Origin of the sequence: Staphylococcus sp. HMSC057A08, assembly GCF_001812925.1 — a bacterium.
Taxonomy (GTDB): domain Bacteria; phylum Bacillota; class Bacilli; order Staphylococcales; family Staphylococcaceae; genus Staphylococcus; species Staphylococcus hominis.
In genome coordinates this window covers 374,940-422,451 of the sequence record NZ_KV810857.1, presented here as the reverse complement: position 1 = coordinate 422,451, position 47,512 = coordinate 374,940, and the positions used below count along the sequence as shown (strand labels likewise).

General features: G+C 31.7%; 61 protein-coding genes and 1 tRNA gene. 10 read left to right on the top strand and 52 right to left on the bottom strand.

The window, feature by feature from the left end:
• Window positions 1-27: 27 nt before the first annotated feature.
• From HMPREF2881_RS09340 to HMPREF2881_RS09245, 23 genes are all read right to left on the bottom strand, one after another.
• Window positions 28-492: a nucleoside 2-deoxyribosyltransferase gene (locus HMPREF2881_RS09340; protein ID WP_070653708.1), complete on the bottom strand. Its 465-nt coding sequence runs from the start codon at window positions 490-492 to the stop codon at window positions 28-30.
• Window positions 489-773, bottom strand: coding sequence for a helix-turn-helix domain-containing protein (locus HMPREF2881_RS09335; RefSeq protein ID WP_070653707.1), 285 nt, complete (start codon window positions 771-773; stop codon window positions 489-491). Before HMPREF2881_RS09335 ends, HMPREF2881_RS09340 begins: the two co-directional genes overlap by 4 nt.
• A gap of 2 nt (window positions 774-775) precedes the next feature.
• On the bottom strand, window positions 776-1,228 hold the full coding sequence (locus tag HMPREF2881_RS09330) for a DUF3310 domain-containing protein (protein WP_070653730.1): 453 nt from the start codon (window positions 1,226-1,228) through the stop codon (window positions 776-778).
• A 13-nt stretch (window positions 1,229-1,241) separates the two neighbouring features.
• On the bottom strand, window positions 1,242-1,490 hold the full coding sequence (locus HMPREF2881_RS09325) for a hypothetical protein (protein WP_083310074.1): 249 nt from the start codon (window positions 1,488-1,490) through the stop codon (window positions 1,242-1,244).
• A gap of 21 nt (window positions 1,491-1,511) precedes the next feature.
• Window positions 1,512-1,862, bottom strand: a complete 351-nt coding sequence (locus HMPREF2881_RS09320; protein WP_070653706.1) for a helix-turn-helix domain-containing protein — start codon at window positions 1,860-1,862, stop codon at window positions 1,512-1,514.
• 4 nt (window positions 1,863-1,866) lie between these two features.
• Window positions 1,867-2,040, bottom strand: a complete 174-nt coding sequence (locus HMPREF2881_RS11870) for a hypothetical protein (protein WP_170076379.1) — start codon at window positions 2,038-2,040, stop codon at window positions 1,867-1,869.
• The gene (locus tag HMPREF2881_RS09315) at window positions 2,040-2,474 is read right to left on the bottom strand and encodes a hypothetical protein (RefSeq protein WP_070653705.1); all 435 of its coding nucleotides are present in this window, start codon (window positions 2,472-2,474) and stop codon (window positions 2,040-2,042) included. Before HMPREF2881_RS09315 ends, HMPREF2881_RS11870 begins: the two co-directional genes overlap by 1 nt.
• Window positions 2,461-2,877, bottom strand: a complete 417-nt coding sequence (locus tag HMPREF2881_RS09310) for a DUF1064 domain-containing protein (protein ID WP_070653704.1) — start codon at window positions 2,875-2,877, stop codon at window positions 2,461-2,463. Before HMPREF2881_RS09310 ends, HMPREF2881_RS09315 begins: the two co-directional genes overlap by 14 nt.
• A 10-nt stretch (window positions 2,878-2,887) precedes the next feature.
• Window positions 2,888-3,130: a hypothetical protein gene (locus HMPREF2881_RS09305; protein ID WP_070653703.1), complete on the bottom strand. Its 243-nt coding sequence runs from the start codon at window positions 3,128-3,130 to the stop codon at window positions 2,888-2,890.
• Window positions 3,120-3,284 carry a hypothetical protein gene (locus tag HMPREF2881_RS12085; RefSeq protein WP_256279980.1) on the bottom strand — a complete coding sequence of 55 codons (165 nt, stop codon included), beginning with the start codon at window positions 3,282-3,284 and terminating at the stop codon, window positions 3,120-3,122. The genes HMPREF2881_RS09305 and HMPREF2881_RS12085 overlap by 11 nt, the downstream gene beginning before the upstream one ends.
• Window positions 3,281-4,087, bottom strand: a complete 807-nt coding sequence (locus tag HMPREF2881_RS09300; RefSeq protein WP_070653702.1) for an ATP-binding protein — start codon at window positions 4,085-4,087, stop codon at window positions 3,281-3,283. The genes HMPREF2881_RS12085 and HMPREF2881_RS09300 overlap by 4 nt, the downstream gene beginning before the upstream one ends.
• 12 nt (window positions 4,088-4,099) lie before the next feature.
• Window positions 4,100-4,837 carry a helix-turn-helix domain-containing protein gene (locus tag HMPREF2881_RS09295; protein ID WP_070653701.1) on the bottom strand — a complete coding sequence of 246 codons (738 nt, stop codon included), beginning with the start codon at window positions 4,835-4,837 and terminating at the stop codon, window positions 4,100-4,102.
• Window positions 4,834-5,073: a helix-turn-helix domain-containing protein gene (locus HMPREF2881_RS09290; RefSeq protein WP_070653700.1), complete on the bottom strand. Its 240-nt coding sequence runs from the start codon at window positions 5,071-5,073 to the stop codon at window positions 4,834-4,836. The genes HMPREF2881_RS09295 and HMPREF2881_RS09290 overlap by 4 nt, the downstream gene beginning before the upstream one ends.
• Window positions 5,054-5,743, bottom strand: coding sequence for a putative HNHc nuclease (locus HMPREF2881_RS09285; protein ID WP_070653699.1), 690 nt, complete (start codon window positions 5,741-5,743; stop codon window positions 5,054-5,056). Before HMPREF2881_RS09285 ends, HMPREF2881_RS09290 begins: the two co-directional genes overlap by 20 nt.
• An 11-nt stretch (window positions 5,744-5,754) precedes the next feature.
• Window positions 5,755-6,183, bottom strand: a complete 429-nt coding sequence (gene ssb, locus HMPREF2881_RS09280) for a single-stranded DNA-binding protein (protein ID WP_070653698.1) — start codon at window positions 6,181-6,183, stop codon at window positions 5,755-5,757.
• Window positions 6,180-6,854: an ERF family protein gene (locus HMPREF2881_RS09275; protein ID WP_070653697.1), complete on the bottom strand. Its 675-nt coding sequence runs from the start codon at window positions 6,852-6,854 to the stop codon at window positions 6,180-6,182. The genes ssb and HMPREF2881_RS09275 overlap by 4 nt, the downstream gene beginning before the upstream one ends.
• Entirely contained in the window at window positions 6,847-7,104 is a 258-nt protein-coding gene (locus HMPREF2881_RS09270) for a DUF2483 family protein (protein WP_070653696.1), read from the bottom strand. The genes HMPREF2881_RS09275 and HMPREF2881_RS09270 overlap by 8 nt, the downstream gene beginning before the upstream one ends.
• On the bottom strand, window positions 7,076-7,339 hold the full coding sequence (locus HMPREF2881_RS09265; RefSeq protein ID WP_070653695.1) for a hypothetical protein: 264 nt from the start codon (window positions 7,337-7,339) through the stop codon (window positions 7,076-7,078). The genes HMPREF2881_RS09270 and HMPREF2881_RS09265 overlap by 29 nt, the downstream gene beginning before the upstream one ends.
• Before the next feature lies 1 nt (window position 7,340).
• A complete protein-coding gene (locus HMPREF2881_RS09260) occupies window positions 7,341-8,102 on the bottom strand; it encodes a ParB N-terminal domain-containing protein (protein WP_070653694.1) in 762 nt (253 codons plus the stop codon).
• 81 nt (window positions 8,103-8,183) lie between these two features.
• Window positions 8,184-8,354, bottom strand: a complete 171-nt coding sequence (locus tag HMPREF2881_RS11865; protein ID WP_176744870.1) for a hypothetical protein — start codon at window positions 8,352-8,354, stop codon at window positions 8,184-8,186.
• 4 nt (window positions 8,355-8,358) lie between these two features.
• Window positions 8,359-8,673, bottom strand: coding sequence for a DUF771 domain-containing protein (locus HMPREF2881_RS09255; RefSeq protein WP_070653693.1), 315 nt, complete (start codon window positions 8,671-8,673; stop codon window positions 8,359-8,361).
• On the bottom strand, window positions 8,636-9,238 hold the full coding sequence (locus tag HMPREF2881_RS09250) for a hypothetical protein (RefSeq protein WP_070653692.1): 603 nt from the start codon (window positions 9,236-9,238) through the stop codon (window positions 8,636-8,638). The genes HMPREF2881_RS09255 and HMPREF2881_RS09250 overlap by 38 nt, the downstream gene beginning before the upstream one ends.
• Before the next feature lie 42 nt (window positions 9,239-9,280).
• Window positions 9,281-9,499, bottom strand: coding sequence for a helix-turn-helix transcriptional regulator (locus tag HMPREF2881_RS09245; protein WP_070653691.1), 219 nt, complete (start codon window positions 9,497-9,499; stop codon window positions 9,281-9,283).
• 213 nt (window positions 9,500-9,712) lie between these two features.
• Here HMPREF2881_RS09245 and HMPREF2881_RS09240 point away from each other — a divergent pair, with 213 nt between their 5' ends.
• The 3 genes from HMPREF2881_RS09240 (at window position 9,713) to HMPREF2881_RS09230 (ending at window position 11,602) form a co-directional block, all read left to right on the top strand.
• Window positions 9,713-10,027, top strand: a complete 315-nt coding sequence (locus tag HMPREF2881_RS09240) for a helix-turn-helix domain-containing protein (RefSeq protein WP_053022066.1) — start codon at window positions 9,713-9,715, stop codon at window positions 10,025-10,027.
• A 4-nt stretch (window positions 10,028-10,031) separates the two neighbouring features.
• Window positions 10,032-10,496, top strand: coding sequence for an ImmA/IrrE family metallo-endopeptidase (locus tag HMPREF2881_RS09235; protein WP_070653690.1), 465 nt, complete (start codon window positions 10,032-10,034; stop codon window positions 10,494-10,496).
• Window positions 10,497-10,576: 80 nt separating this feature from the next.
• Window positions 10,577-11,602, top strand: a complete 1,026-nt coding sequence (locus HMPREF2881_RS09230) for a tyrosine-type recombinase/integrase (protein WP_070653689.1) — start codon at window positions 10,577-10,579, stop codon at window positions 11,600-11,602.
• Between the two features lie 131 nt (window positions 11,603-11,733).
• Here HMPREF2881_RS09230 and HMPREF2881_RS09225 read toward each other — a convergent pair.
• The 13 genes from HMPREF2881_RS09225 to zapA form a co-directional block, all read right to left on the bottom strand.
• A tRNA-Arg gene (locus HMPREF2881_RS09225) sits at window positions 11,734-11,807 on the bottom strand.
• A 223-nt stretch (window positions 11,808-12,030) separates the two neighbouring features.
• Complete coding sequence (locus tag HMPREF2881_RS09220; RefSeq protein WP_037556103.1) at window positions 12,031-12,543, bottom strand: YfcE family phosphodiesterase; 513 nt, start codon at window positions 12,541-12,543, stop codon at window positions 12,031-12,033.
• Between the two features lie 8 nt (window positions 12,544-12,551).
• Entirely contained in the window at window positions 12,552-13,133 is a 582-nt protein-coding gene (locus HMPREF2881_RS09215) for an XTP/dITP diphosphatase (RefSeq protein WP_002488670.1), read from the bottom strand.
• A gap of 30 nt (window positions 13,134-13,163) precedes the next feature.
• Entirely contained in the window at window positions 13,164-13,961 is a 798-nt protein-coding gene (racE, locus tag HMPREF2881_RS09210; RefSeq protein WP_002488703.1) for a glutamate racemase, read from the bottom strand.
• 175 nt (window positions 13,962-14,136) lie between these two features.
• On the bottom strand, window positions 14,137-14,994 hold the full coding sequence (gene sdhB, locus HMPREF2881_RS09205; RefSeq protein ID WP_037556106.1) for a succinate dehydrogenase iron-sulfur subunit: 858 nt from the start codon (window positions 14,992-14,994) through the stop codon (window positions 14,137-14,139).
• Window positions 14,994-16,760, bottom strand: coding sequence for a succinate dehydrogenase flavoprotein subunit (gene sdhA, locus HMPREF2881_RS09200; RefSeq protein ID WP_002450011.1), 1,767 nt, complete (start codon window positions 16,758-16,760; stop codon window positions 14,994-14,996). The genes sdhB and sdhA overlap by 1 nt, the downstream gene beginning before the upstream one ends.
• Window positions 16,761-16,840: 80 nt before the next feature.
• Window positions 16,841-17,455, bottom strand: a complete 615-nt coding sequence (locus tag HMPREF2881_RS09195) for a succinate dehydrogenase cytochrome b558 subunit (protein ID WP_002449979.1) — start codon at window positions 17,453-17,455, stop codon at window positions 16,841-16,843.
• Between the two features lie 418 nt (window positions 17,456-17,873).
• On the bottom strand, window positions 17,874-19,658 hold the full coding sequence (uvrC, locus tag HMPREF2881_RS09190) for an excinuclease ABC subunit UvrC (RefSeq protein ID WP_002449985.1): 1,785 nt from the start codon (window positions 19,656-19,658) through the stop codon (window positions 17,874-17,876).
• Window positions 19,659-19,754: 96 nt separating this feature from the next.
• Window positions 19,755-20,069 (bottom strand): thioredoxin, encoded by a 315-nt coding sequence (trxA, locus tag HMPREF2881_RS09185; RefSeq protein ID WP_002449989.1) that lies wholly within the window; start codon window positions 20,067-20,069, stop codon window positions 19,755-19,757.
• Between the two features lie 180 nt (window positions 20,070-20,249).
• On the bottom strand, window positions 20,250-22,601 hold the full coding sequence (locus tag HMPREF2881_RS09180) for an endonuclease MutS2 (RefSeq protein ID WP_002488691.1): 2,352 nt from the start codon (window positions 22,599-22,601) through the stop codon (window positions 20,250-20,252).
• A gap of 9 nt (window positions 22,602-22,610) precedes the next feature.
• Window positions 22,611-24,323 (bottom strand): DNA polymerase/3'-5' exonuclease PolX, encoded by a 1,713-nt coding sequence (gene polX, locus HMPREF2881_RS09175; protein WP_002488667.1) that lies wholly within the window; start codon window positions 24,321-24,323, stop codon window positions 22,611-22,613.
• Window positions 24,324-24,395: 72 nt separating this feature from the next.
• On the bottom strand, window positions 24,396-24,917 hold the full coding sequence (locus HMPREF2881_RS09170; RefSeq protein WP_002455474.1) for a CvpA family protein: 522 nt from the start codon (window positions 24,915-24,917) through the stop codon (window positions 24,396-24,398).
• Window positions 24,918-25,184 carry a cell division protein ZapA gene (zapA, locus tag HMPREF2881_RS09165; RefSeq protein WP_002449984.1) on the bottom strand — a complete coding sequence of 89 codons (267 nt, stop codon included), beginning with the start codon at window positions 25,182-25,184 and terminating at the stop codon, window positions 24,918-24,920.
• Between the two features lie 212 nt (window positions 25,185-25,396).
• Between zapA and rnhC the strand changes: the two genes are divergently transcribed.
• On the top strand, window positions 25,397-26,323 hold the full coding sequence (gene rnhC / locus HMPREF2881_RS09160; RefSeq protein ID WP_002488686.1) for a ribonuclease HIII: 927 nt from the start codon (window positions 25,397-25,399) through the stop codon (window positions 26,321-26,323).
• Between the two features lie 16 nt (window positions 26,324-26,339).
• Here rnhC and HMPREF2881_RS11860 read toward each other — a convergent pair whose 3' ends face one another.
• The 6 genes from HMPREF2881_RS11860 to HMPREF2881_RS09135 all read right to left on the bottom strand — a co-directional run bounded on the left by HMPREF2881_RS11860 (window position 26,340) and on the right by HMPREF2881_RS09135 (window position 32,256).
• Entirely contained in the window at window positions 26,340-26,480 is a 141-nt protein-coding gene (locus HMPREF2881_RS11860) for a hypothetical protein (RefSeq protein ID WP_037554444.1), read from the bottom strand.
• A 295-nt stretch (window positions 26,481-26,775) separates the two neighbouring features.
• Entirely contained in the window at window positions 26,776-29,178 is a 2,403-nt protein-coding gene (gene pheT, locus HMPREF2881_RS09155; protein WP_002488663.1) for a phenylalanine--tRNA ligase subunit beta, read from the bottom strand.
• The gene (gene pheS / locus HMPREF2881_RS09150; protein ID WP_002488674.1) at window positions 29,178-30,236 is read right to left on the bottom strand and encodes a phenylalanine--tRNA ligase subunit alpha; all 1,059 of its coding nucleotides are present in this window, start codon (window positions 30,234-30,236) and stop codon (window positions 29,178-29,180) included. The genes pheT and pheS overlap by 1 nt, the downstream gene beginning before the upstream one ends.
• A gap of 351 nt (window positions 30,237-30,587) precedes the next feature.
• Window positions 30,588-31,328: a TrmH family RNA methyltransferase gene (locus HMPREF2881_RS09145; RefSeq protein ID WP_002488712.1), complete on the bottom strand. Its 741-nt coding sequence runs from the start codon at window positions 31,326-31,328 to the stop codon at window positions 30,588-30,590.
• Between the two features lie 115 nt (window positions 31,329-31,443).
• Window positions 31,444-31,617 (bottom strand): 50S ribosomal protein L32, encoded by a 174-nt coding sequence (rpmF, locus tag HMPREF2881_RS09140; protein WP_001830121.1) that lies wholly within the window; start codon window positions 31,615-31,617, stop codon window positions 31,444-31,446.
• An 84-nt stretch (window positions 31,618-31,701) separates the two neighbouring features.
• The gene (locus tag HMPREF2881_RS09135) at window positions 31,702-32,256 is read right to left on the bottom strand and encodes a YceD family protein (RefSeq protein WP_002488656.1); all 555 of its coding nucleotides are present in this window, start codon (window positions 32,254-32,256) and stop codon (window positions 31,702-31,704) included.
• Between the two features lie 126 nt (window positions 32,257-32,382).
• Between HMPREF2881_RS09135 and HMPREF2881_RS09130 the strand changes: the two genes are divergently transcribed.
• A complete protein-coding gene (locus HMPREF2881_RS09130) occupies window positions 32,383-33,522 on the top strand; it encodes a nucleotidyltransferase (RefSeq protein WP_002450013.1) in 1,140 nt (379 codons plus the stop codon).
• A 46-nt stretch (window positions 33,523-33,568) separates the two neighbouring features.
• Here the strand turns inward: HMPREF2881_RS09130 and coaD are convergent, their stop codons facing one another.
• Together coaD and rsmD are read right to left on the bottom strand one after the other, a co-directional pair.
• Complete coding sequence (coaD, locus tag HMPREF2881_RS09125) at window positions 33,569-34,054, bottom strand: pantetheine-phosphate adenylyltransferase (protein WP_002450001.1); 486 nt, start codon at window positions 34,052-34,054, stop codon at window positions 33,569-33,571.
• A complete protein-coding gene (gene rsmD / locus HMPREF2881_RS09120; RefSeq protein ID WP_002450015.1) occupies window positions 34,047-34,598 on the bottom strand; it encodes a 16S rRNA (guanine(966)-N(2))-methyltransferase RsmD in 552 nt (183 codons plus the stop codon). Before rsmD ends, coaD begins: the two co-directional genes overlap by 8 nt.
• Before the next feature lie 70 nt (window positions 34,599-34,668).
• On the opposite strand from rsmD, the gene HMPREF2881_RS09115 reads away from it, so the two are divergent.
• The gene (locus HMPREF2881_RS09115) at window positions 34,669-35,058 is read left to right on the top strand and encodes a DUF7147 family protein (protein ID WP_002450006.1); all 390 of its coding nucleotides are present in this window, start codon (window positions 34,669-34,671) and stop codon (window positions 35,056-35,058) included.
• Window positions 35,059-35,075: 17 nt separating this feature from the next.
• Here HMPREF2881_RS09115 and HMPREF2881_RS09110 read toward each other — a convergent pair whose 3' ends face one another.
• Window positions 35,076-35,327 (bottom strand): DUF2129 domain-containing protein, encoded by a 252-nt coding sequence (locus HMPREF2881_RS09110; protein WP_002450007.1) that lies wholly within the window; start codon window positions 35,325-35,327, stop codon window positions 35,076-35,078.
• 144 nt (window positions 35,328-35,471) lie between these two features.
• On the opposite strand from HMPREF2881_RS09110, the gene HMPREF2881_RS09105 reads away from it, so the two are divergent.
• On the top strand, window positions 35,472-36,407 hold the full coding sequence (locus tag HMPREF2881_RS09105; RefSeq protein ID WP_002455482.1) for a glycerophosphodiester phosphodiesterase family protein: 936 nt from the start codon (window positions 35,472-35,474) through the stop codon (window positions 36,405-36,407).
• Window positions 36,408-36,582: 175 nt separating this feature from the next.
• Here HMPREF2881_RS09105 and HMPREF2881_RS09100 read toward each other — a convergent pair whose 3' ends face one another.
• The 4 genes from HMPREF2881_RS09100 to cyoE all read right to left on the bottom strand — a co-directional run bounded on the left by HMPREF2881_RS09100 (window position 36,583) and on the right by cyoE (window position 39,825).
• Window positions 36,583-37,017, bottom strand: a complete 435-nt coding sequence (locus tag HMPREF2881_RS09100; protein WP_002488689.1) for a YlbF/YmcA family competence regulator — start codon at window positions 37,015-37,017, stop codon at window positions 36,583-36,585.
• Between the two features lie 18 nt (window positions 37,018-37,035).
• Window positions 37,036-38,097 carry a CAP-associated domain-containing protein gene (locus tag HMPREF2881_RS09095; protein ID WP_002488653.1) on the bottom strand — a complete coding sequence of 354 codons (1,062 nt, stop codon included), beginning with the start codon at window positions 38,095-38,097 and terminating at the stop codon, window positions 37,036-37,038.
• 325 nt (window positions 38,098-38,422) lie between these two features.
• Entirely contained in the window at window positions 38,423-38,884 is a 462-nt protein-coding gene (locus HMPREF2881_RS09090; RefSeq protein WP_002450009.1) for a DUF420 domain-containing protein, read from the bottom strand.
• 29 nt (window positions 38,885-38,913) lie between these two features.
• Window positions 38,914-39,825: a heme o synthase gene (gene cyoE, locus HMPREF2881_RS09085; protein WP_002488672.1), complete on the bottom strand. Its 912-nt coding sequence runs from the start codon at window positions 39,823-39,825 to the stop codon at window positions 38,914-38,916.
• A 238-nt stretch (window positions 39,826-40,063) separates the two neighbouring features.
• Here cyoE and HMPREF2881_RS09080 point away from each other — a divergent pair, with 238 nt between their 5' ends.
• Complete coding sequence (locus tag HMPREF2881_RS09080; RefSeq protein WP_002449990.1) at window positions 40,064-40,984, top strand: COX15/CtaA family protein; 921 nt, start codon at window positions 40,064-40,066, stop codon at window positions 40,982-40,984.
• A gap of 123 nt (window positions 40,985-41,107) precedes the next feature.
• On the opposite strand, the gene HMPREF2881_RS09075 is transcribed toward HMPREF2881_RS09080, so the two are convergent.
• The 3 genes from HMPREF2881_RS09075 to HMPREF2881_RS09065 form a co-directional block, all read right to left on the bottom strand.
• Window positions 41,108-44,557, bottom strand: coding sequence for a pyruvate carboxylase (locus HMPREF2881_RS09075; RefSeq protein WP_002488668.1), 3,450 nt, complete (start codon window positions 44,555-44,557; stop codon window positions 41,108-41,110).
• Between the two features lie 335 nt (window positions 44,558-44,892).
• Window positions 44,893-46,125 (bottom strand): cell division peptidoglycan polymerase FtsW, encoded by a 1,233-nt coding sequence (gene ftsW / locus HMPREF2881_RS09070; protein WP_002455484.1) that lies wholly within the window; start codon window positions 46,123-46,125, stop codon window positions 44,893-44,895.
• A 245-nt stretch (window positions 46,126-46,370) separates the two neighbouring features.
• Complete coding sequence (locus HMPREF2881_RS09065) at window positions 46,371-46,646, bottom strand: Fpa/YlaN family protein (protein WP_002488709.1); 276 nt, start codon at window positions 46,644-46,646, stop codon at window positions 46,371-46,373.
• 138 nt (window positions 46,647-46,784) lie between these two features.
• Here HMPREF2881_RS09065 and HMPREF2881_RS09060 point away from each other — a divergent pair, with 138 nt between their 5' ends.
• Together HMPREF2881_RS09060 and HMPREF2881_RS09055 are read left to right on the top strand one after the other, a co-directional pair.
• Window positions 46,785-47,270: a hypothetical protein gene (locus HMPREF2881_RS09060; RefSeq protein WP_002450004.1), complete on the top strand. Its 486-nt coding sequence runs from the start codon at window positions 46,785-46,787 to the stop codon at window positions 47,268-47,270.
• 1 nt (window position 47,271) lies between these two features.
• A complete protein-coding gene (locus tag HMPREF2881_RS09055) occupies window positions 47,272-47,466 on the top strand; it encodes a DUF2197 domain-containing protein (protein WP_002449988.1) in 195 nt (64 codons plus the stop codon).
• Window positions 47,467-47,512 lie beyond the last annotated feature (46 nt).

Sequence of the window (47,512 nt, the reverse complement as noted above, 5' to 3'; positions counted from 1 at the left end):
AGCGTTGGTTAATTGTGTTGCTAAGTATCATGAGGTTAACTCCTTACATATCTCATCAAACGTTTGAATACCTCTACTATCAGTGATATCCATAATTACGCCATACACATACTGATTGATACTGAATTCTGCTCTATCCTGTTCTTCTGAAATATGTCCTGTCCCTTGTCTGATGTCAGTACATTGAACATAAATCTTAATATCCTTCTCACTTGCTCTTTTAAGATGCTGTGCATATCCCATTTCGCAAATCGTCCCTTGTGCATGAGGTAAGTAATCGAATATCATTACATCGCTTGTTTCCATGCCTAATGTGTCATTAAACACAATACGTTCTGCTAGTTTATCTTGCTTAGCATTTTCTTTATCATTGATGTCCTTATCGTCATGTGGTGCATAGACTTTAAAACCTAATCGCTGTAACTCTTGCTTTTCCCACTCACGACGCATCTGTTGTCCTATGCTTAGCATGTCACCACCTAAATAGATCATTTTTGGTCCTCCTCATGTACTTTTAAACTTCTAGCGATGTCTATTAATTCATCTATTTTTTGATTAGTACCTTTTCTAACTTCGTCGTCTGAAATTAAAAAGTCTTTGATATTCACATTGAAGTATTTACAAATTTTATCTAAGTTATCAAATTTAATTCCATTTGCTTCGTTTCTAATAAGAGATAGGATAGTAGGTCTACTTATACCAGTTGCCTTAGATAATTCTGTTTGATTGACTTCATGTATTTTCATTAATTCTTTTAATCTGCATTTAATCATCTCTAGTCCTCCCACTTTTCAAATGCACGTTTTAAGTACCAGCGTGCTTTATCTAAATCTTCTTTACCATTCTTATGATTAGCACGACTGATATATTTAATTGCGTTACCAATCGCAAATGCTAATTCTGGTTTGTAGTTCTTTGTTACTTGTTCAATGTAATCAATAACTTCAATATCTCCGTAAGTGTAATGTTTCGGTTTATTCACTACGTCTTGTTCTTCCTGCATATCCACCTTACGTGTGAATGGCTCTTTTACTCTAATAAAGTCATCGTTATCAGTTATCGTAAATGTACGTCCAGCTTGGTTTTCCACTTCTGCTTGCCAAATTGTTTTTAATCGTTTTTCTTCTGCATACACTTGATTGACAATGGCAGTTTGAAAAGCACTAAATTTTTTATTAGCACATTGGAACTGCACAATATCATTTCGGTTGAGTTCTGCTACTCTCACGTTCTCCATTCGCTTATCTCCTTACCTTTGGAAATATGTCGTTCTCTGCTAAGTATCTAAACCACTTACTACTCACTCTGTGCTTAGCAACTAATTCTTCTGAACGTCTTGCTCTTGCGATACGTTGTTCACGTCGTCTACGTTTCAGCGCTCTTTCGTGTTCCGCTCTGATATACATAAGCTGACGGTATTCTCTTTCTGATAATCTTCCGTACTGCTCTTTGTTGCTTAAACGTTCTTCAACTTTCTCTGCACTAATCACTTGTTACTCCTCCGATTATGTTTATTCAGCTACTTTTAATTTAATTTTTTGTTGTTTAAACATGATTTCTTTAGATCCCGATTTGAGAAGTTTGTAAATCTCATCTTTGCTAAGTTCAACTTCTGGAACAGGTTTGAAGTTATTAACGTAGTCAATTTCGACAATCTCAAATATGTCATCAAAATCAACTTTCAAATAATCAATCAACAACTCTCTCATGTAACCAGAAACGTATCTTTTTCTATTCGCTAAGTTTGAAATAACTGTTCTATCAACGTGAATATTTTCGGCAATAGCTGTATAACTTAAATTGCGTTTTTCCAAAAGAAGTTTGAACGCTTTAGATTTAATTAAAGTTTTTATCTTCTTCATACGATCACTTCCAATGCTCATAACGAAAATCTACATCTTTGATGTCGATATCGTCGAAAATTTCTTCTGGACTTTTCTTTGCTTGCTCAATTCTGTATTCCATTTCTTCGTCTGTTTCTTTAGTTGCTGGTAACTCAATCGTGCCTCTGATTAACACTTCAGCTTTGACTGTTGCCATTACTCATCACCTACCAATTCGCCATCTTTCCAGATGAGTTGTCCTATTCTTTCACTTTCCATCAAATAAATTGAATGGTATTCAAACTTAGAATTATTTGGTTGGTTCTCAATAACTTGTTTTATAGACTTAGAATTGATTTTAGCTACATTGACTGAATGTCCATTATTAGGAAAATATTGAGTTCTAACTACTACCACTGATGGTAAAACTGTATTTTCAGTAAGTTCTTCTTCAACTTCCACTGTGAAAGTGTCTGAATGCAGGCTATAACTTATAAATTCATTTGTCTTTATTTCTGGGTCGAATGAATAATGTTCTTCGTTGTAATCAAATGTATAACCGTCTAACTCTACTTCCGTTTCTTCCTGCTCTAATAAATGTTTTAAAAATTCTTTAGGTGTCATTTCTACTTTTCGTTTAATCTTTACCATTCTTCATCTTCTCCTTTTTACGTTTTCTGCGTGCTTTTAATAGTTCTTCATACGTTATCCACTCTTGACCTGTATATTTAGGTGCTTCACATATCCATGTAAGTGGTGTGTTTCTGTTTTGATACCTGAACATCTTCGCTTTCATCTTCGCTACTGGTGTCGGCATACCTTTTACATCTATAACTTCCAGCAACTTGTCGTCTTTCCATAAAGCAAAATCTGCTACATAATAAATAGGTTTGTTTCCATCAAATTTAGGTTGTAACTCATATCTAGGCTGCAACTCGATACGATCATATCCATCACCTAAGTTACGTTCTAAATATTGATAGTAGTCGCATTCGACTTTGCTATCGAACACGACACCTTTATATTGGATTTTTTTAGCATTGTATTTACTCACGTTGTCACTCCTAGAATAAGAAATCGTCTATCGTTGTTTGATGTTTGAGTTCTTCTCGCTTAAATAATTTATGCTTACGTTTCATCTTCGCTAATTCTTCTTTTGTCACATACTGCTTAAAATATTTATCTGCCATTCCACCTAAGTTGGTTAAGTAGAAAGTGCCATCGTCTCTAGGTAGCACTCTCAACAATTTCCAACCGTCACTTTCAAATAAGTCGTAGGCGTTAGGTTGATTTTCTCTAAACCCCATATTCAACCACAGCCTCTCTTTTTCGACGTTCTTCCAACTTATGATTGATTAGTTCGACCAATGATTTTTCATCGCCATTTGCCCATCTAATTAATTTCTGAGCGTACATATCTGAACACTCAAGTATTTGCTTAATGTTGTCCTTTGTAATCAAAATCTCAGCCCCTTAGTTCTATAATCTTGACCGTCCATTTTGATTAGCGTTGTATTGCTCATGATCCTACTGAAAATACGTTGCAAATCTTTATTTCTAGTCATTTCTTTTTCGTCTAGGTTAGTAGTGAATATATTGTGTTTGCCTATACGACTTTCAATCAGTTCAAACATCTTGCTGGTAGCAAACTCATTCATATTAATTCCGTAATCATCAAACACCATTAAATCTACGTCACTAATAATCTTTGCTAGCTCTTGTTCGGTCATATCTGTACCGTTGTTATAGGTATTTTTAATTGTTGATATTAGTTGTGGTACGTTCATATAAAGAACGGTATAACCTTTTGCTTTAACTTCTTTTACAATACTCATAGATAGATGCGATTTCCCTGTTCCAAACGTCCCCTGTATGAGTAGCGATTGTTTATTATCTAAATTGAAATTGTCAGCGTATTTCTTACATATACGTTTCGCTTTAGCTAATTGTGGTTGAGTTTCTTCATCTACTTCGTAACTATCAAACGTTGCATTTGCTAGTGATTGATTGACAATAGATTGTTTAAAAATCTTCTCAGCTTTGATACGTCGTTGTTTCTTGTGATAGTTTTCTGTTGATTGTCTAGCGTACTCTTTCATCTCACAATCACAACCAAATCTTAATTTCTGAATTGATCCATCTTGCTTTTCAAATTCGTAGTAGTCATAGGTGCGACCACATTTTTCACACTTCAAACCTTTTTCTTCTTTAATCACCTTACTTTTAAACTTAGGTGGTTTAGCTATATCTCCGAATGCTTGCACGCTATCACTCCTTTAGAACGGTAGGTTTTCCATATCCGATTGTGCAGCACGATTAAATGCATCTGTGTATTGGTTAGTGGTTTGTTGAGGTAATTCGTCACTATAATCATTCTTATAACTTTCGTTGTGTAAGAATGTTTTAGGATCTTTTTGATATTGCTTATCTTTAATAGTTTTCAGATACATACGTGTACCTTGCATAATTTCTTCGAATGAATGTTGCTTTAAGCACTTTTCAAACTTTTTAAAGGAAATCTTTTTATCTCTTTTCTTGTCGTAAAGTTTCCACCATTCCTCAAAGCGTTCACGCGTAACGTCAGTTGCGCTATTATTAATTGTCTTACTGTTACTTGTAATATTGTTATTTGTAATACTGTTATTTGTAGTGGGTTGACTGTCGACCGGTCGGTCATAGGCAGGTCGGTCATCGACGGGTCGACCATCAACCTGTCGAGGACTATGAAACAATGTATATAAGTTACTTCCGTAAATATTCTTAGTCTGTTTTCTATCAACCATTAAATAACCGTTATCAATCAACTCATTTTTTGCTCTTAGAAATCTATGTTTACCGATACCTAATTCATGTTTGATTAAATCTACACTAGGAAATGCACTTTCATCTGCACCAGCATAAGCTGATAAGTAACTATATAAAGCCTTAGCTTCAATACTGATGTTTCTGTCTTTCATAACTCGCTTAAATACAAGTCCATAACCAGTAATGCTAGTTTTTACTTTGTCACTCATACTTCATCACTTCCATACAATATCCATTGAGGTGTAGTATTGAATTTTTTAGCCATCTTTTTAATCGCTTTAACTGATGGAATTTGAACTCTATTTTCCCAACGTGTTACAGCAAGTTTTCCTACACCTACACGTTTTCCGAACTCAATTTGTGATATATTTTCATCTAATCTAAGTTGATTAATTCTTTGTGCAATATGAATTCGTTCTTCATCTTTAACTGTTACTGTTCTCATTAGGTTTCTCTCCTTTCAGCATTCTATTTAGTCGTTCATCTACTTTGATCCAGCTATCCTGTAAGATGTATTTCTCATCAAAAGACTTAACGCCTATGTTGTGCTGTTCGGAATGATGTTCTCTGCATAAAGCTAAAACTTCATAATCGTAATGCTGCATCTTCTTACGATTAGCACCACGACCTATTGCGTAGTGATGTGCAAGGTCTGCGCCACTTTTGCCACATAACACACAATTACGATTGACTGTTGCCCAATAAAGTAATGACTTATCACCTTTCAATAAGTTACTTGTTTTATAAGCAAGTATTATTCCGTTAGCGAATACCCAATCGATTGTTACTTCGATAATCTGACTTGCCTGTGTACGTGTGCAGTTACTAAGTGAAATGCGTTCATCATACCCGTAATATGTTCTTACATATTCGATAAACATATGGCGCATGTAGTCCATTGGCATACCTGTATGGACTTCTATATCTTTGACGAGTGCGAATATCTTCTTACGCTGTTTATTCGTTATTCTGAATGGATCAACTGGAATTACATCGACTTCTACATCGAACCCATTATCGAGTAAGAGTGAAGTTTTGTTATCTAGTTCTACACCCTCAATGACAACGGTAGTTGTACCGTCATCTTGAGTGATGTAATTTTTGATAATTGGCATTTATATCAGTCCTAAAAAGGAAGGTCATCCGTATCGATATCAGCATTGTTATTAGAAAACGGATTGTTATTTGCTGGTGCTTGTCCTTGCTGTTGTGATTGATTGTTTTGTTGATTGTTATTCTTCGGCTCTAAAAATTGAACATTGTCTGCTACCACTTCTGTTACGAACACTCGGCGACCTTCATTGTTTTCATAGTTGCGTGATTGGATACGTCCATCTACACCTGCTAATGAGCCTTTAGAAAGGTATTTATTAACGTTATCTGCTTGCTTTCTGAATACAACTACATTGATAAAGTCTGCTTCACGTTCACCTTGTGAGTTTGTGAAACTTCTATTCACTGCTAATGTGAAAGTGGCTACACTCACTCCATTTGGCGTTTGTCTATACTCTGGATCTTTTGTTAATCTACCTACTAAAATTACTCTGTTTATCATTCTTTAATTCCTCCAAGCCATTTATTAATTTGTTGTCTTGTAACGTTGATTTGTTGTTTGTTTAAATCATTTACGTTCATATTTTTTAATTTTTCTATCTGTTCTTGATATTTGCTTGCAGCATTACTTCTTTCAGCAATTTCGATAAAGCTATCTGCTTCTTGTCTAAGCAACTCTTTCAATTGATTACTTGATGTTGCATACTTATCTTGTTTTTCTTTTGCATCGGCATCATCTTCATCAGTTGGAATATTGAAGAATTTCATTAAGAAGTATCTTTCTGCGTAAGTTAATGCAGTACCATGTGCTTTTGATACATCGTCTTGTTGACCTACTGCATAGAAAGTGACTTCGAATTGTTCTTCTGGTTTGTCTGCATTGATCCATACATAAGTTAATTTCATTTCAACGATAAATTCTGATGTTGTAATCTCACGACCAGCTTTTTTATTAAACCTTGTTACGTCAATTTGTTTGTAATTTTCTTCTGATGTTTTTGGTACAAGTAATAAATTGTTTTCAATCATCTTATTTCTAATTCTGTGTAATACTTGAGAGCCACTTACATATGAGTAGTTGTAACTCTTTGCGTCTTTAGTAAAGCCATCAATATTAGCTTTAACATCTGCTATCTTTTGAAATAAGTTGAGTTCTTGTTTTTCTTCACTCATCAGCTTTGACCTCCTTCAAGTCTTTCATTTTTACTGTTTTACGTGTTTCTTGTATTTTGTAAGTTGTTATTTCAATATCGTGTTTATCCCAATCTATACCGATATCATCTAAACCACTTATGACAGTCGCTCTACTGCGCATTGGGTTATAGTTAGCAAAATCTTGTGAACTAGGTTTATTTGTAAGCCACCAGCCATGATGTTCGTCTTGAACACGGTACTCAACTTTTGTTGTTTCTTTCACGTTCATGCACCTCCGTACATTCAACTATTGATTGTGCGTTCTTATCTGCTCTAGCGTTTGCTGATTGGTACATTTTTATCCAATATCGAATATCTTCTCTCAGTTCTTCTTTTTGGCTTTCGAGTAACTCAATTTCTTGTCGTGCAAAGTCTAAATCTCTAGTTAAAATAAATAGATCGAGTGAGTTTTTCTTGAGATTTTCCCATTCCTTAAAAGGTATCGTTATATATTCTTGTTGCATGCTAGTCCTCCATTTCTTCGTTGATAATAACTTCACCATTACGAGTGATATAATAATCAATAGTAGTTTCCAAAGTTCTAGTTCTATGGTTGTAAGATTCCAAAAGAAGTTCGATATATTTAGATATATTTTGTCTTACTCCTAAATGTTCATTTAAATTAGTTTGATTAATTTTGTTTATTAAACGAGATGTGTCCATTTTTTTGATTTTGTATAATTTAAAAATCGCAACTATTAAATTGTTATATTTAGGAATTTTAGTTTTACTAACCAACTCTTTATAAAACTCTAAAAATTCCATTGTTTTTTTATTTCTATATTCATAATGTCCGTCTTTTACTATTTTGTTTGTTGATCCACCCATAGTTATGTTCATTGAAATTGCAGCTAGAGCTGATGCACCAACTATATTTAAATTCACCAATTTAAGTAATTTTTCATAATGTTCATTTCCTTCATTGGCATAGCTTTCTATATAATCTTTTGTACTCCACGATTTTTGAGTAGTATTCATTCTGACGATATCTTTCTCACTTATATCTTTATCTATAAAATATTTGATGGGTACATTAGCTTTCTGAGCATGAAATAATCTTGATTGACCATCTATAACTGTCATATTTTTATCCACTACTATTGGCGCAATAAAACCTTTCTTTGCTTCTTCGAACAGTTCTTTTCTGTAAGCTACATTTCTATTTGATTTGCTCAGTTTAAATGCATCATAATTTGTTGTTTCATATATTTCGTTTACTTTTTTCATATTTGACTTCCTCCGTATATTTTGATTAAATTAAGTTGTATATTTTGATTAAAGTCGGACTGTTACTCATTGGCGTGGGTATCAGTCTTTTATTTTGTAGTAGTATTCGTCAAAGAATACATAGCTAATTGTTGCTGCGAGTAATGCAATACCTAGCGCTTTTGGTATAAACATTCCTGTTATAAACAATGCTGTTGCTAACGTTAAGAACATTGTTCCAGCGATTGATAATGATTTATCTTCGTTAGTCATCTTTTTATTCCTTTCTATGAATTTCTTCAAAATGTTCATCAATGAAATTGCTCATCTTTCTAGCATTAATATGCCAGCGGTTATAATCTTCATTTGGATAATGAACAATTCCTTTTTCTTTGAGTATCTTCATGAATTTAGGTCGAAATAATAACTTCTTTTTAATCGTTTCGTCAGAAGATATTTTCATTTTTTGCTTTAATTCTTCTAAACTCCAAATTGGATCAAGTGAATTATTAACAAGTTCCTGATACTCTTCTTTCGTAATTACAACGTGTGTTTCAGGAATTGGTACTGTGACGTTCAATGTTTGCGTCATTCTTCATACCTTCTTTCAATAAATCAAAATTATTTTTGAATATCGGTCTATAAGTATCATTCAATGTTAAATTTTGTTGCCCTACTTTAATCAGATTTGTTGGCATTATCCAAAAGTGGTAAACATCATCATCAATACCGACAAAAATGAAGTAGTCAGCAAATTTTTGGTAATTCTTTACTGTCTTTCCATTTTTTAATCTCAAAACACTGTCAGACGTTTTACATTGATTTTCACGCTTATTGGCAAAAGAAAATCTAAAGCGACCATCTCGCCCTCTCTTGGAAGACTTAACCTCTATTTTTATTTTTTTATTAACTAACAGGTCATATCTTGATGATTTATCGATTAAATTAAGGTCTTCGACTTCGAAATCTAACTTTCTTAATCTTGAAATCGTTGCTAGTTCTCCTTGTCTCCCAACAGTAGTTGGCTTTGGTATATTGTTATTTTTTCTGTAATGAGTGATATTAGAACGGTGAACTCCTAAGAAATCACCGATTTCCTTATCACTCTTACCTAGTTCGACGGATAAATATTTTATAGCGACATCTTTATCAGTCATATAAGTCCACTTCCTTTACTTTAACTTCACTAAAAGTGAAGTCTAATCCAAAATTTTTTGTGGTAATCTCAGCATATCGGCATTAATTCCATAAATATACGCAAGCGCATAGATAGCCATATGTTTTGGTACTACCTTCCCTTTTTCCCATTGAATATAAGCATTTTTAGTTACTCCTAAACGATCTGCTATTTCTTGTTGCGTATATCCAAATTCATTTCTAGCACCCTTCAAAGATAAAGTTTCCAATTTCTCAACCATATTTATCACCTCCACAAAATTATTTTTTTCTTGGTGTTCCAATCAAGTTGTACACCTAATCTACTACACTAAAAGTAAAGTGTCAACACTTTTGGTGAATTTAAAATTATTAATTCTACTTTTGGTAAAATTACTTTACTTTACTTTATGTAAAGTAAATGTTATATTTTATTTATCAATTAATTATACTTTTAACAAGAGAGGTAAATAAAAATGAGTAAGACAATTTTATCAAATAACTTAAAAGATTTATTAAACAGAAAAGGCAAAACACAAACTGACATGGCTAAAGAATTAGATTTGAAAGAATCTACTGTTAGTAGTTGGATAAATGGTTTGAAATATCCAAGAAGAGATAAAATCGAACTATTAGCTGATTATTTTAATGTACAGCCTTCTGATATAACTGATGATAAAAATACATATGATACTATTGCTGCTCATTTAGATGATGACTTTACCGAAGAAGAACTTCAAAAGATTAGAGATTTTGCAGAATTAGTTCGTCAGGCACGCAAAAAGGACTGATTATGTGGAAAGGTATGAAGAACTTTTAATAAAGTATAATCATTTATTAATTAACGATTGTTATAAACTGCCCGGGGATTTTAAAGGCTTCTACGATAATGGTGTAATTTTAATTGATAAAAATTTATCTAAAGCTAAAAAACTAGAAGTTTTAGCAGAAGAATTAGCGCATCATGAAATAACATATGGTAATATCGTTAATCAAAAAGATATTCAAAATAGAAAATACGAATTAAAGGCTAGAAGGCTTGCCAATGAAAAATTAATCTCTTTAGAAGGTATAATAAAAGCATTTTTGCAAGGCATACATAATTTATATGAACTTGCTGATTTTTTTGAAGTAACAGAAAGTTTTGTCCTACAAAGTATTGAACATTATAAACAGAAATACGGTTATTCCACTCGATATGGTAAATATGTTATTCAATTTGAGCCATTACGAGTGTTTGAATATAAGGATATTGATTAAGAAGAAATATAAAATTACAGAAATAGATTTGGGTAGTTCCACCTACCCTTATTATTTTTTTACTTTTTTGAGGTGGTTATATGAAAACACGTTGTTATGACGGTAAAAAATGGCAATATGAATTTAAATACGAGGGTAAAAGGTATCGTAAAAAAGGGTTTAGAACAAAAAGAGAAGCTGATGCTGCTGGACTAGAAAAAATGAGTGAATTAAAAAATGGCATTGACTATCAACCTAATCTAACTTTGAATGAGTATTTTAAAAAGTGGTGTGAAACGTTCAAATTATCCACTGTAAGCCCTAGAACGTACAAATCATATGCTTCAGCTATAAAACATATAAGTGAACATAGCATTGGAAAAAAGCCCTTAAAAGACATTTCTAGGTATCACTATCAAAATTTTATAAATGATTTTTCTAAATCTCATTCTAAAGAATCAATCAGAAAATTAAACGGTTATATTAGAACGTCATTAGATGATGCAGTGTATGAAGGTTTAATAACTAAAAACCCTACATTCAAAGTAAATTATAAAGCGAGTAATCCTAATAAAAGTGAAGATAGTAAATTTATTAACCTTGAGGATTACGAGAAATTAAAACAATATCTAAAAACTAAAGATAATGCATCTTCGTTAGTTTTATATATTATGATTTGCACAGGTTGTCGTGTTAGCGGTGCATTAAATTTAAAGAGAGAGTATCTCAATCAAGTTAAAAACCAAATATATATAGATGAGCACAAAACAGACTCATCTCCTAGATATGTAGAAGTGAGTAAAGATGATATGAAATTCATCATACAATCTGTTTCAAAGTTACCAGCAACGATTGACGGCAGTGTTTTTGGTAATCTAACTATTAATGCAGTTAATAAAAGATTAAAAGCATATTGTAATGATCTAGGAATAAAAGAAATAACTTCTCATGCGTTAAGACATACACATTGTTCTTATCTTTTAGCAAAAGGTATTTCTATTTATTACATTTCAAAAAGATTAGGCCATAAAAATATTTCAGTTACAACGGATGTATATTCACATTTATTGGAAGAACAATACAAAGAAGAAAATCAAAAAGCAGTAGAAATAATCAGTGCAATGTAGTTGGGGACTTGGGTCCCTGAAAAGTCCCTAAAAATTGATGAACTATGATACTCAATTAATAGGCAAAATAAAAAGAACGCCGTCATTAAAGCGTTCTTAAAATGAAAATGTGGTTAATTAAAAGCTATTAGCGTCCTGGGAGGGATTCGAACCCCCGACCGATGGCTTAGAAGGCCATTGCTCTATCCAGCTGAGCTACCAGGACATTATTTTTTAACACAAGTATTATTATATCTAAAGAAATCTTATTTAGCAATAGCTTTAATATAAAAAAAGTTTATATTTTCCACTAATTACGTATAATTGCAACTAATCACATACTTTCTTCGTTGCTATTTAGTTAAACTAAATAGCTAAATGTTTGTTATCAAATTTGAAATTAGATAGGACTAGACTATCTTACATTGTCGTCCTAGCCCTTTTAATAGTTAATTAATTTCGAATTCTATTGATTGAATGACTTGATGATCTCTATTTCTAAAATTCAGCGTAGCTTTTTTACTTTCATCCTCTATAAGTAGTTCTGCGTACGTTTCTTCTATATTACTACGCGATTGTGAAATACTACCAGGATTTATAATATGGACGTCTCCTAATTTTTCATATTTAGCTATATGTGTATGCCCATAAAACGCAAATTGACAACCAAGAGATTGTGCTTTTTCAGCCAAACGCATACGCGTTTGATTTACACCATAAAGATGACCGTGGGTGTATAATGCTTTAACACTGTTCTTTTCAATAATGTCTTCATTTGGAAATTCAGGATAAAAGTCACAATTACCTTTTACACGTTGATACAAGCTCAATTCAGTATCGTTATATTTAAATTCAGAATCTCCTAAATGTAAGCATATATCTGCGTCTTTATGATAGTCGTATAATTCATACAGAATTCCAGATTCTGTATGATTATCACTTACAATTAACCATTTAGACATTTTAGACATTATTTTTCACGCTCCAAATATTCATTTAAAGCTTTAATTGCATTTCCACGATGACTCACATCGCTTTTTTCTTCTGTAGTTAATTCAGCCATTGTTTTGTTTTTTTCTGGAAGATAAAAAATAGGATCATACCCGAATCCATAATCACCTTTACGTTCTGTTGTAATTTCTCCAGATACAGTTCCTTTGAATATATGTGTTGGTTCATTTGGCGCACTCATACTAATCACACATACAAATTGTGCCTTTCTTTTTGTCTTACCTTCTAACTTTTTAAGTACTTTATCAATATTTGACTCATCATTTTTCTCAAGACCAGCATAACGTGCAGAATATACACCAGGCTCACCATTTAGAGCATATACTTCTAAACCACTATCATCGGCAATCACTCTTTTATTGAGTGCTTTAGCTGCCGCTTCAGATTTTAATCGTGCATTTTCTTCAAAGGTAGTACCTGTTTCTTCAACATCAAAGTCTTTTATAATTTCTGAAATGCCAATAACATTATCATTTGGAAAAATAGTTTTAAAGTCATTTATTTTACCTTTGTTGTTAGAAGCTATAACAATGTCTGCCACTTAAATCTTCCTTTCAATTCTGTTTTAAATTTAATCTACTTTTATACGTTCAACTTCTACATCTAATTTTAACCATTGAGAAATGATATGTTTAATATGAACCGTATCACCTGTTGCAAAAAATCGATGTTTTGGATGTTGCGTATAGCTTGCATGTTCATTACTAAACGTAAGTAATGCACTTACTTCACGTGCAGTTTCAAGCCCAGAAGAAATAACTTTTTTATTTCCACCAAAATAATCATTAATAGGTTTATATAATAATGGATAATGCGTACAGCCTAAAATAACAGTATCGGCAGCTGTGTTACGCCAATGTTTTAAAGTCTGATGTATTACAATACTAGTTATTGTAGGGTCATCATAACGCATTTGTTCAACGAGGGGTACGAAACCTGGACATGCTACCCCATATACTTCGACATTTGGGTTTATTCTTTTAATATGATGGCGGTAAGCTTCTGATTTAATCGTGCCCTCAGTACCTAAAATTAAAACTTTTTGATTTTTTGTAGTCATAATAGCGGTTCTAGCACCAGGTTCAATGACTCCAATAACTGGAATTGGTAATAACTGCTGTAAATGTTCTAACGCCACTGCAGTTGCAGTATTACAAGCAATGACTAACATTTTTATATCAAATTCCATCAGTTTATTAGCAAGTTGCGTCGTAAAAGTTTTTACTTCTTCTCCAGGTCTTGGACCGTATGGACACCTTGCGATATCGCCTAAATAATATATTGTCTCATTAGGAAGTTGTCGCATAATTTCTTTAGCTACAGTTAGTCCTCCCACTCCAGAGTCTATGACACCAATGGGTTTATTCATTTACATTCATCCTTATAATACATAATACGTTTATTTTACCATAGACAAACCTAATCATTCATTAATTGATATTTTTGCTCATTTTCATTTTACTAAATAAACATTTATATACGTATTGAATTCCCTATTAATAAAAACCAGCAAAGATTTTACTTTGCTGGCAAATATGTCATATTTAATTTACTTGATGATCAGAACCAAAGAATGATTTAAACATATGGAACGATGTTTCACGGTTCATTGCTGCAATTGACGTTGTTAATGGGATACCTTTTGGACATGCATTAACACAGTTTTGAGAGTTACCACATTCTTGTAAACCACCTTCACCCATTAAAGCATTCAGTCGTTCATCTTTAGTCATTGAACCAGTTGGATGTAGATCAAATAAACGTACTTGTGAAATAGCTTGCGCACCAATAAATTTATTATTACGTGTTACATTAGGACACACTTCTAAACATACACCACATGTCATACATTTTGATAATTCATATGCTGTTTGACGTTTCTTTTCTGGAATACGTGGACCTGGGCCTAAATCATAAGTACCATCAATTGGAATCCAAGCCTTCATACGTTTTAAGTTATCAAACATTCTTGTACGATCAACTTGTAAATCACGAATGACTGGGAATGTACTCATAGGTTCCAAACGAATCGGCTGTTCTAATTGGTCAACAATGGCTGAGCAGGCTTGACGTGCACGACCATTAATAACCATTGAACAAGCACCACATACTTCTTCTAAGCAGTTCATATCCCATACTACTGGCGTTGTTTTTTCTCCTTTACTATTAACAGGGTTGCGTCTTATTTCCATCAAACAAGCAATCACGTTTAAATTCTCTTTATAAGGAATTTCAAATGTTTCTTCATACGCTTTTGCTTCTTGGTTATCTTGACGTTTAATAATCAATTTAACTGTTTTTTGCGTGTGTTTTTCTTTTTTATGTGTTGTTTCTTGATTATGTTGTTCATCTGTATGACGTAATTCTTCTGGAGTGTCTTTTACTGATTGATTGTTAGCCATCATTTTTTACCTCCTTTAGATTTACTAGTATAGTCACGTTTACGTGGTGGAATTAAACTGATATCGACAGGTTCATATGTGAATTTAGGTGCTTCATATTCACCTTGATATTCAGCTAAAGTTGTTTTTAACCATTCATCGTCATTACGATCTGGGAATTCTGGTTTATAATGTGCTCCCCGAGATTCATTTCGGTTATACGCACCAATTGTTATGACACGTGCTAGTTGCAACATGTTCCATAATTGACGTGTAAAGAATACAGCTTGGTTACTCCAAGTTTGTGTATCTTCCATATCAATATTTTGATAACGTTCCATTAACTCAACAATTTTTTTATCCGTTTCTAATAATTTGTCATTTTCACGTACTACTGTAACGTTTGCTGTCATAATTTCGCCTAATTCACGGTGAAGTTTATAAGCATTTTCAGTACCACGCATATTAAGTAATTCGTCGAAACGTTTTTGTTCTTCATCTACACGATTTTGGTAAATACTGTCATCTAACTCAGTATATGATGTTTCGATATTTTCAACGTATTTAATTGCATTTGGACCTGCTACTGTACCGCCGTAAATCGCTGATAATAACGAGTTAGCACCTAAACGGTTACCGCCATGTTGAGAGAAATCACATTCTCCTGCAGCAAATAACCCTTTAATAGTTGTCATTTGATCATAATCTACATATAATCCACCCATTGAATAATGTACTGCTGGGAATATTTTCATAGGTACTTTACGTGGATCATCACCAGTGAATTTTTCATAAATCTCAATAATACCACCTAATTTAACATCTAATTCATGTGGATCTTTATGAGATAAATCAAGATACACCATATTTTCACCATTAATACCTAATTTTTGATTGATACATACATCAAAGATTTCACGTGTTGCAATATCACGTGGTACTAAGTTACCATAATCAGGATACTTTTCTTCTAAGAAGTACCATGGTTTTCCATCTTTATAAGTCCAAATTCGACCACCTTCACCACGTGCTGATTCACTCATTAAACGTAATTTATCATCACCAGGAATTGCCGTAGGATGTATTTGAATAAATTCTCCATTTGCATATTTAGCGCCTTGTTGGTATACGATAGATGCAGCTGATCCAGTATTAATCATTGAATTCGTTGTTTTACCAAAAATAATACCCGGACCACCTGAAGCCATAATAACAGCATCAGAACCGAAAGATTTAATTTCAGAAGTAGTTAAATTTTGAGCAACAATACCCCTTGCTGCATTTTCATCATCTTTAACTAATCCTAAAAATTCCCATCCTTCATACTTAGTAACTAAACCATCAACTTCAAAAGAACGAACTTGTTCATCTAAAGCATAAAGTAATTGTTGTCCTGTAGTTGCACCAGCATATGCTGTTCTATGATGAAGTGTACCTCCGAAACGTCTAAAGTCTAACAATCCTTCATTTGTTCTATTAAACATAACGCCCATACGATCTAATAAATGGATAATTTTTGGTGCAGCTTCAGTCATTGCTTTGACTGGTGGTTGGTTCGCTAAAAAATCTCCACCGTATACTGTATCGTCAAAATGAATCCATGGTGAATCTCCTTCACCTTTAGTATTTACCGCACCATTAATACCACCTTGGGCACATACAGAGTGCGAACGTTTAACAGGTACAATTGAGAATAAGTCCACATGTGCACCTTGTTCTGCAGCTTTAATTGTTGACATCAGCCCCGCGAGGCCACCTCCGACAACAATAATTTTTTTCTCTGCCATAGAATTGTCACTCCCCTAAAATATATCTGAAACTAACCTATTGATTCCTTTTATAACTATGCTTTTATTACTTTCATTTTTTATGCAAAAGCTAAAATTGCAGTCACACCTATGTATGACAGAATTAAGAAAATAATTAATGAAACCCATGTGAAAATACGTTGTGATTTTTTAGATTGTAAAAATCCCCATGTTACTAAGAATGACCAAATACCATTAGAAAAATGGAAAATGACAGCAATAACACAAATAATGTACACGATAACCCAAATTGGATTTTGTAACGTTTGATTCATCATGTCATAACTGATTTCTTTACCAAAGAAAAGTTTTTGTAAACGTGTTTGCCATAGGTGTACAAAGATGAATACGAAAGCAATAATCCCTGTTAACCTTTGTAACGCAAACATCCAGTTTCTAAATAATGAATAATGGCCGATATTTTCTTTAGCAGTAAAAGCAATATGAATACCATATAATCCATGATATAAAATTGGAATGTAAATTAAAATAAGTTCAGCTGCTAATAAAAATGGTAAAGATTCCATAAAGCCTGCAGCCTTATTAAAAGCCTCAGCTCCTTGAGTCGCTTGGTGGTTAACCATTAAATGAACAATTAAAAACGCACCAATCGGAATAATCCCTAGTAGTGAATGAAGACGTCTAAGATAAAATTCATTTTTAGACTTAGCCAAAAGGAGTCCCCCCTGTTATAAAACTTATAAATTTAATTAGCTTCTTTTTAAGATAGTACTATAAACGCATTTACTATTTTATTTAGTACTTGTATGTATAAACATATAATAGTTATAATGATTGTAAATTTTCTGAAAATTAAACAAATCAAACATCTCTTTTTATTAGATTGAGTATTATTATTTTTTATAACTACAAGTATGTCTTAAAAAAGTAAATACAATTAAAAATAAGACGAATAAATGAGATATACAAGTATTACACAATAACCATGCAACTACTATAAAATGATAATATTTCTCACTTAGAAAACGCTTCCATACTTTCTTAAAAAAATAAGCTTTTTGTTAACTATATTGTAACATTCTTTCTATATGTATGGGGTATGAAATTCAAAGTCATACCCCTTTTTTTAAATTAATCTTCTTTTAAAGCGTATTGTAGATTTTCAGCTACCCTTTTAGGTAATCCTGCAGCTTTTAAATCTTCTATACTAGCTTCTTTCATTTTTTTAATGGAACCAAATGTTCTTAATAATTTTGTTTTTCGTTTACTTCCTATACCCTCTACTGTATCAAGAACAGATTGTAATCCAGTTTTTTGTCGGGTTTGACGATGGAATGTTATCGCAAAACGATGTACTTCATCTTGGATTCTATGGAGCAAATAAAAGGCTTGACTATTTTTCTTTAGAGGTACAACCTCAGCATTTGCACCGTACAATAATTCAGATGTTTGGTGTTTATCATTTTTTCTTAATCCAGCAACAGGAATGTCTAAACCTAGTTCATTTTCTAGTACATCTATGACACCAGACATATGTCCTTTACCACCATCAACGATAATAAGATCTGGTAATGGAAGACCTTCATTAAGTACACGCGTATAACGACGGCGTACAACTTCTCTCATCGACTTATAATCATCAGGACCTTTCACAGTCTTAATTTTGTATTTACGATATCCTTTTTTATCCGGTTTACCATCCACAAATGTTACCATTGCCGAAACAGGATCAACACCTTGGATATTTGAGTTATCAAATGCTTCAATTCTTATCGGTGTTTGAATGCCCATTCTTTCACCAAGTTCTTCAATAGCTTTTATCGTTCTAGATTCGTCTTTAGCGATTAATTGAAATTTATTTTCTAGTGCAACTTCAGCATTATGATTAGCTAAATCAACCATTTCTTTCTTTGTTCCACGCGCAGGTTGAACAATTTTTGTATCAACTACAGAGTGAATGATATCTTTATCTAAATTTTTCGGTACATGTACTTCTTTAGGTAAAATATGTTGATTTAAGCTATAGAATTGTCCAATGAATGTATAAAATTCTTCTTCTTCTGTTTGTTGTAGAGGAATCATTGTTGCATCACGTTGAATCATATTTCCTTGTCTAATAAAGAATACTTGAATACACATCCAACCTTTAGAAACGCTATATCCAAAAACATCTCTAATTGTATTATCTGAAGACATAATTTTTTGTTTTTTAGTTAAATTATGAATATGTTGAATTAAATCTCTATATTCTTTAGCACGTTCAAAATCTAACTTCTCACTAGCATCTAGCATGCGTGTTTCAAGATTATGAAGAATTGTTTTATCTTCTCCATTTAAAAAGTCAGTAATTTCACGCGTCATTTGTGCATATTTTTGTTGATCTACATCATACACACATGGTCCCATACACTGACCGATATGATAATATAGACACAATTTATCAGGCATATTATCACATTTTCTAAAAGGATAAATACGATCTAATAATTTTTTAGTTTCTTGTGCTGAATATGCATTAGGATAAGGTCCAAAATATTTTCCTGTACCTTTTTTTACTGTACGAGTCACAAGTAAACGTGGATGTTTTTCTTTAGTAATCTTTATAAAAGGATAACTTTTATCATCTTTTAATAAAATATTGTAGCGAGGTTGATATTGTTTAATCAAATTCAACTCAAGTAATAATGATTCTGTCTCACTTGAAGTTACAATAAATTCGAAGTTGCGAATTTCACTAACAAGACGTGTAGTTTTTGCATCATGTGCACCAGTAAAATAAGAACGTAGTCGATTTCGTAATCGTTTTGCTTTACCTACATAAATAATTTGGTCATTTCGATCTTTCATTAAATAACAGCCTGGTTCAAATGGGACGACACTTAATTTATCTCTAATTTTTTCTTCGTAGTCGGTCATCCGTCTCCTCCTTTCTATTAACTTGACGTTCACATAAAAAAGACGGAGCGATTACATAACATGTAATGCCCCATTCTTTTATAATTGTACTAAATATTATAGATGTTTATCTAAAACTTCTGCTAAGTTTTCTTTAGGTTGGAAACCTACTACTTTATCTACTGCTTCTCCATCTTTAAATACGATTAAAGTTGGGATGCTCATTACTTCATATTTAGCAGCAGTAGATGGATTTTCATCTACATCTAATTTTAAGATGTCTGCTTTACCATCATAGTCTCCAGCTAATTCTTCTAACACAGGGGCGATCATTTTACAAGGTCCACACCAAGTTGCCCAAAAATCTACTAATTTAACACCTGATTGAATGTTTTCATCAAAATTTGAATCTGTAACTTTTACGATTGCCATAATTGCCAATCCTCCTTAAATATTAAATGATGAGCAAATTATAACAGACTTTCCATATATCTGCATTGCTCTTGCTCATCTTTATCACTATTTATTAATCTTGTCATAAACTTGTGTTAAGATTAAACGCTTGCTTTATTGTACGTCAAATTTTAAAAAAATCAACATTCTAGTTTTATATTATTTAAGTTCTGCTACTGTAACACCAAATCCGCCTTCACTTGGCATTCCACCACGAAAAGATTGAACACTTTTATGTTTTTTTAAATGATTTTGAACTGCTTTTTGAAGTGCACCTGTACCTTTACCATGAATAATATAAACCTGTTCATAGTTACTTAATACAGCTTGGTCAATATATTGATCTAAAGCTCCAACCGCTTCTTCATAACGATAGCCTCTTAAGTCTAATTCTGTTTTAATAGTTTGACGACTTTGGCGTGTCACCATTTTAGTTGGTTTTTCTTTTTTCTTTTTCGTTTTTTCTAAATCTTCAATAGGTAATTTCATTTTGATAATACCCATTTGAACTACAGCTTCATTTTCTCCGCTTAATTCTAATACTTCGCCTTTTTGTCCATAAGATAATACTTTAACTTCATCGCCAGCATGAATATCATCCCATTTTTGTTTTTTTACATTTTGTTTTAAGGATTTAGCTTCATATTGATCTTCTAAATGTTTTTTCTTATCAATTAGTTCATGTTCTTTAACGTCGGCTCCTTTTTTATCTCGCATTTCTCTTAAATCTTTTAGAATGTCATCTGCTTCTTTTGTAGCTGATTTAATGCGTTGATTTGCTTTATCTTTAGCTTCATCCATTAATTTTTGTTCATAATTTTTATATTGTTGATACTGACGTTCCAAATCATCATGCGTTGTTCGTGCTTCTCTTAATAATTTTTCAAGCTCAATACGTTGTTCATCCACACGTTTAGAGTTTTTCTCTAATGATTCTATCATTGAATTAATTTCTTGTTCGTCTGTACCAATCATTGTTTTAGCTTTATTAATGATGTTTAATCCTAACCCTAATTTTTTGGAAATATCAAAGGCATTGGAACGTCCAGGAACACCCATTAATAATTTGTAAGTCGGGCTTAACGTATTCACATCAAACTCAACACTTGCATTCATAACGCCTTCCCGATTATAACTATAAGCTTTAAGCTCTGGATAATGTGTCGTTGCCATAACTAGCGAACCAATATCTCTCACATGATCGAGAATACTCATAGCTAAGGCAGCACCTTCACTTGGATCGGTTCCAGCACCTAATTCATCAAATAAAACAAGACTATTTTTATCTGTTTCTTTTAAAATTTCTACAATATTTTTCATATGTGATGAAAACGTAGATAGTGATTGTTCAATCGATTGTTCATCACCTATATCACAGTATACGTTTTCAAATACACTCAATTGACTGCCATCTAATGTAGGAATGAGTAACCCGGATTGAGCCATCACAATGATAAGTCCCAACGTTTTTAAGGTGACAGTTTTACCACCTGTGTTAGGTCCCGTAATAATAACCGTTTCAATATCATCAATAAATTCAATTGTATTTGCTACTACTGTATCTTTATTCAATAAAGGATGATAAGCATTAGGTAAATAAACCGTTCTTTCCTTATAAAAAGTAGGTTTTGTCCCTTTAATTGATCGTGCATAACGCGCTTTAGCTGTTAAGAAATCAATTTGACCCATAACTGACTCTGCCACTAAACAATTATTATCATTAGCAGCTACTAAACCTGTTAATTCTGTTAATATACGTTCACGTTCTACTGCTTCATCATTTCTTAATCGACTAATTTGATTATTCATTTCAACAATGGAAGAGGGCTCAATATAAAGGGTTTGTCCAGAAGCTGATTGATCATGCACAATCCCTTTAAAATCTTGTCGATATTCTGCTTTTACTGGTATCACATTGCGATCATTTCGCACTGTAATAATGGCATCTGAAAGTTTCTTTTGATTAGCTTGACTTTTAACAATACGATCTAAATTTTGTCTAATACGTTGAGTCGTACTTGATATTTTGCTTCGAATACCTTGCAATTCATAACTTGCATTATCATATAAATCATAAGCATCACATTTTTCATTTATTTCTTGATATAAATCAGTAAGTACAGGTAGTTGATTCATTCTTTCATTTAAAATTGGATACTTTATGACACCTTCATCTTCTTCAAGCAGTTGATTATAAAATGTTTTAAATTGATTTTGTACTTGTATCAACCGCTTAATTACATTTAATTCGGTAACATTAAGCACACCACCAATTTTAGCACGGTGAATTAATGGTGATACTTTTGATAAACCACTTAAACTAGGTAAACGATGTTTATTATAAATTTGTGATATTTCATCTGTCTCATTCATTTGAAATTCTACAGTTTCAAAATCAGTTGCTGGAGACATTTTAGACACTTTTTCACGTCCTAAATCACTTATCGTTTCAGAAGCTACAAATGATTTGATTTTATCAAACTCTAAGACGTCTAATGTTTTTTGTCTCATACAATCCCTCTATTTCTGTAATTTAATATTATTATTAATAAAGTTTTTAAAAGCGTCACGCGTCATTGTATTAATCACTCTATCTTTATTTACAAATCCTTTTTGCGCAGTAGCTACGCCATATTTCATAAAATCAAGATGATCCACATGATGGGCATCCGTATTAATTGTTAATTTAATATTTGGATATTTTTTAACAGTGGCAGCATTTAAATCTAATCGTTTTGGGTTAGCATTAATTTCCATTACCGTTTGTGTTTCTTCGGCAAGTTGCATCAACTGTTCTATATTAGGTTGATACCCTTCACGTCGCTCAATAATACGACCAGTTGGATGGGCAATATGTCTAACATAAGGGTTACGACATGCATGTTCTAGGCGCTTCATAATTTCTTCTTCAGATTGATTGAAACTTTGATGAATAGCTGCAATAACATAGTCAAGTTGCGATAGTATATCATCCTCATAATCTAATGATCCATCAGGTAAAATATCCATTTCTGTACCTGAGTAAATATCTATTTCTGTGTATTCTTCATTCAATTTTTTTATTTCTTCATTTTGACGTAATAGTCGTTCAACTTGTAATCCATGAGCAACTTTTAAACTCTTTGAATGATCCGTAATGACCATGTATTCATAGCCTTTTTTAATGTTTGCTTCAATCATCTCTCGTATAGAGAAAGCGCCGTCACTATACGTTGTATGCATATGAAGATCACCTTTAATATCATCTAATGTAATGATTGAGTTTAAATCACGATCAAACTCGCTGCCATCTTCACGTATTGCCGGAGCAATCCAATGTCTACCGAAGTGTTGGTAAATTTCAGCTTCACTTTGGAATTGGAGTAACGTTCCATCTTGTTGTTCGATACCATACTCACTTACTTTTTCATTTTGTGCTTTAGCAAGTTGTCTAATGCGAATGTTATGATCTTTGGAACCTGTAAAGTGCTGTAAGGTATGATAAAAGGCTTCTGGTTCAACAAGTCTAAAATCTACACCAATCGTTTCATCATCATATTCTAATTCAAGCGACACTTTCGTTTCTCCAACTGCGACTTCTTTCACTTTATTTGGAATATTTAAAAGTTGTTGTTGTACATGAAGAGGGTGTCGTGTACTAATAATATAGTCTAAATCTTTACTTACTTCTTTATAACGACGGAAACTACCTGCTTCAGAATAATGTTCAACTTCTTCTAATTGTTCTAGATAAGTCATAATATCTTTATTTAAATGTCGCATCAAATCAATAGGATAATGATCTTTTTTAGCTCCTAGTGCTTTTACTGCTTCAAGTATGTTTTGTTCTGTTTTTTTAGCAAATCCACTTAATTCACTAACTTTTCCCGCTTCACAAGCTTCTTGAAGACTTTCTTTATCTGTAATATTTAACTCTTTATATAACTTTGCAATTTTTTTACTACCTAAACCTTGAATTTTCATTAAAGAAATTAATCCTTCAGGAACTAAACGTTGCAATTCTTTTAAAGTTGATGAGGTCCCAGTTTCTCGATATTCGCTAATGACCTCTCCTACCCCTTTTCCAATTCCTTTTAATTCAGTAATATCTTTTATTTCATCTAAAGAGCGTTCATCTATTTCAAGACTTTGTGCTGCTTTGCGATAAGCAGACACTTTAAACGTATTTTCTCCATTCAATTCCATATATATAGCAATTTTTTCTAGTAGTTGAATTACATCTTTCTTTGTCATTACATTCACTCCATAAAAAGAGACCAGGAGGTTTATATCCATCACCTAGTCCTGACCTTTTATCTTTTTTATTTATAAATTTAGTATATAAGATGATAAAAACGGCATCTTAAATAGAATAATATGGCTTAAATAACCGTATTTTAAACTTTCTTGAATCCATTCATTAGGATATAAAGATACTAAATATAAAACAAGTTGCAGTACAATCACACTTGCAATACTACCTAATACGCTTCCCAATATTCGACTTGTAACATGAATATTATGATATGACACTATATTATCAAAAGTTACAATAATAAGATATAAAAGCAACTTACTTATAAAAGCAATACATAAAAATGCCACAATAGTATCAAAACGTTGTTGTACATCATGGTATTGAAATGCGAAGTGCGTGTCAAAAGCAACTGTTTTAGGAAATGGAACAAAAACAATCATTTGTTTTGATATATATTGGTAAAAACGATGCGCAATGAATAGTGAGACAAGTGTAGACGACAAATGAAGACTATTCAGCCAAAGGCCTCTTCTAAAACCAATTATCATATACATCAAAATAATAAGTATCATTACTAAATCTATAGTCATTTAGCTATCCTGATGTTTTAATTCATAAATCATTTGTTTTAATATTTCGTTTTCTTCTTCCAATTTCACTTTTTCGTCCATGATATTCACTGCAGTTAAAATTGCTTTTCTTGTTGTATCTAATCCTGCTGATTTACGTCCTAATAATCTTAGCTGTTCATCTACTAAATGTGCTACATAACGTATGTGTTCAGGATCATCGTCACCGATAATCGTAAAATTTTGATCATTGATCGATACATTAATACGATTTTTAAATTCTACCATTGTATTAACTCCTGACTTTTGATAATATTTTAAATTTCTTTGACTAATGTTTTGTTGAGTGAATAAGTAGATTATTATTATTATACATGAGTGTCTCTTATTTGTAATTATAGATTTAAATACTATTGATTTATACCACTAAACCTACGTTCTTATCTTCATTATGTTAAAGTATATCTATTAGAATTTTAAAAGAGAGGTTTAAACAAGTTATGGGAAATGTAGTACATAAATTAACTAATCAAGATATTGAGCAACTGATGAACCAAATTAACTTTAGTACATCCAATTTACCTAATGGGATGAAAGCAAGAACCAAATATCATGACACTGTCATTAGTATTTACAATTCTGGTAAAGTTATGTTTCAAGGAAAACGTGCTGAACATATAGCGCGTCAATTTTGTACTACTGATTCTGGAACTAATTCAAAATCTTCAAAGGCAGATGGTTTCCATAATATAACATATGATGATTATAACTGTATTGGTAGTGATGAAGCGGGAAGTGGCGATTATTTTGGCCCATTAACGGTTTGTGCTGCTTATGTATCTAAAGAGCATATAGATATTTTAAGAACGCTAGGCGTAGATGATTCGAAAAAATTAACAGACACTAAAATTATAGAACTTGCAGAACAACTGATTACCTTTATTCCTCATTCATTACTTACATTAAACAATACTAAATATAATGAAAGACAAGCACTAGGTTGGTCTCAAGTAAAAATGAAAGCAGTCCTTCATAATGAAGCGATAAAAAATGTAACTAACAAGATAGATACTAAAGCATTAGACTACATTGTCATTGACCAATTTGCAGAACGTAACGTCTACAAGCGTTATGCTCTAAGCGACTTACCTTTTCCAAATCAAACAAAATTTGAAACAAAGGGAGAATCTAAATCCCTTGCTATTGCAGCAGCAAGTATCATTTCTCGCTATGCTTTTATTAAGCACATGAATTCAATATCAAAAATGATGCATTTTGATATTCCGAAAGGCGCGAGTCATAAAGTAGATTTAATTGCTGCTCAAATTATTGAAAAATATAATATTAGTAAGTTAGATTCTATTTCAAAAAAACATTTTAAAAATCGTTATAAAGCATGGACATTGGTTAATAAAAAGTATCAATAAAGAACATTTTAGAATGCTATAAGATAGCACTACGACGATGTCTGAATTCATCAAATTCAGTATCGAGAATTGTTTCAACACTATTATTTACATATCGTGACACATCATTTGTGGGAACAAGTGCTGAAGTTTCTATCGATAAAGTAAGTTGAGTCATGCTAGAACTTTATACATAAGGTACCTCGTTAATTTAGTTTAGTGAAGTTTATTAAATTATACGAAAGGACCTTATTTTTAAAAGTATTTCAATGTAAAACTGTATATAAAAAGGATTTTAGCGAGACTCTTGTGGGAATACGATACGTTAAAGACTACAGACTAGATCTGTCCCCTAATAAAAAGAGTCAACTATACAAAGTATTGTAAATAATGAAACCAGTAAATGACTTTATAATAAACTCATTTACTGGCTATTTTTTTAGGATATATGTCCCAATCTCTTCTTTATTTTATTATCGAATTGTAGCGCCTTTAGCTTTTAATGCTTCTAAAATTTTAACATGCACTTTAGAAACACGTTCATCTGTAAGTGTATTTTCAGTATCTAAATAATTTAAACGAATGGCTACTGATTTTTTACCTTCTTCCAAGTGTTCACCTTCATACACATCAAATACAAGTGTATTTTTTAGAATGTCTTCACCATTCTCATGAATAATATCTAATAATTCTGATGAAGGCATGTCACGGTTTACTTCCATAGCGATATCTCTTGACACACCAGGGAATTTTGGAATTGGTTCATAATTAATGTAACCTACAGCTACTCGCATCATTGAATCATAATCTAATTCAAATACATATGTGCGTTTAAGATCATTTTCAGCTGCTAATTGAGGATGTAATTCTCCTACAAATCCTATCTCTTTACCTTCTAATGAAACAATCGCAGTTCTGCCTGGATGAAGGCCTTTAATTTCGCCAGCTTTATAAGTGAAATCTAAATTTAATTTTTCAGCAATTCGATCGACTACACCTTTAGCAATAAAGAAATCAATCTCTTCTTTTTTACCTTGCCAAGTATTAACTACATATTCTCCAGTTAGAATACCACTTAAATATTCTATTTCATCCGGTAATTCATCTTTGCCGTTACCAAAGAACACACGTCCAATTTCATATAATCTTACATTTTTATTTTTACGTGCTACGTTATAAGCTGTTGCTTCGATTAAATGTGGTAATAAGCTTTGACGTAATGTAGAATGCGCTTCACTCATTGGCATAAGTAGACTAATTGTAGGACGTTCTTGTAATGCAAAATCTTTCGCATGGTCTTTAGACACAAGTGAATATGTGATGGCTTGATTTAATCCTGCACCTTCGAGTGTTTCTTTTACTGTACGCGTTTTATATTGACGATCTGTCAATTTTCCACTAGTTACATCATCGAACACTGGTAAAGTTGAAGGAATATTATCATAACCGTATATTCTTGCTATTTCTTCAATTAAATCCTCCTTAATTGAAATATCTTTACGACGTGAAGGTACATATACTGTTAAAGTATCGGCATTTTGAATCGTTTTAAATCCTAATTGTTCAAAAATAGCTTTAATCTCATCATTTGATAAATTAAAACCAATTGTTTGATTTACTTTTTCGGCAGTAATATCAATTGGCGTAACAAGTGAACCTAAATCCCCTTGTGCCACTCTATCTTTTAATACTTCGCCAGAGGCATAATGTTCAAGTAAATAACAAGCTCTATCGACTGCTTCATTGACAAATTCTGTTGCAATACCTTTTTCAAAGCGACTTGAAGACTCACTACGTAAATTCAAACGACGTGATGTGTGACGAATAGATACAGGGTCAAAAATCGCACCTTCTACTACGACATTCATTGTTTGATCAGTCACTTCTGAAAAATCTCCACCCATAACACCAGCTAATGCAATAGGTTCTTTACCATTTGTAATAACGATATCTGTATCAATAAGAGTTCTTTCAGTATCGTCTAATGTTGTCATTGTTTCATTTTCATTCGCTTGACGTACAACAATATCTTTAGAACCCATATGATCTTGATCAAACATATGAAGTGGTTGACCATATTCGAGTAATACATAGTTAGAAATATCAACTACATTATTAATTGGACGGATACCAGCTTTAATTAAACGTGCTTGCATCCAAATAGGTGATGGTGCAATTCTCACATTTTTAACAACTCTTGCACTGTAATAAGGGACTTTTTCAGGATTATCAACTGTCACTGATAACTCATCTGTTGCGGAAGTTTCAGTTTCGTTAAGCGTTGTGTTTGGTTTAGTCATTTCAGCTTGATATAACGCTGCAACTTCATATGCAGTTCCCACCATACTTAAAGCGTCTGCACGGTTAGGTGTTAAATCAAATTCCATAATTTGATCATTAAGATATAATGCGTCTAGTGCATCAGTTCCTGGTGTCACTTCATTAGGAAATACGAAAATTCCATTTTCATAATCTTTTGGTACAACATTACTTGAGACACCAATTTCTTGTAAGGAACAAATCATACCTTCCGAACGTTCTCCGCGTAATTTGGCACGTTTTATTTTAATCCCTCCAGGTAAACGTCCACCTACTTTAGCTACAATCACATATTGATTTTCATCAACATTAGGTGCTCCACAAACAATTTGAACAAGTTCTTCTTCACCTATATCAACTTGACAGATATTCAATTTATCTGCATCTGGATGTTTTTCTTTAGATGTTACATATCCTACTACTAAATTTTTAATATCTTTTGAGTAATCTATAATATCTGCTACTTCAATACCTGTACGTGTAATACGCTCAGCTAAGTCTTTAGCAGGTACACCAGCATCTACGTAATCTTTTAACCATTCATTTGAAATCAACATTATGCTTCACCTCTATCTTCTACAGCTTTAAATTGATTAAGGAATCTCACATCATTTGTATAGAAATGACGAATGTCTTCGATTCCGTATTTTAACATTGCTATACGATCTGGCCCCATACCAAATGCAAAGCCAGAATATTCATTTGAATCAAAACCGGCCATTTCTAGAACATTAGGATGTACCATACCTGCACCTAAGATTTCAATCCATCCAGTATGTTTACATACATTACATCCTTGACCTTTACATTTGAAACAAGAGACATCTACTTCCACTGATGGCTCTGTGAATGGGAAATAACTTGGTCGTAATCGAATCTCACGATCAGCCCCAAATAATTTTTTAGCTACTAACTCTAACGTTCCTTTCAAATCACTCATTTTAATATGTTTATCTACTACTAAACCTTCAATTTGTGTAAATTGATGACTATGTGTAGCATCATCTGAATCTCGTCGATACACTTTCCCAGGACAAATAATTTTTACTGGTCCTTGACCGTGGCGTTTTTCCATTGTACGTGCTTGCACTGGAGACGTGTGCGTACGCATCAAAATCTCATCTGTAATATAAAAACTATCTTGCATATCTCGGGCTGGATGTGATTTAGGAAGATTTAAAGCTTCAAAATTATAATAATCTTGTTCTACTTCGTATCCGTCAACAATTTCATATCCTAATCCTAGGAATAAATCTTCAATTTCTTCAACTGTTCTAGTTAATGGATGTTTTGAGCCAATATTAATTTGACGACTAGGTAATGTAACATCAATTGTTTCCTCAGCAAGTTGTTGGTTTAACTTTTCATTTTTTAATAATTCTTGTTTTTCTTCAAGTTCATTTTGAATTGCTTGTCTTAATTCATTTACTTTTTGTCCATAAGCTGGCTTTTCTTCATTTGGTAAATCTTTCATATTTTTCATTAAACCACTTACAGAGCCTTTTTTTCCTAGATACTGTACTTTGACATCTTGTAAAGCACGTTCATCTTGCGCTTCGTTAATGTCTACTAAAGCTTGTTGTCTTAATTCTGTCATTGAGTCATTTTGAGTCATGACTTACACCTCATACTTTCTATTTATCATAAAATTTGCTTTATTAAATTAAAAAAAGACTTTCATCCCTAAATAACTGGGACGAAAGCCTTCCGTGGTACCACCCAAATTTATGCTTAAGCATACACTTGTTAGCATTGTTAACGAAGATGCACTCCGACTTAAATTTCTTTAAGTAACCAAAAAGGTGAAAAAAACTAATGTAAATTGAAGTAAGTTTCAGTCACGCTTACTTTCCCTGTGCAATTAATCATTTAGTTTACGTCTTTTTATCGGTTTATATTTATCTTTAATAAACATATCATTTTAATTTTGTATACAATTAAGTATAGTCGATTTTAAATCAAAAGGTCAACCTTTCAAATGATAAAGCAAAATACTTCCAGCAATCGCCACGTTTAAACTTTCCGCTTTGCCGTATATAGGTATAATAAGATTTTGCGAGGTATGTGCTAATAATTCTTTATTAACACCTTCTCCTTCATTACCAAGTAATAAGGCAAATGTGTCTTGCGATTCGATGTTTTTATAAGACACAGCATTTTCTAAGGCTGTACCATATACTGGGCCATCAAATTGTTCAATAAATTTATTTAATTCTGTTGTGACAATAGGAATGTGAAATACACTTCCTTGACTTGCTCTCATTACTTTGTCTTGGTATGCGTCTGCTGTACCTTTTTCCATTACAACCATATCTATACCCGCAGCATCTGCTGTACGAATTAACGTGCCTAAGTTACCAGGATCTTGTATACGATCAAGTAATAACACTTGTTTCGCTTTTGAGATATCATGTTTAGGTTTTTCAATAACTGCAAAAAAACCTTGTGGTGTAATAGTCCCTGATAATGATTCAGCCACTTTCATATTAATTTCGTAAGCTTCTTTTGCATACTCTAAAAGTCTAGAATCTGTTCTTTCTGGCTCAATTACAAATAATTGTTTAATCATTATATTACTTTTAAATGCTTCATCAATTAAATGTATCCCTTCGATGAGAGCTAATCCTGTTTTATCGCGTTCTTTTTTCTTTTTAAGTTTATTTGCTAATTTAATTTTATTATTTTGTGTTGAAGTAATTTGTTCCATAATAGTCTCTCCAAATTATTTTTGATAGCAATGGTATAAATTGAGATAATATAAAAAAAGAGTGGGATAGAATTCATAATGAATTCGTATTCCACCTTTTTTTAATAGATATAAATTATTTAGAAACGACTTCTTCACCATTGTAAGAACCACAGTTTTTACATACGCGGTGAGATAATTTGTACTCGCCACAATTTGGGCATTCAGTCATACCAGGTACTGAAATTTTGAAATGAGTACGACGTTTATTTTTTCTAGTTTTAGACGTTCTTCTTTTTGGTACTGCCATGATATATCCTCCTTAATATTAAAACACATAATCTCAAGTATTCGGTCATTTAATTATTATACTATAAATTAAATTAACCTGCTATTACTCTTTATCATATAACTGTTGTAATTTTTGAAGCCTAGGATCAACTTGGCGTGTTTGGGAATCGTCGTTATCTTTAGAGTTTTCAAGCTCAAGCGCTTGTTCTTCATCAATAACTTCCCAACCGTTACCTTCTGTAAGCATTTGATCACTATTCTCAGAAAATGCACGCATTGGCTTCTCAATAATAACCAATTCTTTAGCAATATCTCGGATATTAATCATACCATCTGTAGCAAGATGATAATGTTCATCTTCATCTACTTCTTCTTCGGTATAACTATTATAACCTTCTAAATCAAATACTTCGGAAGTTCTGACATCAAGTGGCACATCTACAGGCACTAATGTACGAGCACAAGGCATAGTATACGTACCAGTAACATGCATATCTGCTATCACTTCATTTGATTTTATGGTTAATTCACCTTCGATATTTACTTCTGATAAATCAATCAGACCTAAAGGCTCTATTAAATCGTCAAAGTTCGCCTTTTTATTGAATTCAAAAGGTTTACCTTGATATTTTCTCAATTGCGTTATTGACCATTTCATATGGCTTCACCTCTAACAAACACAAAATTTATTTTAACTTTACTATTATAAGTTGTCAAGATTTTTTCTTAACATCTTATTATCTGTTACAATACTAATAATGAATACTGAAAGGACGAATTGCAAATGAAAAGTGTTGGATTGATTACAGAGTATAATCCATTTCATAACGGTCATGCTTATCATGCGCAACAAGCTAAAACACAGTCCGATGCAGAGATCTCTATTGCAATCATGAGTGGTAACTTCGTTATGAGAGGTGAACCTGCTATTTATAACAAATTTCTACGTACACAAATGGCACTTTCCAATGTCGATTTAGTTGTTGAGTTACCTCTTATCGCTAGTCTTTCTTCAAGTGATTATTTTGCACAGATAGCTGTTCAAGTTGCTCGTTATCTAGATGTTGATACTATTGCTTTTGGAAGTGAAACACCTGATATAACTCGCCTTAAAAATGCTGCAAATGAAATAATCAATTTAGAACATAGTTCAACTTTTAATCAAAAAGTAAAAGAAGGTAGTAATTATGCAAAAATTATAAATGATTTAATTAGCGATAATACTTTACTAAAAATGCCTAATAATATTTTAGCAATCACTTACTTAAAAGCTATACAACAATTTGCACCTCACATGAAAGGACTTGCTATCCAACGTGTGCATGCTCATCATCATGATGCGACAATTGAAACATCATCCTTTGCAAGTGGTTCTGCAATTAGGCAGTCGTTAATCACTCAAGCAACTCAGTGGACTACAGTTGTTCCCTCTTCAATTCAATCACTGTATACAACACCTCATTTAACTAAAGAGGATACATTTAACTTGATTAAATATCATATCTTAAGTCATTCAATTCATGAAATGGCTCATATATACACTATATCTGAAGGACTAGAACATCGATTAAAAAAATATATTAATCAAGCAACTTCTTTTGAATCCTTTATGTCTTTACTGAAGACAAAACGCTTTACCTATACTCATTTACAACGCATACTTATGCAAATTCTTTTAAATGTAAAAAAAGAAGATTCTATTCAATCCATTTCAGCTGTAAGAATTTTAGGAATGAATCGTCGCGGACAAAGTTATCTCAAACAATTAAAAACCAAATTTCCAGAGCGTCAATTCATCACTAATATTAATAAAACATCTGCTCATTTTTTTAAAAATGAAATTAAAGCTACCGATATTTATAACTTATTATCAGGTCAAAAGAAAAATGATTTTAATACACCTGTAATTAGATTAAATAATTGAATTAAAGCGTATGGAACATTTCATTTCTGTTCTATACGCTCATTTTTTAATCTTCAAATTTTTCTTTTAATGCTCTTTCAACATGACTAGGTACGAAATCTGAAATATCTGCCTTATATTGAGCCACTTCTTTCACAACACTTGAACTAATAAATGAATAGTTTGTACTTGTCATCATATACATTGTTTCAACATTACTATTTAATTTTTTATTCATTGAAGTTAAGCGTAATTCATATTCAAAATCACTCACTGCTCTTAAGCCACGAATAATTGTTTTAGCGCCTATTTTATCACAAAAATCGACAAGTAATCCATTAAAATTATGTACTTTCACATTTGGCAAATGTTTTACAGATTCACGTATTAATTCCATACGTTCTTCAATAGAAAATGTACCTGCTTTACTACTATTTTTTAATATACATACATGAAGTTCATCAAATCGATCAGAACTTCTTTCGATAATATCTAAATGTCCATAAGTAATAGGATCAAAGCTACCTGGAATGACTGCTTTTGTCTTAGTCATTGTGTTCTCCTTTTTTTAATAACAAAGTATCTGTTAAACCGTAATGATATTGCTTAATTACTTCAAAATCATATGTATTGATTTTTTCTTGATTACTAAACTCACAAATGATAATACCATGTTCTTTTAATAAATTAAACTTAGAAATTTGGTCTAGAGCCTTATCTATTAGCCCTTTATTATAAGGAGGGTCTAAAAAAATAAAATCAAATTGAATGTCTCTTTTATTGATAGCCTTTAACGCTCTATCTGCATTATTTTTATATACTTCAGATTGTTCCTCTAAATTTAATTGTTTCAAGTTAGCTTGGATCACTTTAACTGCTTTAAAGTTTTGGTCTACAAATATAACTTTATCCATACCTCTAGAAAGTGCTTCAATTCCTAAAGCACCACTACCAGCAAATAAGTCTAAACCTAAGCCGTATACTTCATGTAAACTGTTAAAAATACCTTCTTTAACTTTATCCATTGTTGGACGTGTATTGCGTCCTTCTAAACTCTCTAGTGGTTTACTTTTATGTTTTCCAGCAATGACTCTCATTTTGACTTACACTTCCATTTCATTCATTTATTTACTATAATTTGTTTTGAAAAAGGAGAATTAAATATTTATGAAACAATCATTTATTATTTTAGGAGAAGGACTTACAGATTTATTCGAATTTCTTACTCTTATTGAATATAATCATGCAAGAATAGACAAGGTTGTCTATTTCCATACACCACAGTCAGACAAACAATTATCGTCAGTCGCAATTATTATGAATCCTACGACCGGTAAACAATTTCAAGCCATGTATATGATGTTAAACGCTTTAAAATATCCCTACCCAAATAGTAATAAAAAATTTGAGATGATTAATGAACAAGCTCAATCGTATGACATTCCTATTGTCGGCATTGATGTTCAACCGCCAAATGCATTTCATACGAATGATTTATATTTTAAATATTTAATTAGCGTACTTCGTTTACAAAATTGGATCCCACCGATGCAATAACAATTTTTAAATACATCTTAAAGCATTTCATGCTTTTCTTTATCATATGTTTTTTTCAAGTTTTTATAGGGGGATCCATCAATATGTAAGACATATTTTAATTTCATTAATTTCTGGAGAATATCGTCTACTTCATGTTCATTAACATACATTACTATATACTTTCGAGGTTTATTAGTATAAACAATATGTCCATATTTACGTATCTGTCTTTCATGTTTAATATGCTTTAAGTAAATAATTAAGCTAACTCTTGGAATCAATTCCATATTATTTCACTCACTCCATTTATTATGCATAATTACTATACCATGACTAATAATTTTATAAAATACATTCAATATCTCAATACTTAACTTTCAAAAAATATTGATTTAATTATTAATTTTAAATGAACTTTAGGAGGTTATACCTTGAAACACATTAAGAAAAATTTTTTTAATTTGGGTATCACTAGTATGGGTATACTAAGCAGTTTATTACTTTTAAAAAGAAATCAAAAGCCTAACATGCTTAAAGACATACCTTACTTTTTTAATGGACCAGCACCTTATATTTTTGCACATAGAGGTGGAATGTCAGTTCGACCAGAACAAACACAATTAGCTTTCGATAATGCTGTTGATTATGGTTTAGATGGCTTTGAAACAGATGTGAGACTAACTAAAGATGAAGAATTGATTGTTTTTCACGACGCTACAGTCGACCGTACTACTAATGGTTCAGGAAAAGTATGTGATTACACACTAAAAGAATTAAAAAAATTAGATGCAGGATTTCATTTTACTGATATCAATGGTCGACATATTTACAGAGGGCATCAACAAGCTAGAATTTTAACTTTCGATGAACTTTTAAAAATGTACCCTAGCAAATATATCAATGTAGATTTAAAAGATGCTCCAAGTAGTTATGAAGGATCTATTGCCCCTAAAAAAATGTATGATATTATAAAGCATCATCATGCTGAGAAACGTGTACTTGTAACGAGTTTTCATAAAGAACAAAATGAACGTTTTAGAGCAATAAGCAATGGAGAAATCGCTACTGGCGCAAGTCAACATGAAGTGACTGAAGGTGTGATTAAGTTTATTTTAGGACTAGGCTATCATTATCATCCTCAAGCTGACACATTTCAAATGCCTATAAAATTCAAAGGTATCCCATTATCATCAACTCATTTTATTCAATGGCTTAACTTATTAAATATTGTGCCAGGTTATTATGGCATCAATAGTGTTGACTTAATGTATGATTTGTATCAAAAAGGTGTTCACACCATTGTTACTGACCGTCCTGATTTAGGTAAACAATTTAAATCACTACTAAAACAGCATACCTTAAGTTAAATACACTTATTCTATATATTATATAAAATTAAACTATATGCATAAAAGAATCTGAGACATACATCATCATTGTCTCAGATTCTTTTAATATATTAATCATCAATAACTAAAATAAAAATATACTTACATCTAATTTTGCAACTCAACCTCTGATTTACTAGATTTTTATTCTTAATTATAAACTACAATTACATGTGCCTCCTGAGGCGCAACCTTTAGAATTTGTTTTAAAAAATGGATTACCCACTTCAATCTTTACATTTTCTGACACAGATAATGCGATTTTAGTCAACACTTCATCTATTAAATTTTGTAATTGTACTTCTTTAGATTTGTAATCCATTACATTAGGCAACATTTCATAAGCTCGCTTACGTCGACGTGTCTCTAACATGACATTTTGATAATCTGGGTGATATCTACCAAAGCGCATCACTTCATCATAACGTTCTTTTGATTTTAAAAAAGCTTGATACAATAAATGTGCTTCATCATCTTGTTTAAGTTTTTTTTGAGCTTCTCTATAATTAAAATACACTTTTGATTGTACAATCATGTCTGATAAATCTTCAATTTCATCTAAAATTGATAATGTTTCCTCTGTATACATTATCGGTCACCTCACAACCTATTTTTGTACAAAAATAAGTGAATAATAATTTCTCATTACTTCTCCACCCATTTCATTATACTTTTTATTTAACATTCTTGAACAGTGTATATCCGAATTCATCCAACTATGAATTAATGTAGGCACATCATTGAAATCATAACCCACATTTTGACTTGTAGCTATAAAATCAATATTTTCGTTATCAAGTTGGCTCTTAAGTGCACCTTCTGTAAATTCAACATCTTCTGTACCAGTTGCTTCATATAAGTTTGCTGAAGCAATGTGTGATATGTCTGAATTTACTTTCAATGGTGGAATATGTTTTAAATCTCTCATTTGATTAGTAATTTCATAGAGTGTTATCAATTGATTTGGGTTTTGTTCATATGGTAATGAATTTTTATTATTTCTGTCATTATTAAATTTATCATCTGATATATCTTCTTCATCTGTTAATTGATACGGTTTTATAAATGCTAATAGTTCTTTATCTAGATATCGAATACCCATAATTCGATTTGATTGTTGATCTACATAAACTTGAGCATAAACATTACCATATTTAATTAGAGTTTGAGTTTTAATATCTTCATCTGATAACTCAAAATTATATTGTTTTCCATTCACTTTAAAAGAGGGGTCAGGATTAATACTAGTTTTTTCAAATATATGTGAAGCATTTTCATTGATTTTTAATGATTCGGTTTGAGCTTTTTCTCCAGTAGCATAAACAGATTTAATTTCGTCATGTTTTGTAGTGACAATATAATATTGTTGCTTTCTCTTAAATATATAATCAGTATATCCGCCTTTAACAGGGTATGTACGATTTGCTTGTCCATATTTATTTGTAAGATAATTAATATCTTTACCTATCCAAGTACCTATCCCATTTTTGGGAGCAGGATTTTCAGTCTGTTTTTTCACGGAATGTGATTCTTGATTTGAATGACTTATTTTATTGTTGTTATTAGGATTTTCAAGGACATCAAATTTTAATCTTGGTGAGTAAAATAAATAAATTAGAAATGTAATTAAAAATACGATTCCTAAAACTTTAATTACTAACTTAGTCATTACTCCCCCACCTCTTTAGAATTACATATATTGTACAAAATAACTATTTTAACAATCAAGTCATTCATTTTTTCTAAACTCCAAATTTATTAATTAAACTACATTATACCTATTTACAAATAAAATAAACAATTAATACTAAACAATTTTATCATATCAATATAGAATCCACTGTTGTTATTTCATGATAAAAAAGGAAGTGAATCAGAATTCATTTTGAATTCGTCGTCCTCCTTAACAATTTGATCATCGACTACCCAAATATTAAAAATACCTGAGACAACTCATTATGTCCCAGGCTATTCTTTAAAATTATTCAATATTGTTATAAACCTAGTGTGGCTTTAATCAACGATGTAGTTTCTCCACCTGGATAAATTACATATAATAATAAGTATACTGCCACACCTGTAATGCCAGTAAAGAACCATATAATTGAAGCGACAGGTCCAATTCTTCTATGCCATTTAAATTTATCTTTAAATGCAGTAATAATTTGAACTAATCCTAATACGCCACCAATCGTAGCAAGATTAACGTGGAAGATTAAGAATATCTTATAATATGTTCTAACAGAATCTGGACCACCAAAATCTGTATTACCTATAAATATCGTTCGAGTTGAGTAAATAATAAAAAACGTTAATGCGAAAAATGCTGCCCATAACATAACTTTTTTGTGAGTATTAACATGACGATGAGCAATTTGCCACCATCCTATCGCTACTAAAATAGCACTAATTACGATACAGCTTGTACTAATAGTTGGTAGAATTGGTAAACTCATATGTTCCATCCTTATTTAACTTAGATATTTTAAATCATTTTTATTAAAGAGATGACAACGACTAATGCAAAGAATACTACTAGATAATTTAGTGAATAGATAAACATTTTTGTTGCCCACTTAGTTTGATCGGTATTTTTCTTAAATGTTGTTAAACCTATAAAAACCCATCCAAAATTTAATAAAGTTGCTAATACAACAAACGTAGTGCCTAAACTAGATAATAGGAAAGGTAATGGTAATAATAATACTAACCAAATAAACATACTTATTCTTGTACGTTTAAAACCTTTTACTGAAGGTAACATAGGAATATTTGCTAATGAGTATTCATCACTACGTTTAATAGCTAGAGCATAGAAATGAATAGGTTGCCAACAAAAGACAACTAAAAATAAAGCAAAAGCTACAAGACTGATTTGTCCATCAATAGCTGTCCATCCAATTAAAGGTGGTACAGCGCCTGGAAAACTTCCTACTACTGTATTCCAAGTCGTATGTCTTTTAGACCAGATTGAATAATATGATACATATCCTACTATACCAAAAAGTCCTAAAACACCTGATGGCACATTTAATAAGAATAGACATGCTTCTCCTACTAACATCATACCAAAACTTAACATCAATAAATGTTTATCAGAAATTCTATCGTTTACTGTTGGTCTACTTTGTTTACTTGGCATAATTTTATCAATATCTTGATCATAATAATTATTTAATGCACAAGCACCACCCATAATTAATGTCGAACCTATCAACATTAATAGGATTTGAGGTATTGACGATAGGAAGGAATGATTTGTCATTACAATAGCTAACCAAGCGCCTGCAAAAGCAGGAATTAAGTTACCCTGTACCAAGCCCATTTTAATAATTTGTTGTAGTTCTTTAAAAGACACTCTACTTGACGGCTGTGATAAAGTGTGTTCTTTACTCATGGTTCCCCTCCTTAAAATTTTCATATAGTATTATGATATAATAATTACTTATAAAAGGCTAGGTTATATTTATTTAAATTGTGACACTTTAACGACTTTCTGTTTCACTAATTTTTTGTCTTTAATTATTGTAGTATAATAGTGGTAATATTTATAATTATATCTTTTATATTAAAATCAGAGCATAAATGGATATCATATTACAAAATATTTTAAATTAATGGCGGGGTGTTTAAACTTGTTTAACAAACGAAACCTTAAATGGTTATCAATCGTAGCAACAATTATTATGGCAATGGTACAACTTGGGGGCGCCTTAGTAACTAAGACGGGCTCTGAAGATGGCTGTGGTGCTTCATGGCCTTTATGTCACGGTGCTTTATTACCTCAAAATTTGCCAATTGCTACAATCATTGAATTGAGTCACCGAGCTGTATCAGGTTTATCATTAATTGTTGTGTTATGGTTGGCCATCACAGCTTGGAAAAATATAGGATACATTAAAGAGGTTAAACCTTTAGCAATTATTAGTGTTGCTTTTCTATTAATTCAAGCCTTGATTGGTGCAGCAGCTGTTATTTGGCAACAAAATTCTTATGTCTTAGCTTTACATTTTGGGATTTCATTAATTAGTTTTTCTTCTGTATTCGTATTAATGCTTATTATTTTTGAAGTGGATAAAAAATATGAGGCTGATGAATTATTTATAAAAAAACCATTGCGTAATCTTACTTGGATTATGACGGGCGTTGTTTATGTCGCTATTTATACTGGTGCTTTGGTTCGCCATGCTAAAGCAAGTTTAGCATATGGAAGCTGGCCATTACCGTTTAATGATTTAGTACCCCATACTGAGCAAGATTGGGTACAATTTGCACATCGCGGTATGGCACTTATCACTTTTTGTTGGATTATGATCACATTTATTCATGCCATCAAAAATTATTCTGAGAACCGTACAATTAGATATGGTTATACTGCCGCATTTATTTTAATTATTTTACAAGTGATTACGGGCGCATTGTCTGTAATGACACATGTTAATTTAATTGTTGCATTGCTACACGCACTTTGTATTACTATACTTTTTGGCTTAATCGCTTACTTTATTTTACTCATGCTTCGTTCAATTAGAAGTGAAAATTCAAAAATTAAATAAAGTTTTAAAAGACACGTTAGAGTTATTGTAGAACATATAATCTCTAACGTGTTTTTTATGCAAAAAAGCATAAGATAGAATGTCATTTAACTTTCTATCTTATGCTTTTAAACTTTTTAATACCTACTCAGATTTTTCAATTTCGATTAATAAATCTCCCGTTGCAATAGCATCACCATTTCCAACAGTAACTTTTTTAATCACTCCATTAAACGGAGCTTGAATTGTTGTTTCCATTTTCATTGCTTCGGTAATTAATAGTGGTTGATTTACTTTAACCTCATCACCTACTGAAACTTTAACTTCAGTCACACTTCCTGGCATTTGAGCTCCTATATGATTTGGATTTGTTTTATCTGCTTTAGGTTTTACATTCGCATTTGTTTTTATGTTTTCATCTTTAATCGTAATACGACGTGCTTGACCATTCATCACGTAATAAATTGTTCGGTTACCATTTTCATCTGCTTCGCTAATTGTTTCAAGTTTAATAATTAAACGTTTTCCGTTTTCAATTTCAATCTCTACAGTCTCCCCGTTACGCATACCAAAGAAGAATGTCGGTGTATCAAGTAATGATAAGTTACCATATTGTTGTCTAGTTTGAATAAATTGATCAAATACTTTTGGATAAAGTACATAACTTATAATATCTTGCTCAGTCACTTCACCATAATTTTTATCTTGTAATTGTTCTCGTATCTCATCAAAATCTACTGGTTTTAAATATTCTCCTGGACGTTCAGTTAGCGGTTGTTGACCTTTTAAAATAATATCTTGTAATTGTTTATTAAAGCCATTTACTGGTTGACCAATCTCACCTTTAAAGTATGACACTACTGATTCAGGAAAATCTAATTTATAACCTTGTTCAATAATCGATTGTTCATCTAAATCATTTTGTACCATATATAACGCCATATCTCCTACCACTTTTGAAGATGGTGTCACTTTAACGATATCTCCAAACAAGAAATTAACACGACGATACATATCTTTGACCTCATTAAAACGTTCACCAAGACCTAAACTTTTAGCTTGTTGACTTAAATTAGAGTATTGACCACCTGGCATTTCATGTTGATAAATTTCTGTATTAGGTGACTTAATATCACTTTCAAAGTCAACGTAGTATGGACGAACAGTACTCCAATAGTGACTTAATTCTTCTAAACCTTGAATATCTGTACGCATATTTCGTTTAAATCCATCTAATGCATAATATAAAGAGTTCACACTTGGTTGACTTGTTAAGCCACTCATCGATGCAATAGCTGTATCGATAATATCTACACCAGCATCGATGGCTTGTTTGTAGATTAATAAACCATTTCCACTTGTATCATGGGTATGTAGATGTATTGGTAAATTAACTGCAGCTTTTAATTCTCCAACCAGTTCATATGCTGCTCTAGGTTTTAATAAGCCAGCCATATCTTTAATTGCTAAAATATGGAAACCTTCACGTTCTAATTCTTTAGCTAATTTAACATAGTAATCTAAAGTGAACACATTTGAACGTTCTGGGTTTAAAATATCACCTGTGTAACAAATAGTACCCTCCGAAATTTTACCTGCTTTTTGTACCGCTTCATTTGCCACTTTCATTTGATCTACCCAGTTTAATGAGTCGAAAATACGGAAAACATCTACACCTGCTTTAGCACTTTCATCTACAAATTTTTGAATTACGTTATCAGGATAATTCTTATAACCCACAGCATTTGAAGCTCTTAATAACATTTGGAATAATACATTTGGAATCGCTTTTCTAAGTTTTTCTAAACGCTCCCAAGGATTTTCTTTTAAGAAGTTGTATGCTACATCAAAAGTAGCGCCACCCCACATTTCTAAAGAAAAACTATCTTTAAATACTTCAGCAGTTTTAGAAGCTATATTTAACATATCTTTTGTACGTACACGCGTAGCAAGTAAAGATTGGTGCGCATCACGGAATGTCGTATCAGTAATTAAAACATCATCTTGTACTTTAACCCAATCCGCAACACCACTAGGCCCTTTTTCATCTAGTAATTGTTTTGTACCATATAGACTTTGAATTTTCTTTTTTGAAACTTGCGGAATCGAAGTTGACTCATAGTCTGGCTTCGTACGTTTTTCGACATTCGGAAAACCATTAATGGTTACATTCCCAATGTATTCTAATGTTTTAGTACCACGGTCTAATGTAGGTGCAATATCGAATAATTCCGGTGTTTCTTCAATAAATTTTGTTGTATAATCTCCACTTCGGAATTTTTCATTACGCATGACATTAACTAAAAATGGGATATTTGTTTTCACACCACGAATACGCATTTCTCGTAAAGAGCGTTCCATTTTTTCTTCAGCTTGTTTAAAAGTAATGGCATGAGTAGATAATTTCACTAATAGTGAGTCATAGTAAGGTGAAATTTCAGCGCCTTGGAAGCCATCTCCTGCGTCTAAACGTACACCAAAACCACCACTTGAACGATAAGCAATAATCGTACCAGAATCTGGCATAAAATCATTTGTAGGATCTTCAGTAGTGATACGACATTGAATAGCATAACCAAGTGTTTGGATTTCTTCTTGAGGAGGTAAAGCGATACGTTCGTCAAATAGGCTTGCTCCATCTGCCACTAAAATTTGAGTTTTAACTATATCAATTCCTGTAATCATTTCTGTAATCGTATGCTCTACCTGAACACGCGGATTGACTTCAATGAAGAAGAATTCATCCCCGGATACTAAAAATTCCACTGTTCCAGCATTAACATATTTGATATTTTTCATTAATTGTAATGCAGATTGACAAATACGTTCTCTTAATTCATCAGGTAAACCTACAGATGGTGCTACCTCAACTACTTTTTGATGACGACGTTGTACAGAACAATCACGCTCATATAGATGAACAATATTACCATATTCATCGCCAATAACTTGAACTTCAATATGTTTTGGATTATCGATGTATCTTTCGATATATACTTCACTATTACCAAATGATTTTTGTGCTTCAGATTTCGCACGATGAAACGCATCTTCTAATTCACTTTCTTCGCGAACAATACGCATACCTTTCCCACCACCACCACTTGTGGCTTTAATCATCAGAGGGAACCCTGCTTCTTTAGCAAATGCCTTTGCTGCATCAAAATTTTCAATTGGTCCATCTGTTCCTGGTATAACTGGTAAATTTGCTTTAATTGCAGTTGTTCTTGCTTTTACTTTATCACCAAACATATCTAAATGGTCTAGGTGCGGGCCAATAAATGTTATGCCTTCTTCATTACAACGTCTTGCAAATTCTTCATTTTCACTTAAAAAGCCATAACCTGGATGTATTGCATCTACATTCGCACGTTTTGCTACTTCAATAATGCGTTCAATATTTAAATAACTTTCGGCAGGTCCTAAATCTTTTCCCACTAAATATGATTCATCGGCTTTATATCTATGTAATGAATTTTTGTCTTCATTTGAATAAATTGCTACTGTTTGAATATTTAATTCCGTTGCTGCTCTAAAAATTCTAATTGCAATTTCACCACGATTGGCTACTAATAATTTTTTTATATGATTCAAAGAAGAAACACCCCTTTATAATTTGAATATTCTAACTAATTAGATAATAAAATTTTATCTTAAAATAAATGAGAAAGCTATTACTTTTTTACATACAATTTATAAAATGAAAATATAGTAAATAGGTTAGCTTAATCACTATTTTAAAATGTAATCATTAATATTTATTATATTTAATAACTTTATATTATCATTTATAATTTGAAGACGCTACTCTAGACCAGTAATCCTTTAACTTGTCACATAAATGTAAAAAGAGTGGAAGCAAATTTTTTAATACTCGCTTCCACTCTCAATAATGTTAGTTACATATTTACACCTATAATTAAGTGATTTTAATATTGTCTAGGAATATCCACTTTGGATTTTTTATTTTTTATCGTTCTTTTTTCTTCAACTTTAATTTGTCTTGCTACTAACAATAATAATCCCATAGCAATACTTAAACTGATCATAGACGAACCACCAAAACTTATAAATGGAAGAGGCACCCCTGTAAGAGGAATCGTGGCTGATATACCCCCTAAATTTACGAACGTTTGACTACCAATATAACTCGCTACACCAACACATATTAATTTATAAAAATATGAAGATGTTTTAGTGGCTAATACAAATGCACGGAATACAATAAAAAATAATAATCCAATTACTAATAAGGCACCGACCAGTCCCAATTCTTCACAAATTACTGCGAAAATAAAATCTGTATGCGCTTCTGGAAGATAGCCCAGTTTCATGATACCGTTACCTAATCCTCGACCAAATAATCCTCCATTTCCGATTGCCATTAATGAATTGGATAAATGATACCCAGTTCCTGAAGAAGAACTAAAAGGATCGTAAATTGTACTAAAACGTGCCTTTAAATATTCTGGCATCATTCCGGTGAAAATAAAGAACCCAGCAATAAGAATAAATCCAAGAATAATATATAATATAGGTCCTTTTACTATTTTCTTAACACCTATACCTACAAATAAAAACATTGATAATATAATAATTAATGTTAATAATGTTTGTCCAATATCTCCTTGTAAAAGTACTAAACCTAAACAAAGGATAATTAAAATAACTGGTCCTTTGATAATTTTTAAATTACCTCTTAACTGTGGTAATTTTTTACTTAATACATAAGAAATATAAAGAATTAAAGCAATTTTTAGTAACTCTGAAGCTTGTAGATTCATAAATCCTAAGTCTATCCAACTTTTTGAACCATTGATATTTTTACCTACCAATAATGTTAAAATTAAAAGGACACAGATGATAATCATAATCCACTGTTGAATTTTTGATTGTTTAAAAACTTTTATATTCATCATAAATGAAATAAAAAAGACAATAATAAAACTCATGATAACATAAATTAATTGTCTGTTATAAAAATATGTACCTGAAACCTCAACGCCACCTGTTAATGTCCCTTTAGTAGCTGCCACCATACTGGCACTGTAAACCATCACTAAACCTATAAAACACAAAATAACATATGAAATTAATAATGGATAATCGATAAACTTAGAGGTTCTACCTATGTATCGAAATATATTTTTTAAATTATTCATAAAAAAGATCATCCAATTCTAAAAATTTAAACTATATATGCTCATTAAAACGATTTATCAAATTAAATTCTGTCTAAACTATTATATACTTTGTAATTATTAATTAACAAACATAAATATAAAAAATAAAATAAAAGGACTGAAAATATTATTTACATAACATTTCAGTCACTATCATAAATTTATTACATATATTAATTCTTGCTCATTATAACACTTTCATATTAAAAGCATTAGACTTAGAGTTATACGTTTGTGAATGCTTCATGCAATTTAGATAATTCTTTTTCTAAACGAAGCATTAAACTTTTACCTTCTTCTTTATCAACTAAACCAAGTTTCACAGCAAAGTCTACTTCTTTTTGTAAACCAAACATTTGTGTGTCGAGAACCTCTTCATATAGTGGGCAAGATGGCATAGTTAAATTATCCATTTGAACCTTAATTAAATGCAAGATTCGGTCAGCATCTTGATTTAATTGCTCATAAGCTTCACTATTTATGTTCATTTGCTTCGGCATCACATTCTCCCCCTATCATTAAATATCTTCATATCAGAAGTTTATCCTACTACCTTTTAAAAAGCAAGTTTATTCAATAAACCCTTCAATCTAAATATGATAAAATAATAGTTAGATTGAAACTAGGGAGTGGGCAAGATGATTCAAATTAAAGGAGATGTCAAATTTCCTATTACTTTAGATAGTACAACATGGATTTTTGATGATAGAAAAGTAAAAATAGAGGATATTGAAAACGGTATTTTTGAAGGAACTAAACCTATTAAATTTGAAGATAACCGCGAATGGAATAGAGCGATATTAGAAGGACAAACCAATCCTCCTACTTTAAACTCTGAAATTAAGTATCGTAAACGTGCTGTATTAGAAGATTCATTTGCAATAAATATGACACCATTTTTTAAAAATGCAGAGCCCTTAGAAAGTGCAACTACAATTAAACTTTCAAATGATACATCTTCAATTGAAATCCCATTAGAATTATTACCTTATCTTTTTTTCCAATTTGCTAAAGATGGTAAGAGATTGTACGATGATAATTCAGTAGATAGCTTTGTTTATAACCCCGAGGAGAACGCCTATTCATATAACTTTAAATATGTAACTCGTATTGAGGTGATTTAAGTTGCGAGAAGTACAATGTATTATTTGTGATACTAAGGTCTTAATTGATGAACGTACAGTTGAAGCTAAACGTCTACGTAATAATCCAATTAAAACATTCATGTGTAGTGACTGTAAAAGTCGATTAGACACACCTAGACAACGACCAAATGAAAATCGTAAATTTAATCTCCATTTTCCAAATGAAAACTTATAGTATACTTTTCAATAATAAAAAGACGCAACATCAAATTTGATGTTGC

What these genes read in the sequence shown, in the direction of transcription:
- HMPREF2881_RS09340 (WP_070653708.1), bottom strand. Translation starts at nt 492, where the DNA reads ATGATCTATTTAGGTGGTGACATGCTAAGCATAGGACAACAGATGCGT.
- HMPREF2881_RS09335 (WP_070653707.1), bottom strand. Translation starts at nt 773, where the DNA reads ATGATTAAATGCAGATTAAAAGAATTAATGAAAATACATGAAGTCAAT.
- HMPREF2881_RS09320 (WP_070653706.1), bottom strand. Translation starts at nt 1,862, where the DNA reads ATGAAGAAGATAAAAACTTTAATTAAATCTAAAGCGTTCAAACTTCTT.
- HMPREF2881_RS11870 (WP_170076379.1), bottom strand. Translation starts at nt 2,040, where the DNA reads ATGGCAACAGTCAAAGCTGAAGTGTTAATCAGAGGCACGATTGAGTTA.
- HMPREF2881_RS09315 (WP_070653705.1), bottom strand. Translation starts at nt 2,474, where the DNA reads ATGGTAAAGATTAAACGAAAAGTAGAAATGACACCTAAAGAATTTTTA.
- HMPREF2881_RS09305 (WP_070653703.1), bottom strand. Translation starts at nt 3,130, where the DNA reads ATGGGGTTTAGAGAAAATCAACCTAACGCCTACGACTTATTTGAAAGT.
- HMPREF2881_RS09295 (WP_070653701.1), bottom strand. Translation starts at nt 4,837, where the DNA reads ATGAGTGACAAAGTAAAAACTAGCATTACTGGTTATGGACTTGTATTT.
- HMPREF2881_RS09290 (WP_070653700.1), bottom strand. Translation starts at nt 5,073, where the DNA reads ATGAGAACAGTAACAGTTAAAGATGAAGAACGAATTCATATTGCACAA.
- HMPREF2881_RS09285 (WP_070653699.1), bottom strand. Translation starts at nt 5,743, where the DNA reads ATGCCAATTATCAAAAATTACATCACTCAAGATGACGGTACAACTACC.
- ssb (WP_070653698.1), bottom strand. Translation starts at nt 6,183, where the DNA reads ATGATAAACAGAGTAATTTTAGTAGGTAGATTAACAAAAGATCCAGAG.
- HMPREF2881_RS09275 (WP_070653697.1), bottom strand. Translation starts at nt 6,854, where the DNA reads ATGAGTGAAGAAAAACAAGAACTCAACTTATTTCAAAAGATAGCAGAT.
- HMPREF2881_RS09270 (WP_070653696.1), bottom strand. Translation starts at nt 7,104, where the DNA reads ATGAACGTGAAAGAAACAACAAAAGTTGAGTACCGTGTTCAAGACGAA.
- HMPREF2881_RS09265 (WP_070653695.1), bottom strand. Translation starts at nt 7,339, where the DNA reads ATGCAACAAGAATATATAACGATACCTTTTAAGGAATGGGAAAATCTC.
- HMPREF2881_RS09260 (WP_070653694.1), bottom strand. Translation starts at nt 8,102, where the DNA reads ATGAAAAAAGTAAACGAAATATATGAAACAACAAATTATGATGCATTT.
- HMPREF2881_RS11865 (WP_176744870.1), bottom strand. Translation starts at nt 8,354, where the DNA reads ATGACTAACGAAGATAAATCATTATCAATCGCTGGAACAATGTTCTTA.
- HMPREF2881_RS09255 (WP_070653693.1), bottom strand. Translation starts at nt 8,673, where the DNA reads ATGACGCAAACATTGAACGTCACAGTACCAATTCCTGAAACACACGTT.
- HMPREF2881_RS09250 (WP_070653692.1), bottom strand. Translation starts at nt 9,238, where the DNA reads ATGACTGATAAAGATGTCGCTATAAAATATTTATCCGTCGAACTAGGT.
- HMPREF2881_RS09245 (WP_070653691.1), bottom strand. Translation starts at nt 9,499, where the DNA reads ATGGTTGAGAAATTGGAAACTTTATCTTTGAAGGGTGCTAGAAATGAA.
- HMPREF2881_RS09240 (WP_053022066.1), top strand. Translation starts at nt 9,713, where the DNA reads ATGAGTAAGACAATTTTATCAAATAACTTAAAAGATTTATTAAACAGA.
- HMPREF2881_RS09230 (WP_070653689.1), top strand. Translation starts at nt 10,577, where the DNA reads ATGAAAACACGTTGTTATGACGGTAAAAAATGGCAATATGAATTTAAA.
- HMPREF2881_RS09220 (WP_037556103.1), bottom strand. Translation starts at nt 12,543, where the DNA reads ATGTCTAAATGGTTAATTGTAAGTGATAATCATACAGAATCTGGAATT.
- racE (WP_002488703.1), bottom strand. Translation starts at nt 13,961, where the DNA reads ATGAATAAACCCATTGGTGTCATAGACTCTGGAGTGGGAGGACTAACT.
- sdhB (WP_037556106.1), bottom strand. Translation starts at nt 14,994, where the DNA reads ATGGCTAACAATCAATCAGTAAAAGACACTCCAGAAGAATTACGTCAT.
- sdhA (WP_002450011.1), bottom strand. Translation starts at nt 16,760, where the DNA reads ATGGCAGAGAAAAAAATTATTGTTGTCGGAGGTGGCCTCGCGGGGCTG.
- uvrC (WP_002449985.1), bottom strand. Translation starts at nt 19,658, where the DNA reads ATGACCGACTACGAAGAAAAAATTAGAGATAAATTAAGTGTCGTCCCA.
- trxA (WP_002449989.1), bottom strand. Translation starts at nt 20,069, where the DNA reads ATGGCAATCGTAAAAGTTACAGATTCAAATTTTGATGAAAACATTCAA.
- HMPREF2881_RS09180 (WP_002488691.1), bottom strand. Translation starts at nt 22,601, where the DNA reads ATGAGACAAAAAACATTAGACGTCTTAGAGTTTGATAAAATCAAATCA.
- polX (WP_002488667.1), bottom strand. Translation starts at nt 24,323, where the DNA reads ATGACAAAGAAAGATGTAATTCAACTACTAGAAAAAATTGCTATATAT.
- HMPREF2881_RS09170 (WP_002455474.1), bottom strand. Translation starts at nt 24,917, where the DNA reads ATGACTATAGATTTAGTAATGATACTTATTATTTTGATGTATATGATA.
- zapA (WP_002449984.1), bottom strand. Translation starts at nt 25,184, where the DNA reads ATGGTAGAATTTAAAAATCGTATTAATGTATCGATCAATGATCAAAAT.
- rnhC (WP_002488686.1), top strand. Translation starts at nt 25,397, where the DNA reads ATGGGAAATGTAGTACATAAATTAACTAATCAAGATATTGAGCAACTG.
- HMPREF2881_RS11860 (WP_037554444.1), bottom strand. Translation starts at nt 26,480, where the DNA reads ATGACTCAACTTACTTTATCGATAGAAACTTCAGCACTTGTTCCCACA.
- pheT (WP_002488663.1), bottom strand. Translation starts at nt 29,178, where the DNA reads ATGTTGATTTCAAATGAATGGTTAAAAGATTACGTAGATGCTGGTGTA.
- pheS (WP_002488674.1), bottom strand. Translation starts at nt 30,236, where the DNA reads ATGACTCAAAATGACTCAATGACAGAATTAAGACAACAAGCTTTAGTA.
- HMPREF2881_RS09145 (WP_002488712.1), bottom strand. Translation starts at nt 31,328, where the DNA reads ATGGAACAAATTACTTCAACACAAAATAATAAAATTAAATTAGCAAAT.
- rpmF (WP_001830121.1), bottom strand. Translation starts at nt 31,617, where the DNA reads ATGGCAGTACCAAAAAGAAGAACGTCTAAAACTAGAAAAAATAAACGT.
- HMPREF2881_RS09135 (WP_002488656.1), bottom strand. Translation starts at nt 32,256, where the DNA reads ATGAAATGGTCAATAACGCAATTGAGAAAATATCAAGGTAAACCTTTT.
- HMPREF2881_RS09130 (WP_002450013.1), top strand. Translation starts at nt 32,383, where the DNA reads ATGAAAAGTGTTGGATTGATTACAGAGTATAATCCATTTCATAACGGT.
- coaD (WP_002450001.1), bottom strand. Translation starts at nt 34,054, where the DNA reads ATGACTAAGACAAAAGCAGTCATTCCAGGTAGCTTTGATCCTATTACT.
- rsmD (WP_002450015.1), bottom strand. Translation starts at nt 34,598, where the DNA reads ATGAGAGTCATTGCTGGAAAACATAAAAGTAAACCACTAGAGAGTTTA.
- HMPREF2881_RS09115 (WP_002450006.1), top strand. Translation starts at nt 34,669, where the DNA reads ATGAAACAATCATTTATTATTTTAGGAGAAGGACTTACAGATTTATTC.
- HMPREF2881_RS09110 (WP_002450007.1), bottom strand. Translation starts at nt 35,327, where the DNA reads ATGGAATTGATTCCAAGAGTTAGCTTAATTATTTACTTAAAGCATATT.
- HMPREF2881_RS09100 (WP_002488689.1), bottom strand. Translation starts at nt 37,017, where the DNA reads ATGTATACAGAGGAAACATTATCAATTTTAGATGAAATTGAAGATTTA.
- HMPREF2881_RS09095 (WP_002488653.1), bottom strand. Translation starts at nt 38,097, where the DNA reads ATGACTAAGTTAGTAATTAAAGTTTTAGGAATCGTATTTTTAATTACA.
- HMPREF2881_RS09090 (WP_002450009.1), bottom strand. Translation starts at nt 38,884, where the DNA reads ATGAGTTTACCAATTCTACCAACTATTAGTACAAGCTGTATCGTAATT.
- cyoE (WP_002488672.1), bottom strand. Translation starts at nt 39,825, where the DNA reads ATGAGTAAAGAACACACTTTATCACAGCCGTCAAGTAGAGTGTCTTTT.
- ftsW (WP_002455484.1), bottom strand. Translation starts at nt 46,125, where the DNA reads ATGAATAATTTAAAAAATATATTTCGATACATAGGTAGAACCTCTAAG.
- HMPREF2881_RS09065 (WP_002488709.1), bottom strand. Translation starts at nt 46,646, where the DNA reads ATGCCGAAGCAAATGAACATAAATAGTGAAGCTTATGAGCAATTAAAT.
- HMPREF2881_RS09060 (WP_002450004.1), top strand. Translation starts at nt 46,785, where the DNA reads ATGATTCAAATTAAAGGAGATGTCAAATTTCCTATTACTTTAGATAGT.